This window comes from Nocardioides segetis (assembly GCF_051390595.1).
Taxonomy (GTDB): Bacteria; Actinomycetota; Actinomycetes; order Propionibacteriales; family Nocardioidaceae; genus Nocardioides.
The window spans coordinates 57009-113337 of sequence record NZ_JBNINR010000015.1 but is presented as its reverse complement, the minus strand read 5'-3'; the positions used below and the strand labels follow the sequence as shown (position 1 = coordinate 113337).

52 protein-coding genes and 1 riboswitch (2 of these 53 only partly in view) are annotated in these 56329 nt (G+C 72.8%); of the genes, 31 read left to right on the top strand and 21 right to left on the bottom strand.

Annotated features, from left to right (window positions below):
• Positions 1-5 carry the 5' end (the start) of an acyl-CoA dehydrogenase family protein gene (locus ACPZVR_RS20900; protein ID WP_436701614.1) on the bottom strand. It extends 1144 nt beyond the left edge of the window, so the window shows 5 of its 1149 coding nt (coding positions 1-5); its start codon is at positions 3-5; the stop codon falls past the left edge of the window.
• Complete coding sequence (locus tag ACPZVR_RS20895; RefSeq protein WP_436701613.1) at positions 5-1042, bottom strand: LLM class F420-dependent oxidoreductase; 1038 nt, start codon at positions 1040-1042, stop codon at positions 5-7. The genes ACPZVR_RS20900 and ACPZVR_RS20895 overlap by 1 nt, the downstream gene beginning before the upstream one ends.
• Positions 1043-1194: 152 nt before the next feature.
• Here ACPZVR_RS20895 and npdG point away from each other — a divergent pair, with 152 nt between their 5' ends.
• Positions 1195-1899: an NADPH-dependent F420 reductase gene (npdG, locus tag ACPZVR_RS20890; protein WP_436701612.1), complete on the top strand. Its 705-nt coding sequence runs from the start codon at positions 1195-1197 to the stop codon at positions 1897-1899.
• Positions 1900-2153: 254 nt separating this feature from the next.
• Here npdG and ACPZVR_RS20885 read toward each other — a convergent pair whose 3' ends face one another.
• Genes ACPZVR_RS20885 through ACPZVR_RS20875 form a run of 3 tightly spaced genes read right to left on the bottom strand, consistent with a single transcriptional unit; the run spans position 2154 to position 4209 of the window.
• Positions 2154-2696: a YbaK/EbsC family protein gene (locus tag ACPZVR_RS20885; protein ID WP_436701611.1), complete on the bottom strand. Its 543-nt coding sequence runs from the start codon at positions 2694-2696 to the stop codon at positions 2154-2156.
• Complete coding sequence (locus ACPZVR_RS20880) at positions 2693-3022, bottom strand: hypothetical protein (protein ID WP_436701610.1); 330 nt, start codon at positions 3020-3022, stop codon at positions 2693-2695. Before ACPZVR_RS20880 ends, ACPZVR_RS20885 begins: the two co-directional genes overlap by 4 nt.
• A complete protein-coding gene (locus ACPZVR_RS20875) occupies positions 3019-4209 on the bottom strand; it encodes a PspC domain-containing protein (protein WP_436701609.1) in 1191 nt (396 codons plus the stop codon). The genes ACPZVR_RS20880 and ACPZVR_RS20875 overlap by 4 nt, the downstream gene beginning before the upstream one ends.
• 145 nt (positions 4210-4354) lie before the next feature.
• Between ACPZVR_RS20875 and ACPZVR_RS20870 the strand changes: the two genes are divergently transcribed.
• From ACPZVR_RS20870 to pcrA, 5 genes are all read left to right on the top strand, one after another.
• Positions 4355-5677, top strand: coding sequence for an ATP-binding protein (locus ACPZVR_RS20870; RefSeq protein WP_436701608.1), 1323 nt, complete (start codon positions 4355-4357; stop codon positions 5675-5677).
• Positions 5670-6329 carry a LuxR C-terminal-related transcriptional regulator gene (locus ACPZVR_RS20865; RefSeq protein ID WP_436701607.1) on the top strand — a complete coding sequence of 220 codons (660 nt, stop codon included), beginning with the start codon at positions 5670-5672 and terminating at the stop codon, positions 6327-6329. The genes ACPZVR_RS20870 and ACPZVR_RS20865 overlap by 8 nt, the downstream gene beginning before the upstream one ends.
• Complete coding sequence (locus ACPZVR_RS20860) at positions 6302-7210, top strand: M15 family metallopeptidase (protein WP_436701606.1); 909 nt, start codon at positions 6302-6304, stop codon at positions 7208-7210. Before ACPZVR_RS20865 ends, ACPZVR_RS20860 begins: the two co-directional genes overlap by 28 nt.
• Positions 7211-7240: 30 nt before the next feature.
• Entirely contained in the window at positions 7241-7600 is a 360-nt protein-coding gene (locus ACPZVR_RS20855; protein ID WP_436701605.1) for a hypothetical protein, read from the top strand.
• A 121-nt stretch (positions 7601-7721) separates the two neighbouring features.
• Positions 7722-10166, top strand: coding sequence for a DNA helicase PcrA (pcrA, locus tag ACPZVR_RS20850; RefSeq protein WP_436701604.1), 2445 nt, complete (start codon positions 7722-7724; stop codon positions 10164-10166).
• A gap of 97 nt (positions 10167-10263) precedes the next feature.
• Here the strand turns inward: pcrA and ACPZVR_RS20845 are convergent, their stop codons facing one another.
• On the bottom strand, positions 10264-11391 hold the full coding sequence (locus ACPZVR_RS20845) for a M23 family metallopeptidase (protein ID WP_436701603.1): 1128 nt from the start codon (positions 11389-11391) through the stop codon (positions 10264-10266).
• 376 nt (positions 11392-11767) lie between these two features.
• Between ACPZVR_RS20845 and sucC the strand changes: the two genes are divergently transcribed.
• Together sucC and sucD are read left to right on the top strand one after the other, a co-directional pair.
• Positions 11768-12934, top strand: coding sequence for an ADP-forming succinate--CoA ligase subunit beta (sucC, locus tag ACPZVR_RS20840; protein WP_436701602.1), 1167 nt, complete (start codon positions 11768-11770; stop codon positions 12932-12934).
• Between the two features lie 26 nt (positions 12935-12960).
• Positions 12961-13857 (top strand): succinate--CoA ligase subunit alpha, encoded by an 897-nt coding sequence (gene sucD, locus ACPZVR_RS20835; RefSeq protein WP_436701601.1) that lies wholly within the window; start codon positions 12961-12963, stop codon positions 13855-13857.
• A gap of 63 nt (positions 13858-13920) precedes the next feature.
• Here sucD and ACPZVR_RS20830 read toward each other — a convergent pair whose 3' ends face one another.
• The 4 genes from ACPZVR_RS20830 to ACPZVR_RS20815 all read right to left on the bottom strand — a co-directional run bounded on the left by ACPZVR_RS20830 (position 13921) and on the right by ACPZVR_RS20815 (position 18120).
• Positions 13921-14091, bottom strand: coding sequence for a hypothetical protein (locus ACPZVR_RS20830; RefSeq protein WP_436701600.1), 171 nt, complete (start codon positions 14089-14091; stop codon positions 13921-13923).
• A 58-nt stretch (positions 14092-14149) separates the two neighbouring features.
• Complete coding sequence (locus ACPZVR_RS20825) at positions 14150-15493, bottom strand: hypothetical protein (RefSeq protein WP_436701599.1); 1344 nt, start codon at positions 15491-15493, stop codon at positions 14150-14152.
• Positions 15494-15563: 70 nt separating this feature from the next.
• Positions 15564-16073 (bottom strand): SigE family RNA polymerase sigma factor, encoded by a 510-nt coding sequence (locus tag ACPZVR_RS20820; protein ID WP_436701598.1) that lies wholly within the window; start codon positions 16071-16073, stop codon positions 15564-15566.
• Between the two features lie 94 nt (positions 16074-16167).
• Positions 16168-18120, bottom strand: coding sequence for an RNA polymerase sigma factor (locus tag ACPZVR_RS20815; protein WP_436701597.1), 1953 nt, complete (start codon positions 18118-18120; stop codon positions 16168-16170).
• 137 nt (positions 18121-18257) lie between these two features.
• Here ACPZVR_RS20815 and ACPZVR_RS20810 point away from each other — a divergent pair, with 137 nt between their 5' ends.
• The 5 genes from ACPZVR_RS20810 to ACPZVR_RS20790 all read left to right on the top strand — a co-directional run bounded on the left by ACPZVR_RS20810 (position 18258) and on the right by ACPZVR_RS20790 (position 23161).
• Entirely contained in the window at positions 18258-19574 is a 1317-nt protein-coding gene (locus ACPZVR_RS20810; protein WP_436701596.1) for a cell division protein PerM, read from the top strand.
• Between the two features lie 26 nt (positions 19575-19600).
• Positions 19601-20215, top strand: coding sequence for a phosphoribosylglycinamide formyltransferase (gene purN / locus ACPZVR_RS20805; RefSeq protein ID WP_436701595.1), 615 nt, complete (start codon positions 19601-19603; stop codon positions 20213-20215).
• Positions 20216-20227: 12 nt separating this feature from the next.
• Positions 20228-20302, top strand: a riboswitch (ZMP/ZTP riboswitch).
• A 36-nt stretch (positions 20303-20338) separates the two neighbouring features.
• The gene (gene purH / locus ACPZVR_RS20800) at positions 20339-21931 is read left to right on the top strand and encodes a bifunctional phosphoribosylaminoimidazolecarboxamide formyltransferase/IMP cyclohydrolase (RefSeq protein ID WP_436701594.1); all 1593 of its coding nucleotides are present in this window, start codon (positions 20339-20341) and stop codon (positions 21929-21931) included.
• A gap of 31 nt (positions 21932-21962) precedes the next feature.
• Positions 21963-22835, top strand: coding sequence for a bifunctional methylenetetrahydrofolate dehydrogenase/methenyltetrahydrofolate cyclohydrolase (locus ACPZVR_RS20795; protein ID WP_436701593.1), 873 nt, complete (start codon positions 21963-21965; stop codon positions 22833-22835).
• Between the two features lie 95 nt (positions 22836-22930).
• Positions 22931-23161 carry a DUF3017 domain-containing protein gene (locus ACPZVR_RS20790; protein ID WP_436701592.1) on the top strand — a complete coding sequence of 77 codons (231 nt, stop codon included), beginning with the start codon at positions 22931-22933 and terminating at the stop codon, positions 23159-23161.
• A gap of 73 nt (positions 23162-23234) precedes the next feature.
• Here ACPZVR_RS20790 and ACPZVR_RS20785 read toward each other — a convergent pair whose 3' ends face one another.
• On the bottom strand, positions 23235-24221 hold the full coding sequence (locus ACPZVR_RS20785; RefSeq protein ID WP_436701591.1) for a malate dehydrogenase: 987 nt from the start codon (positions 24219-24221) through the stop codon (positions 23235-23237).
• Positions 24222-24316: 95 nt separating this feature from the next.
• Here ACPZVR_RS20785 and ACPZVR_RS20780 point away from each other — a divergent pair, with 95 nt between their 5' ends.
• Complete coding sequence (locus ACPZVR_RS20780; RefSeq protein WP_436701590.1) at positions 24317-24979, top strand: hypothetical protein; 663 nt, start codon at positions 24317-24319, stop codon at positions 24977-24979.
• 180 nt (positions 24980-25159) lie between these two features.
• On the opposite strand, the gene ACPZVR_RS20775 is transcribed toward ACPZVR_RS20780, so the two are convergent.
• On the bottom strand, positions 25160-26251 hold the full coding sequence (locus tag ACPZVR_RS20775) for an MIP family channel protein (protein WP_436701589.1): 1092 nt from the start codon (positions 26249-26251) through the stop codon (positions 25160-25162).
• A 155-nt stretch (positions 26252-26406) separates the two neighbouring features.
• On the opposite strand from ACPZVR_RS20775, the gene ACPZVR_RS20770 reads away from it, so the two are divergent.
• The 6 genes from ACPZVR_RS20770 (at position 26407) to ACPZVR_RS20745 (ending at position 34921) form a co-directional block, all read left to right on the top strand.
• On the top strand, positions 26407-28596 hold the full coding sequence (locus tag ACPZVR_RS20770; protein WP_436701588.1) for an NADP-dependent isocitrate dehydrogenase: 2190 nt from the start codon (positions 26407-26409) through the stop codon (positions 28594-28596).
• Positions 28597-28700: 104 nt separating this feature from the next.
• The gene (locus tag ACPZVR_RS20765) at positions 28701-28931 is read left to right on the top strand and encodes a type II toxin-antitoxin system Phd/YefM family antitoxin (protein ID WP_436701587.1); all 231 of its coding nucleotides are present in this window, start codon (positions 28701-28703) and stop codon (positions 28929-28931) included.
• Positions 28928-29311 (top strand): type II toxin-antitoxin system VapC family toxin, encoded by a 384-nt coding sequence (locus tag ACPZVR_RS20760; protein WP_436701586.1) that lies wholly within the window; start codon positions 28928-28930, stop codon positions 29309-29311. Before ACPZVR_RS20765 ends, ACPZVR_RS20760 begins: the two co-directional genes overlap by 4 nt.
• Complete coding sequence (locus tag ACPZVR_RS20755) at positions 29298-29975, top strand: DNA alkylation repair protein (RefSeq protein ID WP_436701585.1); 678 nt, start codon at positions 29298-29300, stop codon at positions 29973-29975. The genes ACPZVR_RS20760 and ACPZVR_RS20755 overlap by 14 nt, the downstream gene beginning before the upstream one ends.
• Before the next feature lie 164 nt (positions 29976-30139).
• On the top strand, positions 30140-33646 hold the full coding sequence (locus ACPZVR_RS20750; protein WP_436701584.1) for an ATP-binding cassette domain-containing protein: 3507 nt from the start codon (positions 30140-30142) through the stop codon (positions 33644-33646).
• Between the two features lie 60 nt (positions 33647-33706).
• A complete protein-coding gene (locus ACPZVR_RS20745; protein WP_436701583.1) occupies positions 33707-34921 on the top strand; it encodes an MFS transporter in 1215 nt (404 codons plus the stop codon).
• Here the strand turns inward: ACPZVR_RS20745 and ACPZVR_RS20740 are convergent, their stop codons facing one another.
• Complete coding sequence (locus tag ACPZVR_RS20740) at positions 34922-36103, bottom strand: hypothetical protein (protein ID WP_436701582.1); 1182 nt, start codon at positions 36101-36103, stop codon at positions 34922-34924.
• Between the two features lie 87 nt (positions 36104-36190).
• Between ACPZVR_RS20740 and trpS the strand changes: the two genes are divergently transcribed.
• The 9 genes from trpS to ACPZVR_RS20695 all read left to right on the top strand — a co-directional run bounded on the left by trpS (position 36191) and on the right by ACPZVR_RS20695 (position 44180).
• On the top strand, positions 36191-37279 hold the full coding sequence (gene trpS / locus ACPZVR_RS20735) for a tryptophan--tRNA ligase (protein WP_436701581.1): 1089 nt from the start codon (positions 36191-36193) through the stop codon (positions 37277-37279).
• Complete coding sequence (locus tag ACPZVR_RS20730) at positions 37279-37785, top strand: 2'-5' RNA ligase family protein (protein WP_436701580.1); 507 nt, start codon at positions 37279-37281, stop codon at positions 37783-37785. Before trpS ends, ACPZVR_RS20730 begins: the two co-directional genes overlap by 1 nt.
• 15 nt (positions 37786-37800) lie before the next feature.
• Entirely contained in the window at positions 37801-38889 is a 1089-nt protein-coding gene (locus tag ACPZVR_RS20725) for a YihY/virulence factor BrkB family protein (RefSeq protein WP_436701579.1), read from the top strand.
• The gene (locus ACPZVR_RS20720) at positions 38886-39113 is read left to right on the top strand and encodes an SCO4848 family membrane protein (protein WP_436701578.1); all 228 of its coding nucleotides are present in this window, start codon (positions 38886-38888) and stop codon (positions 39111-39113) included. Before ACPZVR_RS20725 ends, ACPZVR_RS20720 begins: the two co-directional genes overlap by 4 nt.
• Positions 39114-39142: 29 nt before the next feature.
• The gene (locus ACPZVR_RS20715; RefSeq protein WP_436701577.1) at positions 39143-39757 is read left to right on the top strand and encodes a hypothetical protein; all 615 of its coding nucleotides are present in this window, start codon (positions 39143-39145) and stop codon (positions 39755-39757) included.
• Between the two features lie 64 nt (positions 39758-39821).
• Entirely contained in the window at positions 39822-40358 is a 537-nt protein-coding gene (locus ACPZVR_RS20710; protein WP_436701576.1) for a copper chaperone PCu(A)C, read from the top strand.
• Entirely contained in the window at positions 40358-41620 is a 1263-nt protein-coding gene (locus ACPZVR_RS20705) for a Dyp-type peroxidase (protein ID WP_436701575.1), read from the top strand. Before ACPZVR_RS20710 ends, ACPZVR_RS20705 begins: the two co-directional genes overlap by 1 nt.
• On the top strand, positions 41617-42210 hold the full coding sequence (locus tag ACPZVR_RS20700) for a copper resistance CopC family protein (protein ID WP_436701574.1): 594 nt from the start codon (positions 41617-41619) through the stop codon (positions 42208-42210). The genes ACPZVR_RS20705 and ACPZVR_RS20700 overlap by 4 nt, the downstream gene beginning before the upstream one ends.
• A complete protein-coding gene (locus tag ACPZVR_RS20695) occupies positions 42207-44180 on the top strand; it encodes a bifunctional copper resistance protein CopD/cytochrome c oxidase assembly protein (RefSeq protein WP_436701573.1) in 1974 nt (657 codons plus the stop codon). The genes ACPZVR_RS20700 and ACPZVR_RS20695 overlap by 4 nt, the downstream gene beginning before the upstream one ends.
• Before the next feature lie 92 nt (positions 44181-44272).
• On the opposite strand, the gene ACPZVR_RS20690 is transcribed toward ACPZVR_RS20695, so the two are convergent.
• From ACPZVR_RS20690 to ACPZVR_RS20680, 3 genes are read right to left on the bottom strand one after another with little or no spacing between them, the layout of a single operon-like run.
• Entirely contained in the window at positions 44273-45016 is a 744-nt protein-coding gene (locus ACPZVR_RS20690; protein ID WP_436701618.1) for a succinate dehydrogenase/fumarate reductase iron-sulfur subunit, read from the bottom strand.
• 11 nt (positions 45017-45027) lie between these two features.
• The gene (locus tag ACPZVR_RS20685; RefSeq protein WP_436701572.1) at positions 45028-47061 is read right to left on the bottom strand and encodes a fumarate reductase/succinate dehydrogenase flavoprotein subunit; all 2034 of its coding nucleotides are present in this window, start codon (positions 47059-47061) and stop codon (positions 45028-45030) included.
• A gap of 11 nt (positions 47062-47072) precedes the next feature.
• Entirely contained in the window at positions 47073-47714 is a 642-nt protein-coding gene (locus ACPZVR_RS20680) for a succinate dehydrogenase cytochrome b subunit (protein ID WP_436701617.1), read from the bottom strand.
• Positions 47715-47935: 221 nt separating this feature from the next.
• Here ACPZVR_RS20680 and ACPZVR_RS20675 point away from each other — a divergent pair, with 221 nt between their 5' ends.
• On the top strand, positions 47936-50224 hold the full coding sequence (locus ACPZVR_RS20675) for an FdhF/YdeP family oxidoreductase (RefSeq protein WP_436701571.1): 2289 nt from the start codon (positions 47936-47938) through the stop codon (positions 50222-50224).
• A 31-nt stretch (positions 50225-50255) separates the two neighbouring features.
• Here ACPZVR_RS20675 and ACPZVR_RS20670 read toward each other — a convergent pair whose 3' ends face one another.
• A complete protein-coding gene (locus tag ACPZVR_RS20670) occupies positions 50256-51023 on the bottom strand; it encodes a crotonase/enoyl-CoA hydratase family protein (RefSeq protein ID WP_436701570.1) in 768 nt (255 codons plus the stop codon).
• Entirely contained in the window at positions 51020-52525 is a 1506-nt protein-coding gene (locus ACPZVR_RS20665) for a class I adenylate-forming enzyme family protein (protein WP_436701569.1), read from the bottom strand. Before ACPZVR_RS20665 ends, ACPZVR_RS20670 begins: the two co-directional genes overlap by 4 nt.
• Positions 52526-52626: 101 nt before the next feature.
• On the opposite strand from ACPZVR_RS20665, the gene ACPZVR_RS20660 reads away from it, so the two are divergent.
• On the top strand, positions 52627-53184 hold the full coding sequence (locus tag ACPZVR_RS20660; RefSeq protein WP_436701568.1) for a TetR/AcrR family transcriptional regulator: 558 nt from the start codon (positions 52627-52629) through the stop codon (positions 53182-53184).
• On the opposite strand, the gene ACPZVR_RS20655 is transcribed toward ACPZVR_RS20660, so the two are convergent.
• The 3 genes from ACPZVR_RS20655 to ACPZVR_RS20645 all read right to left on the bottom strand — a co-directional run.
• Complete coding sequence (locus ACPZVR_RS20655; RefSeq protein WP_436701567.1) at positions 53154-54203, bottom strand: glycosyltransferase; 1050 nt, start codon at positions 54201-54203, stop codon at positions 53154-53156. The genes ACPZVR_RS20660 and ACPZVR_RS20655 overlap by 31 nt on opposite strands.
• 93 nt (positions 54204-54296) lie before the next feature.
• Positions 54297-55808, bottom strand: a complete 1512-nt coding sequence (locus tag ACPZVR_RS20650; protein WP_436701566.1) for a hypothetical protein — start codon at positions 55806-55808, stop codon at positions 54297-54299.
• 68 nt (positions 55809-55876) lie between these two features.
• Positions 55877-56329, bottom strand: partial view of a hypothetical protein gene (locus ACPZVR_RS20645; protein ID WP_436701565.1) — the final stretch only. Its footprint extends 618 nt past the window's final position; 453 of the gene's 1071 nt are visible here — the last part of the coding sequence; its start codon lies beyond the right edge, outside the window; its stop codon occupies positions 55877-55879.

The window sequence follows — 56329 nt, the reverse complement described above, 5'->3', positions numbered from 1 at the left end:
GGCATCAGCTCACCCACTCCTTGATCTGTGCGATGGTCGCGGCGGGGTCGTCGCTCGCGGGCGACACGGACAGGTTGGTGACGCCGGACTCGCGGAACGCGGCGATCCGCTCCTGGACGTACGACGCGGGGCCGACCAGGTTGCCGGCCTCGAGCCACTCGAGGGGCACGAGGGCCTCGGCCTCCTTCTTCTTGCCCGACAGGTAGAGGTCCTGGATCTCCTTGGCCTCCTTCTCGAAGCCGTACTCGCAGGCGAGCTGGTTGTAGAAGTTCTTGTCGCGCGCGCCCATGCCGCCGACGTAGAGGGCATAGAGCGGGCGCATGAAGTCGAGCAGCGCCTTGGTCTCGGGGCCCTCGCCGATGGCGACCATGCCGCCCGCGGAGATCTGCAGCGGGCCGAGGTCGGCCGAGCGCTTCGCGGCGCCGCGGGCCAGCGCCTCGCCCCAGACGGCCTGGGCCTTCTCGGGGTAGTAGAGGAAGGGCAGCCAGCCGTCGGCGACCTCGGCGGTCATCGCGACGTTCTTGTCGCCCAGAGCCGCCACCCAGAGCGGGAGGTCGGCGCGCTCGGGCCGGTTGAGGAGCTTGAGGGGCTTGCCGAGCCCGAGGCCCTGGCCCTCGGGGAGGGGGACCTGGATGGTCGTGCCCTGGTAGTCGAGGCGCTCGCCGCGCAGGCCGGCGCGCAGCACCTCGATCACCTCGCGGGTACGGGTCAGCGGTCGGTCGTACGGCAGGCCGTGGAAGCCCTCGATCACCTGCGGGCCCGAGGCGCCGAGCCCGATGACGGCGCGGCCGCCGGAGACGTTGTCGAGGCCGGCCGCCGTCTGCAGCAGCGCGCCCGGGGTGCGGGAGTAGACGTTGAGGATGCCGGCGCCGATCTCGACGGTCTCGGTCTTCGCGGCGAGGTAGCCCATCAGGGTGGGGGCGTCGAACCCGTAGGGCTCCGCGACCCAGATGGTGTCCAGTCCGGCCTTCTCCAGGGCGACGACCTGGTCGGCCGACTCGCGCGGATTCCCCGCGTAGACGAGGGGCATCGACAGTTTCATGAAAGTCCCTTCCGGCCTCGCGGCCCACGGTGACGGTGCGGTGGCGAGTCCGTCGCCGCCAGCACAACTGTGACAGTAATGCTGTCACAATGTCCATGGCCGCGGCGATGAGACCCGGCTCGGCGAGGTCCGCGACCGTGATAGGAGGGAGCGTGACTTCTTCAGACACCCCCGACCGCTACACCGTCGCCGTCATCGGCGGCACCGGACCGCAGGGCAAGGGCCTGGGCTACCGCTTCGCCCGCCACGGCCACGACATCGTCCTCGGCTCGCGCGCAGCCGAGAAGGCCGAGGCCGTCGCCGCCGAGGTGAGCGAGCGCCTGGCCTCCGTCGCCGGAGCCGGCACCGCCCGCGGCGCCGCCAACGCCGACGCGATCGCCGCCGCCGACGTCGTCCTCCTCGCGGTCCCGTACGACGGCCACGACGAGCTCGTCGCCGCACTGGCGGCCGACGGCGCCCTCGACGGCAAGACCGTCATCTCCTGCGTCAACCCGCTCGCCTTCGACAAGCGCGGTGCCCACGGCCGCGTCATCGACGGCGGGGAGGGCTCGGCCGCCGAGTCCGCGGCGCGGATCGCGCCCGAGGCGACCATCGTCGGCGCCTTCCACAACGTCGCCGCCCCGGCCCTGTGGGGTGAGGACGAGTTCCTCGACGAGGACGTCATCGTCGTCGGCGACTCCGTCGAGGGCAAGCAGGTCGCCATCGACCTCGCCGCCTCCGTGACTGGCCGCCCGGGTGTCGACGGCGGCAAGCTCCGCCTGGCCCGCGTCCTCGAGCCCTTCACGGCCGTGCTGATCTCGATCAACCGCAAGTACAAGACCCACTCGGGCATCCGGGTCACCGGGCTCGACCACTGAGGGGGCGCCGCCGCTTGTAACTAAGGGTTACAGCGCGAAATTCGCTGCAACAACGCCCGGGTAGTGGCAACAACGCCCTGGTAGATGCCCGGGCCGAGGTCCGGCGGTCCTGGACGACGTGGCGCGGCCGACTCCCTGCGCCGCGGGACGGTGCCGGCCCGCCGGACGCATCTACCCGGGCGTCGTTGCTACTACCTCGGTGCTGTTGCACCCGAAATCGTGCTGTAACCCTTAGTTACAAGGGCTGCCTGCCCTCAGCCGGCCAGCCCCACCACGATCTCGGCGCCGGGGAGCCTGGGGAACAGGTCGCCGGGGACGAGGAGCTTGGAGCGGCGCAGGCCCGAGCCGATCACGGCCAGCTCCATCTCCACGACCCGCTCGTCGACGAGCAGCCGCCAGCCGGCGGGCAGCCCGACCGGCGTGATGCCGCCGTACTCCATGCCGGACTCGGCCACCGCCCGCTCGAGCGGCAGGAACGACGGCTTGCGGACGTCGAGGAGTCGCTTGACCGTGTGGTTGACGTCGGCGCGGGTGTCGGCCCGCACCAGGCAGGCGGCGACCCGCTCCTCGCCCTCGCGCCGGCCGGCGACCAGGACGCAATTGGCGCCGGCCGTCAGGGGGACGTCGTACGCCGCGCTCATCGCGGCGGTGTCGGCCAGGCCAGGGTCGATCTCGACGACGGCCATCCGCTCCGCCCCCGGCCACGTGGTGAGCGCCGCGGCGACGGGTGGGGCCAGCAGGTCGGGATGTGAGAGCGCGGGAAGCGAGGTCAGGCCGGGCAGCTGCAGCAGCGTCACTGCCAACCCCGCATCTGGTGCCCCTCCCAGCCGCCCTGCTCCCCGCCGCGCTGGTCCGCGTCGTCGTACCGGCGCCCGCGCAGCACCGACGCGAGCAGCCCGGCGGCACCGGCCGCCAGCCACGGCAGCCCGAGGATCCAGCCGGCCCGGTCGGGGTCGACCGTGTCGCTCTTGACCAGCGCCCACACGATCACCAGGCCGACGAACGCGACGCCCATGACGAGGTGACCGGTGTTGACCGGATGCCATCCGGTACGGCGCTCGGGGGTCGTGCTGTCCGCGACGCCGGGCCGGGGGTACTCGGTGGTCTCGTCGTGCTGGCTCATGCTGCGTCCTTCTCGGTGATGACCTCGACCTGGCCGAGGACGGCCTTGGCGTCGATGCGGAGGTAGGGCTCGTCCTGCTCGCCGTGCGTGGCGCGGGCGGCGTTGCCCGACTTGTCGCCGAACAGGACCACCTCGCCCAGCTCGATCCTGGCGTCGGCGGCGACCCGGAGGCCGTCCTCGGGCACGATCACGCGGATGTGGCCGACGTTGAGGTCGGCCTCGAGGATCCTGCCGTCGAGCTTCCGCAGCTCGGTCTCGTCCAGGTCGGTGAGGTCGATGACGATCTCGCCCGCGGCGAGCTCGTAGGGACCCGCCACCTCGTCGGCGGCGGTGATCGTCGGCGAGATCTGCCCGAAGCCGGTCTTGTCGAACTCGTCGACGACCGAGGCCGCGGCCGTGGCCAGGGCGGCGACCAGGCCGACGAGGATCAGCCCGCCGGCACGGCCGTAGAACGCGCCGACCAGCAGCATCGCGCCGGTCACGCCCAGCACCGTCGCGGGGTACGCCGACGGCTCGATGTCGACGCCGGCCAGCTGCAGCGTGGCCAGGATGCCCGCGCCGAGTGCCGCCAGGCCCAGGGTGAACGGGAAGAGCAGCGGCCCGCGGCGGCGTGGGTCACGCGGGCGGCGGGGTGGCGGCGGGGGACCGGGGCGGTACCCGGTGTAGGCGGCGCCCGGCGCTCCGGGCTCTCCCGGCTCGGCGCCGGGTGCCGGCGGCGGGCCGCCCCGCAGCCACGGGTGCGAGGGGCCGGGCTTCATCGCCTGCTTGCCGCCGAGCACCACGATCAGCACCAGGCCGGCCAGGAGGAGCGGCCAGGGGAAGTCCGGTCCGCCGACGGTGTCGCCGACCACGGACGCGACGGTGATGATGCCGCCGACGATGAGCGCCGCCGTGCGGACGCCCTCGTCGACGCGGATCACGGTGTCCTCGGTGCCCTCCTCGGGGACGAGAAGCCAGCACACGCCGTACAGGATGAGTCCGCCGCCGCCGAAGAACGTGAGCACCACGAACGCGATCCGCACGAGGAGCGGGTCGATGTCGAGGTGGCGCGCGACACCTGCCGCGACCCCGGCGACCTTCCGGTCGTCGCGGCTGCGCCGGATCCGGGCGAGGTCACGGACCTCGTCGCGGGTCACGCGCGGGCCGTCGCGGTGCGGCTCGTGCTCGGTGTCGGTCGATGGGTTCATGTCATCCAGGTTGTCGGGTCGCCGGTCCGGGGACCATCGGGGACAGCCCTGATCCTGCCGCATCGGCCCGGGTGGGGCATCAGGGTCGGCTCAGGGTGCTTCCCCCTGCTCGCGCTCCGGGCGCTGTGTGACGATGGAGTCCATCATGAGCACCGCCGCGACCGCCCCGCTGCCGCCCGGCGCGTCCGCGTCCCAGGACGCCGCCGCCCGGGATGTCCGGCGTGCCTGGCGCGACCTGCGCGACCCGATGATCGGTGGTGTCGCCGCCGGCCTCGCGGCGCACCTCGGCGTCTCGGTCCGGATCGTCCGGGCCGCCTTCGTCATCACCACCGTCGTCGGCGGCTTCGGCGTGCTGACGTACGCCGCGCTGTGGGCGCTGCTGCCCGCCGGGCCCCCTCCCGAGCTGGTGGCCCCCGGCCTCGCCAGCGCGGCCCGCGACGGCCGGCGTCCGGGTCGCGGCCGGCGCCTCTCCGACATCGGGCCGGTCCTCACCCTCGCCGTCCTCGGCGTCGGCGCCGTCTTCGCCGCCGAGACCGTCCTCGGCACAGGCTGGTGGGTCTGGCCGCTGGGCATCGCCGTCGTCGGCGTCGCCCTGCTGTGGCGCCAGGCCGACGAGGCGCAGCGCGAGCGCTGGCTCGACGCGACCGACCGCGTCGACCCCGTGCGGATGTTCCTCGGCGGCGGCGGGTGGGCGGCCTGGGCGCGGATCGCGGCGGGCGTCGGCCTGGTGGTGGTCGCGCTCGTCCTCTTCACGCTGCGCGACGGCTCCCTGAGCGTGGCGCGCGACGCCGTCATCGCCGTCCTGCTCGCCCTCGGCGGGCTCGTCATCGTGCTGGGGCCGCTGGTCTACCGGCTGCTCACCGAGCTCAGCGACGAGCGGGCCGAGCGGGTGCGCACGCAGGAGCGCGCGGACGTCGCCGCCCACCTCCACGACTCGGTGCTGCAGACGCTCGCGCTGATCCAGAAGAACCCGGCCGACGCCGCGCGTCTCGCCCGCGCCCAGGAGCGGGACCTGCGCGCGTGGCTCTACGCCGGCGAGTCGATGGACGAGGCGACGGTGGCCAGCGCGCTGCGCGCCGCGGCCGCCGAGATCGAGGACGCCTACGGCCTCACCGTCGACGTGGTCGCGGTCGGCGACTGCGACTACGACGAGACCGCCCGCCCGATCGTGCAGGCGGCCCGCGAGGCCACCACCAACGCCGCCAAGCACGCCGGCGTCCCGCGTGTCGACGTCTACGCCGAGATCACCGACACCGGCATCGACGTGTTCGTGCGCGACCGCGGCGCCGGCTTCGACCCGGAGGCCACCCCGGAGGACCGGCTCGGCGTACGACGCAGCATCATCGACCGCATGGAGCGTCACGGTGGCCGGGCCGAGGTCCGCTCCGCGCCCGGTGAGGGCACGGAGGTCAGACTCCATCTCGACCGCGCCGCCGATTCCGCGAAGACGAAGGAGACCCATGAGTGAGCCGGTGCGCGTGGTGGTCGTCGACGACCACGCCATGTTCCGCCGCGGCGTCAGTGCCGAGCTCGGTGCCACGGGGGCCGGCCGCGTCGAGGTCGTGGCCGAGGCCGCCGACGTCGACGAGGCGGTCGCGGCGGTGCAGGAGCACCGGCCCGACGTCGTCCTGCTCGACGTGCACCTGCCGGGCGGCGGCGGCGTCGAGGTGATCCGGCGGGTCAAGGACGGCGACGTGCGCTTCCTCGCGCTGTCGGTGTCCGACGCGGCCGAGGACGTCATCGGCACCGTCCGCGGCGGCGCCCGCGGCTACGTCACGAAGACCATCACGGGACCCGAGCTGGTCGACGCGATCACGCGGGTCGCCGACGGCGACGCCGTCTTCTCGCCCCGGCTCGCCGGATTCGTGCTCGACGCCTTCGCCGGCGCCGGCCTGTCGGCCGACCTCGCGAGCGTCGACGAGGACCTCGACCGGCTCACGGAGCGCGAGCGCGAGGTGATGCGGCTGATCGCGCGCGGCTACTCCTACAAGGAGGTCGCCAAGGAGCTGTTCATCTCCATCAAGACCGTCGAGACCCACATGTCGTCGGTGCTGCGCAAGCTCCAGCTCTCCTCGCGTCACGAGCTGACCCGGTGGGCATCGGACCGCCGGCTGCTGTGAGGCGCGGCGCGGCGCCGCTCGTCCTCGCGCTGCTGCTCGCCGGGTGCTCGGCGTCCTCTCCGGCACCGGCACCGGCGCCCGCGCCGGCCCCGACATCCACCACCTCGGCGACCACCTCCCCGAGCACCCCGAGCACCCCGAGCACCCCGAGCACCTCCCCGAGCAGCGGCCCGGCGTACTCCGACTGGGAGCTCGGCGTGCACGTGCTGCCCCGCACCCCGGACGGGTACGGCGAGATCCGGCCCACCCCGAAGCCGCTGCGCCACCGACTGTTCCCGACCGAGGACCTGCTCGCGCCGCCCGCCGACGGTGCCTTCCACGCGACGGTCGGGCCGGTGACCGCCCCCATCCGCGAGCGGATGGGGGAGACCTGGTCGCCCGCCTGTCCGGTGGGGCTGGCCGACCTGGCCTATGTCACCGTCACCTTTCGCGGCTTCGACGAGGCGGCGCACACCGGCGAGCTCGTGGTGGCCGCCGACGAGGCCGAGGACGTCGTCTCGGTGTTCCGCGCGCTGTTCGCGGCCGGCTACCCGATCGAGGAGATGCGGCTGCCGACCACGGCCGACCTCGACGCGCCGCCCACCGGCGACGGCAACAACACCGCCGCGCTGGTGTGCCGCGCGGCACGCGGCCAGACCTCCTGGTCGGCCCACGCGTACGGCCTCGCGGTCGACGTCAACCCCTTCCTCAACCCCTACCACAAGGGCGACGTCGTGCTGCCCGAGCGTGCGTCGGCATACCTCGACCGGAGCCGGACCCAGCCCGGGATCATCCATCCCGGTGACCTCGTGGTCCGCGAGTTCGCCCGGATCGGCTGGAGCTGGGGCGGCGCGTGGCGCACGCTGCGGGACTACCAGCACTTCTCGGCGACCGGTCGCTGAATCCCGTCCCGCACCGCATAGAGTGCGGCCATGGAGACCCTGCGCCTGATCCTGCTCATCCTCCACATCCTCGGCTTCGCGGCCCTCATCGGTGGGCTGCTGGCCCAGGCGGGGCCGGGCGAGAAGAAGGTCACCGGGGTCATGCGCGACGGCGTCGGCACGGCCTTCCTGGCGGGCCTGCTGCTGGTCGGCGTCCTCGAGGGCGGCGACGACCCGGTCAACCACGCCAAGGTCGGCGTCAAGCTCGCCATCGGCCTGGTGCTCCTGGTGCTCGTCATGGCCAACATGCGCAAGGCCAAGATCCCCAACGGCCTGTGGGCCGGGCTGCTGGTCCTCGCGATCGCCGAGGTCTGCATCGCCGTGCTCTGGTCGCCGGTCCACAGCAGCTGATCGCGGGGTCGGCGGTTCAACTACCGAATTCGTCGTGTACGGCGGCGTTTCACGACAATTCTGGTAGGTGCGTGACGCCACCAGCCACGCCGTCGGAGCGGAGCCGTAGGCTGGGGGGAGCATGATCGAACCCAGCACCGCGCCGCCGGCCCTCACCGCAGAATCCCTCCTCGACGGGCTCAACGACCCCCAGCGCGAGGCGGTGCGGCACGAGGGCACGCCCCTCCTCGTCGTCGCCGGCGCGGGATCCGGGAAGACCCGGGTGCTGACCCGGCGGATCGCGTGGACCATCGCGGTCCGCAAGGCGCACCCCGGCTCGATCCTGGCGATCACCTTCACCAACAAGGCCGCCGCCGAGATGAAGGAGCGCGTGGCCGACCTCATCGGCAACCGCGCCCGGATCATGTGGGTCAGCACCTTCCACTCGGCCTGCGTGCGCATCCTGCGCAAGGAGGTCGAGCACCTCGGCTACGAGCGGTTGAAGTCCAACTTCTCCATCTACGACACCCAGGACCAGAAGCGCCTGATCCAGCTGGTCTGCAGCGACCTCGAGCTAGACCCCCGCAAGTTCCAGCCGGGACCGGTGCTGCACTGGATCAGCAACCAGAAGAACGAGCTGCGTGAGCCCGACGAGGTCGCGGCGGAGGTGCGCAACTCCATCGACGAGAGCTACGCCGCGGCGTACCGCGCCTATCAGCGACGGTTGCGCGAGGCCAACGCGATGGACTTCGACGACCTGATCATGGAGACGGTCCGACTCTTCCAGCTCAAGCCGGAGGTCCGCGAGACCTATCGGCGGCGGTTCCGGCACATCCTGGTCGACGAGTACCAGGACACCAACCACGCGCAGTACGCCCTCATCCACCAGCTGTGCGGGCAGGACCTCGAGGAGCACGACCCGACCACCCTCGACGGCCTGCCCGCCCATCGCGTGCCGCCGGCCGAGCTGATGGTGGTCGGCGACGCGGACCAGTCGATCTATGCCTTCCGGGGCGCCGACATCCGCAACATCATGGACTTCGAGAAGGACTTCCCCGACGCGCGCACGGTCCTGCTGGAGCAGAACTACCGCTCCACGCAGACCATCCTGACAGCGGCCAACGCCGTCATCGAGCGCAACGAGAGCCGCAAGCCCAAGCGGCTGTGGTCCGACGCCGGCGACGGCGAGAAGATCGTCGGGTACGTCGCCGACGACGAGCACGACGAGGCGCGGTTCGTCTCCGGCGAGATCGACAAGCTCACCGACGGCGGGCTGCGCCCCTCCGACGTGGCGGTGTTCTACCGCACCAACGCGCAGTCGCGCGTGTTCGAGGAGATCTTCGTCCGCACCGGCATGCCCTACAAGGTCGTCGGCGGGACCCGCTTCTACGACCGCAAGGAGATCCGCGACGCGCTGGCCTACCTGCGGGTCCTCGTCAACCCCGACGACCAGGTCTCGCTGCGCCGCATCGTCAACACCCCCCGTCGCGGCATCGGCCAGCGGGCGGAGGCCGCCATCGGCGCGTTCGCCGAGCGGGAGCGGATCACCTATTGGGAGGCGCTCCAGCGCGCCGACGAGGCCCCCGGCCTGGCCACGCGCAGCCAGACCAGCATCGAGTCGTTCGTGACGATGCTGCAGGAGCTGCAGCAGATGGTCGAGGCCCGCGAGCGGCCCGACGTCATCCTCGAGACCGTGCTCGACCGCTCCGGCTACCTCGTCACCCTCGAGAACTCCGACGACATGCAGGACGAGACCCGGCTGGAGTACCTCGCCGAGCTCGTCGCCGTCGCCCGCGAGTTCGCCGAGGACCCGGTCGCCGGCCCCTCGGCCGACCCCTCCGACGTCGACGCCGGCATCCTCGAGCCCGGCCTCGCCGACTTCCTCGAGCGGGTCGCCCTCGTCGCCGACGCCGACCAGATCCCCGACGCTCCCGACGACGACCCCGACGCCCCGGAGGACCAGGGCGTGGTCACGCTGATGACCCTGCACACCGCCAAGGGCCTGGAGTTCCCGGTCGTGTTCCTCACCGGCATGGAGGACGGCGTCTTCCCGCACTCGCGCGCCCTCGGCGACCGCCCGGAGCTCGAGGAGGAGCGCCGCCTGGCCTACGTCGGCATCACCCGCGCCCGCCAGCGGCTCTACGTCTCGCGCGCCATGGTCCGCTCCGCGTGGGGGGCGCCGGCCATGAACCCCGGCTCCCGCTTCCTCGGCGAGCTCCCCGTCGACCTCGTCGACTGGCGCCGCACCGAGGCCGACCAGACCCGCTGGTCCCGCCCGTCGTACGGCGGCCCGGGCGGGTCGGGCCGCTCCGACGACTACGCCGGCAACCGCTTCGGACAGCCCACCGCCGCCGGTCGCCGCAACTTCAGCTCCGCCGCCGCCCGCGCCGACGCGGCCGCCAAGTCCAAGCCCTCGCGCCCCATCCCGGTGCTCGCCCCCGGGGACAAGGTCACCCACGACTCGTTCGGCCTCGGCACGGTCGTGTCGGTCGAGGGCGCGGCGGAGAAGTCCGTCGCGTCGATCGACTTCGGCTCCGACGGCGTCAAGCGGCTGCTCCTGCGCTACGCCCCCGTCGAACGGCTTTGATGGCCCGAGCGTGTCGCCGATCGAAGGCTGCGCACGGACCCTTCGGGCCCATGCTTGCCTCCGATGCGCGTCGCGCAGGCGCCACGCTCGACCAGAACTACGGCGTGATGCCGTGCTGGCGCAGGGCGGCGTCGGGGTCGACCGGGTCGCCACCGCCGGGGCGGACCTCGAGGTGGAGGTGGGGGCCGGTGACGTTGCCGGTGCTGCCGACCCAGCCGATCAGGTCGCCGGTGCGGACGGTGTCGCCGACGGAGACGTTGAACGAGGTCTGGTGGCAGAACCAGATCTCGGTGCCGTCCTCGAGGGTGAGCACGGTCTTGTTGCCGTAGGCGCCGTCGTAGCTGGCGGAGGTGATCGTGCCGTTGGTGATGGCACGGATCGGGGTGCCGCCGGGGGCCGCGAAGTCCAGGCCGGTGTGGTAGCTGGACCAGAGGCCGTACTCGCCGAAGGTGGCGGTGAGGCGGTAGCTGGCGAGCGGGAGCATCCACCTGTTGAGGCGGATCTCGGCCGCCTCCTTCTCCGCGTCGGCGCGCAGGCTGCTCAGTGCGTTGGTCCGCTCGGCGGCGGAGCGCTCGGCCTCGGCGACGATGTCGCTGCCGGAGGCCTGGGCGAGGGCGTCGCGGTCGGAGTCGCGGCTCACGGTCTCGGCGCGCTCGCCGATCTGGGCGCTGCCGAACGACCCGGTGAGGGCGTTGGGGGAGGTGAGGCGATCCGTCGCGGAGGCCAGCTGCGGGTCGGCGGAGGTGACGACGCCGCCGACCGCGACCGCGATCGTGGCGACGCCGGCGGCCACGGGCAGGGTCGGCAGGCCGCGGAACAGCGGACCGCGGGCACCGGCGTGCTTGACCGCGCGGCGCTTGCCGGCCGGCTGGACCGCGCGCAGCGTGGTCGAGGAGTCGGACAGGGCGTCGACGACGGGGATGTCGTGCAGCGCCGGCAGCTCGACGGTGGGCATCCGGTCGAGGGTGCGCGCCGGGGTGACGGCCTCGACGGCCAGCGTCGGCTCGCTCAGCGTGATCGCGGGCTCCGTGACCGGCGCGAGCGAGGGCGGGGGCGTGACCGGCTCCGCGGGCCGGGCGACCCGCTTGCCGACGTACGTCGAGGGCGTCTCGTCCACGGCGCGGCGGGCCGCGCGCTTGCCGACGTAGGTGCTGGAACCGGTGGAAGGAGAGCCGAGGGTCGTTTCCGGGCGCGGCGCGGTGTGGTCCGCTCGGTGGTTACCCATCGACTGCTGACTCCTTGGGGGGACGTTCGTGCAGGCGCGTCTCGCCCCTGGCATCCGGCTGGTGACACCCCGAGCGGGTCTTCGCCGAGTGGCCGTCGGGTGACGGCCGGGTGAAACGTGCGTGCCGACGATAGCGGATGCCGGTACGGCCTCGAAATCGTACGTCCCGGCCCTGGGGACACGCAGGAGAACGCCGGAACCGGCGGCCGGGCTCGTGGGGCTGGTGGGACCGCCGCGCCGAGCGGCGCGTGACGCCTGTCACGTCGGGGCCGGTGAGCGGCTCCCGGACTCGTCCTACTCGTGGGTCAGGACTATCGTGCCCGGGGGTGTGCCGCTGTGCGCACCGAACCTCTGACCAAGACGTGAGGACGTATCAGTGGACCTGATGGAGTACCAAGCGAAGGAGCTCTTCGCGAAGCACGGCGTGGCCACCACTCTCGGAACGGTCGTCGAGACCGCCGAGGAGGCGCGGGCCGCCGCCGAGCAGATCGGCGGCGTGACCGTCATCAAGGCGCAGGTCAAGGCCGGTGGCCGGGGCAAGGCCGGTGGCGTCAAGCTCGCGAAGACCGCGGACGAGGCCTTCGAGCACGCGTCCAACATCCTCGGCATGGAGATCAAGGGCCTGACGGTCAACCGCGTCCTGGTCACCCCGGCGACCCCGCCGGAGGAGGAGTACTACTTCTCGTTCCTGCTGGACCGCTCCAACCGCCAGTACCTCTGCATCGCGTCGGTCGAGGGCGGTGTCGAGATCGAGGAGGTCGCGAAGACCAACCCCGACGCCGTCAAGAAGATCGGCATCGACCCGGGCACGGGCGTCGACGCGGCCAAGGCCCGCGAGATCGCCACCGAGGCGAAGTTCCCCGAGCCGGTCTTCGAGCAGGCCGTGAAGATGATCGAGGACCTCTACAAGGTCTTCGTCGAGGAGGACGCGACCCTCGTCGAGGTCAACCCGCTCGCCCGCCTCGCCGGCGACAAGCTCGAGGCGCTCGACGGCAAGGTGTCGCTCGACGACAACGCCTCCGAGGTCCGCCACCCCGACCACGAGGAGTTCGAGATCCGCGAGGAGGCCGACCCGCTCGAGGCGAAGGCCAAGGACCTCGGTCTCAACTACGTCAAGCTCGACGGTCAGGTCGGCATCATCGGCAACGGCGCGGGCCTCGTCATGAGCACCCTCGACGTCGTCGCGTACGCCGGCGAGAAGCACGGCGGCGTCAAGCCCGCCAACTTCCTCGACATCGGCGGCGGCGCCAACGCGCAGGTGATGGCCAACGGCCTCGACGTCATCCTCAACGACGAGCAGGTCAAGTCGGTCTTCGTCAACGTCTTCGGCGGCATCACCGCGTGCGACGAGGTCGCCAACGGCATCAAGGGCGCCCTCGAGCTGCTCGGCGACAAGGCCACCAAGCCGCTCGTCGTCCGCCTCGACGGCAACAACGTCGAGCAGGGCCGCGCGATCCTCAACGAGCTGAACCACCCGCTCGTGACGCAGGTCGACACCATGGACGGCGCGGCCGACAAGGCCGCCGAGCTGGCGAACGCCTGAGCCGGCAGAGATAGAGAGCAGAGAACATGAGCATCTACCTCAACAAGGACAGCAAGATCATCGTCCAGGGCATCACGGGCGGCATGGGTGCCAAGCACACCGCCCTGATGCTCGACTCGGGCGCGACCATCGTCGGCGGTGTCAACGCGCGCAAGGCCGGCACCACGGTGACGCACAAGGACCACGACGGCAACGACGTGGAGCTGCCGGTCTTCGGCGCCGTCGCGGAGGCGATGAAGGAGACGGGCGCCGACGTGTCGGTCCTCTTCGTCCCGCCGGCCTTCACCAAGGACGCCGCGATCGAGGCGATCGACGCCGAGATCCCGCTCATCGTCGTGATCACCGAGGGCGTCCCGGTCCAGGACACGGCCGAGGTCTGGTCCTACCTGCAGGGCAAGAGCACCCGCATGATCGGCCCCAACTGCCCCGGCATCATCACGCCGGGTGAGTCGCTGGCCGGCATCACGCCGCACACCATCGCTGGCAAGGGCCCGGTCGGCCTGGTGTCGAAGTCGGGCACGCTGACCTACCAGATGATGTACGAGCTGCGGGACTTCGGCTTCTCGACCGCCATCGGCATCGGCGGCGACCCGATCGTCGGCACCACGCACATCGACGCGCTCCAGGCCTTCGAGGAGGACCCGGAGACCAAGGTGATCGTGATGATCGGCGAGATCGGCGGCGACGCCGAGGAGCGGGCCGCGGACTACATCAAGGCCAACATCACCAAGCCGGTCGTCGGCTACGTCGCGGGCTTCACCGCCCCCGAGGGCAAGACCATGGGCCACGCCGGCGCCATCGTGTCGGGCTCCGCGGGCACCGCCCAGGCGAAGAAGGACGCGCTCGAGGCCGTCGGCGTCAAGGTCGGCAAGACGCCGTCCGAGACCGCCGCGCTGGCCCGGGAGATCCTCCAGGCGCTCTGAGCCGCCGCTGAACGACACGAAGGCCCGCCATCCCCCCGAGGGATGGCGGGCCTTCGTCTCGTGTCAGAACCGGAGGCCGGTGTTGGTCGAGCGCGGCGCCCGCCACGTCTCGACCTCGGCCTTGCTGGCCTCGTGGGCGCGCTCGATCGCCGCGGCCTGGCGGCCGTGCCGGCTGGCCCAGGTCCACAGGGCGCCCGCGGCGATGACGACGGCGATCACGATGAACCAGGTCATGGGCCGATGATCCGCCACCGGCGAGGTTTCGGCAAGCCCTCTCCCGAGACGGACCGGCTCAGCAGCCGGCGTCCGCGAAGGCGCACATCGCCTCGACGACCCGCGCTGCGTCCGCGGTGATCGCGTCGACGACCTCCTGCTCGCGGCCCTGGGGGTTGCCCGCGTGGCCGCCGCGCGTCTCGAGGAGCACCGACCGCCCGACCCGGACGACGAGCGTCGTGTCGCCGAAGGGGGTGGGTGCACCGGCGGTCTGCTGCCAGCCCAGCACGGCGTGGGCCTCGTCGCCCGCCGCCACGTCCCGGACCTCCCAGCGCTGGGTCGTCCCGCCCTCCTCGACCGGGCCCTCCGGGCAGTCGCGGTAGACCCGGAGGAACGCCGCGACGGCGTCGGCCGCGCCGTCCTCGGTCGGGTACGTCGTGAGCTGGCGGTTGCGGACGTCCTCGACGTCGACCCACTGGGCGGAGAGCCGGTCGGACCGCGGCGGGCTCGGCGGCACCACTCCGCAGGCCGGCAGGACGATCGGGTCGAGCCCGCGCAGCGGCCCGGTCAGGGGCTCCTGGCCGTCGCTGCCGGTCGCGGGCCAGCCCGCGGCCAGCGGGAAGTCGTCGGCGATCCTGGTGCCGGGCACCGTCGTGGGGTCGACGGGCTCGTCGGAGCCCGGCCGGAGCCGGTCGGCCGCCGTCGGGAGCATGCGCTCGACGGGCGTCCCGTCGACGAAGTCGTAGTCCTGGCCCACGATCACCGCGTCGAGCACGGCGATCCGGTTGCCGACCCGGACGATGCCGATCTCGCCGAGATAGGCCTCCTGGCCGCTGGGGTCGATCTCCTCCGCCGGACCGGCTTGGAGGTCGGTGACCTGCGCCTCGCTGTCCTTCAGGCCGACGTCGACCGGACGCGGCTCGAAGCCGCGGGGCACGGAGCCGGGAGCGGGGTCGGCGCAGTCCTCGATGAACCGGGCGATCGCGTCGTAGGCGGTCGACGCGCTGGCGCCGTCGGGGAACTGGCCGATCGACTCGCGGAACGCGTCGCCCTCGACGTCGATCCCCGGGTCGAGCGTGTTGCGGAGCTCGAAGTCGCGCCACCGGGTCGACGTCGCGCCGAAGTCGGTGAGGTTCTTGCGCTCGCAGAACCGGAAGGCGGCCGTCCCTTCCTCGGGAGCGATCTCGAACCAGTCGGTGCCGTCGCTGTGGACGGTGTCGTCGTCGGTCAGCAGGTCGTGCTCGCCGAGCGGGGGGATGGGGTCCTCGGTGACCAGGTGCCGGTCGCCGCCGTCGCCGGTGAGCGCGAGGATCGGGGTGAGGACGGCGGCGACCGCGAGGGCGGCACCGCCCATGACGAGCGCCGTACGCCGGTGGCGGATCTGGTCGCCGCGGCGGCGCACCTCGGCGGCCGACAGTGGCATGTCTCCTCCTGCGCGTCCGAGATCGGTCCCGAACCGCGTGAGACCGTCGATGGGGTCGTGCCCCGACCGGTCAGGCATGGGTCGCGCCTCCTTCCGCGAGGCCGGGCTCCTCGGCGAGGAGGGCGGCGAGCGCCGCCCGTCCCCGGCTCAGCCGGGCCTTGATCGTTCCCTCGGGGACGCCGACCTCGGCCGCGACCTGCTGGACCGGGAGATCGGCGATGTGATGGAGGACCAGCGCCTGGCGCTGGGCCTCGGGCAGCCGGCGCAGTGCGGCGACGAGCGCGACATGGGACTCGTCGACCGCGGCCGCGACGCCACCGTGCTGCAGGGCGCGGTCGGGGGAGCGCTCGCCCCGCTTGCGGCGACGCCAGCGGCTCACGGCGAGCCGGTAGGCGGTGGTGCGGACCCACGCCTCGGGGTGGTCGGCGCGGTTCAGCCTGCGCCGGTGCGCCCACGCCCGCGCGAAGGCCTCCTGGGTGCAGTCGGTGGCCTCCTCGAGGTCGCCGATCATCGCGTACACCTGGCCGGTCACGCGGCGGAACGAGGCCGTGTAGAACTCGTCGAACTCGGCTGCGTCCACGCCGCCTCCTCTCGGTGTCTCCGCTGTCGCGGACTTCGAGGGTGATACGCCGGGGCGCGGTGTCCGGTTGCACGGACGCCCGAAGATTCTCCGGTCAGCTCGGATCGTACGGAGCGCTGCGGGCCAGCCGCTCGAGGGCGCGCTGGGCCACGGCCACGAAGTCCTGGTCGGCGATGCGCGCCTTCGGTGCCGCCACGTAGGTGAGCACGGACACCGCGGTGCCGTGGCGGAGCACGGCGACGTCGTACTCGACGGTGCGGTCGCCGGGCAGCGCCGTGCTGAGCCGCCACGCGGTCATCGCCTGCTTGCCCTGGTCGGTGGCGACCAGCTCCTGCACCTCGGTGCCGGCGGTCGCGTCGAGATCGGGGCAGGCCGTCATCTGCTCGCGGAAGCGGGTGACGAAGGCGGCGGCCGCGGGGCCCGGCAGGGTGCCGACGGTCTGGGTGAGCCCGACCTGCGGGGGCAGCTTCGCCCCGCTGAAGACGAAGGTGCGGAACTCGTTGGCCTGGATCTTCCGGTCGCGGAAGCTGCCGTAGAGGTGGACGGTGTCGCAGCCGATCGCCCCGACGTCGATGCGGTCCTGCGCGAGCGGGGCGGCCGGCGTGCCGACCCACGGCCCCGGGTCGGGCGTGATCGGCGGCAGGTCGATCTCGGAGAGCATCCACGGCGTCGTGCCGGCCGGGTACGGCGCCCGCGGGATCGGCTTCGGATCGGGCTCGGCGCAGCCACCGGCGTCGGGCAGCGTGCACAGGCGGCCGACCGCGGTGGCGAGCAGGCGGCCGACGCCGATCCGGTTGGCCCGTGCGGGCGGCGTGGTCGTGCTCAACGCGGTGACCGTGGTGAACAGGCCCGTGCGGGCCACGCCGACGACGTGGGTCGTGGCGTCGGTGCGTGAGCGGAGCACGAACAGCGTCGACTCGTCGCCGACGCCGGGCAGGTCGGCCGTGCTGACCAACTGCACCCGGGGGACGTCGGTCTCGTTCTCGTCGGGCGACGGGCAGGTCGCGAACCAGCGGCGGGTGTGCCGGTAGGTGCGGGCGGCACGCCGCTGTGAGGAGGACGCCTCGGCGACCTGGACGACGCCGCGGGGCGCGTCGGGCTTGGCTCCGTCGCGGAAGGTGCGGACCCAGGCCGCGGTGCCCTGCGGGTCGGCGTACCGGCTCGGCTGGCAGGGAAGGACCAGGCCGTTGCCGGAGGAGTTGTCCGAGGTGGTCGCCAGTGTCCAGCCCCGGCCGGTCACCGCCTGCTGGACCGCGTCGACCGGGACCAGGGTGGTGTCGGGGAGGGCCGCGATCGCCGGCTCCGCGGGGGCCGGGCCGGCGACGGCCGGCGGCTCCTCGCGGTCGAGGGTCGGTCGGACGCCGGTGTTGTCGGTGGCGACCGCGCCGCCCGCGACGAGCGCGACGACCGCCGCCGCGCCGCCGATCACGGTGTGCGCCCGCCGCCGGGCCGCTCCGGCGCGCCGGATGATCGTCACCCGGGGCCAGGTCACCGACCGGATCGCGTCGGACAGGGCGTTGAGGGCGAGCGGGATCGCGGAGGTCGGGATCGTCAGCGCCGTGGCGAACTGCGCGGCGCCCTGCTGCAGCTCCCGCTCGGCGGCCTCGGCCGGCAGCCCGATCTCCTGGGCCATCTCCTCCATGGTGACCGCGGCGAGCTGGGTCAGCAGGAGGGCCTTGCGCTGCACCACGGGCAGCGCGCCGAGCGCGTCGAGGATGCGCCGGGTCTCCTCGTCGAGGTCCTTCTTGCGGTGCCACGGCCGGGTGCTGCTGCGCCGCAGCGCCTTGCGCCAGGCGTCGGGGCGGACGGCGGACTCCGGGTCCGCCAGCCGGCCGGTCTTGCGCCAGTGGTGCCAGGACACGACGAACGCCTCCCGCACGGCGCTGCGGGCGACGGCGAGGTCCCCGGTCAGCGCGAACGTCTGGAGCAGCAGCCGGTTGCGGGCGTCGCGGTAGAAGGCGTCGAAGCTGCTCATCAGGTCCGCGCTGCTGACGTACGCGGACCCGTGGGGCTCGGTGCGGGCGGTCAGCGGGTCCTCTGCGGTCATGGCCGCACCACCGTACGCCGAGTGCGGTCGCGGACCCCAACCCATCCCATCGTGTCCGTCGTCTCCCGGGCGAGACTCGCGCCTCCCCGGCGTGGCGGGCCGAACCGGCCGGGCCCGCGCGTGAAGATGGACCGACCATGACCTCGCTGCAGAGCCCGCCGGCACGCCGCTCCGGACCCGGACGCACCCGGGCGTCGGACGCCGACCTGCGCCGGCAGCTGGCCACGACCCGGCCGCTGGTGCCCACCGCCGGCATCGGCGGGGTGATCGCGGCGGGGGCGCCCCTGCTGGTCTGCATGGCCGTGGCGGTCGTGGGCTGGTTCCTCACCGACGCCGGCGGCGAGGGTGCGCCCGGCGGCGCGCTCCGGGTGGGCGCCCACGGCTGGCTGATGGCGCACGGGTCGACCGTCGCCGTCGAGGGCATCCGGATCACCGCGCTGCCGCTCGGCCTCACGCTGCTGTGCGCCTGGGTCGCGTGGCGCGTCGGTCACCGCGTCGGCGAGTCCATCTCCGGTCACGGCCCCGACGCCGACCGCATCGCCGACGGCGCCCGGGACCTCACCGTCCCCTACGCGGCCGGGCTGTTCACGCTCACCTACGCCGTCGTCGGCGTCCTCACGGCCTCGGTCGCGGCGACCGCGGCGTCCGCGCCGGACCCGAACCGGGTCGTGCTGTGGTCGATGCTGATCGGCCTGGGGGTCGGCGGACCGGCCATCGCCTTCGGCTCCGGACGCGCGGCGATCTGGCTGCCGGTCGTGCCGCCGGCCGTGCGCGACGTGCTCCTCGTCGCCCGGCGGATCCTCACCCGCTGGGCGCTGATCTGCCTGGTCGCCCTCGTGGCGGCGCTCGTCCTCGACTTCTCGACGGCCGCCAACGTGGTCTCGCAGCTGCATGCCGACGCCGGCGCGGTGCTGCTGATGACCGCGCTGACGCTGCTCCTGTTGCCCAACGCACTGCTCTTCGGCAGCGCCTACCTCCTCGGCCCCGGCTTCACCGTCGGGACCGGCACCACCGTGTCCACGTCGGCGGTCGTGCTCGGCCCCCTGCCGATGTTCCCGCTGCTCGCGGCGCTGCCCGACCAGGGCAGCCAGCCGTGGTGGACCGACTGGCTGATGCTCACCCCGGTGCTGCTGGCCGCGCTGGTCGCCGGCGGAGTCCAGCGCGACCGACCGGTTCTCGCCTGGGACCGGGCCGCGATCCGGGGCTGCGCCGGCGGGATCACCGCAGGGGTGGCGCTCGCGCTTCTCACGGCCTTCGCGGGCGGCGCGGTCGGCCCCGGCCGGATGCAGGACGTCGGTCCCTACACCGTCGACGTCCTGTTGCACGCGATCACCTCGTTCGGCATCGGTGGCGTGATCGGCGCGCTGCTCGTGTGCTGGTGGCAGCGCGACAGCGACGGCCGGGTCCGTGGCGCCCTGCGCGCGGTCCGGGCCCGGCTGCCGCGTCGTCCCTGACCGCCGGGACGCCCTAGAATCCGGCCGTGCCCGCTCGCCCTCGTCTCGTCGTCCTCGTGTCGGGCTCCGGCACCAACCTCCAGGCGCTGCTCGACGCCTGCGCCGACCCGGCGTACGGCGCCCGCGTCGTCGCCGTCGGCGCCGACCGCGACGACATCGAGGGTCTGGCCCGGGCCGAGCGCGCCGGCATCCCGACCTTCGTCGCGAAGGTCGGCGACTACAGCAGCCGGGCGTACTGGGACCGGGCGCTGACCGACAAGGTCGCGGCCTTCGAGCCGGACCTGGTCGTCCTCGCCGGGTTCATGAAGCTCGTGGGGGAGAGGTTCCTGTCGCGCTTCGGCGGACTGACCGTCAACACCCATCCGGCGCTGTCCCCGTCGTTCCCGGGCATGCACGGACCGGCCGACGCCCTCGAGTACGGCGTGAAGGTGACCGGGGCGACCCTCTTCGTGGTCGACGCCGGGGTCGACACGGGCGCGATCGTGGCCCAGACCGTCGTCCCCGTGCACGACGACGACACCGTGGAGTCGCTGCACGAGCGGATCAAGGTCGCCGAGCGGGCGATGCTCGTCGAGTCGGTCGGCCGGATGGCTCGGGAGGGGTTCACGGTCGACGGCCGGCGGGTTCGGCTGGGAGGCTGAGAGTCGGTATTCTGGGCGCACACGACTGGCGCGGGTGGGCCACCACCAGGGAGTGACGAGTCGGCATCGACCGCCTGGGTGCCCTCATCGAGATCGACCGACCGATCCCATGAGGAGACAACCATGACCGACCGGATCCAGATCAAGCGCGCGCTGGTCTCCGTCTTCGACAAGACCGGCCTGGACGACCTCGTCCGCGGACTGCACGACGCCGGCGTCGAGCTGGTCTCCACCGGCGGCTCGGCCGCCCTCATCGAGGGGCTCGGCCTCCCCGTGACCAAGGTCGAGGACCTCACCGGCTTCCCGGAGTGCCTCGACGGCCGGGTCAAGACGCTGCACCCGCGCGTCCACGCCGGCATCCTCGCCGACCGCCGGCTGCCCGACCACGTCGCGCAGCTCGAGGAGCTCGACGTCGCGCCGTTCGACCTGGTCGTGGTCAACCTCTACCCCTTCGCCGCCACCGTCGCCTCGGGCGCCGGTGTCGACGACTGCATCGAGAAAATCGACATCGGCGGACCCTCGATGGTGCGCGCGGCGGCGAAGAACCACCCGTCGGTCGCGATCGTCACCGACGGAGCCGACTACGCCGCGGCCCTCGCGGCGGCGCAAGGCGGCGGCTTCACCTACGACGAGCGCAAGGCGCTCGCGGCGAAGGCGTTCGTCCACACCGCGACCTACGACGTGCAGGTTGCCTCCTGGATGGGCTCGGTGCTCACCGACTCGAGCGTCGAGGACGGCGCCAGCACGGGCTTCCCGGTCTGGATCGGCGGCACGTGGGACAAGCAGGCGGTGCTCCGCTACGGCGAGAACCCGCATCAGCCCGCGGCGCTCTACCGCTCCGGCTTCGGTCCGGGCGGGCTCGCCGCCGCCGAGCAGCTGCACGGCAAGGAGATGTCCTACAACAACTACGTCGACACCGACGCGGCCCGGCGCGCGGCGTACGACCACGGCGACCAGCCGACCGTGGCCATCATCAAGCACGCCAACCCGTGCGGGATCGCCGTCGGCGCCGACGTCGCCGAGGCGCACCGCCGCGCCCACGAGTGCGACCCGGTCTCCGCCTTCGGCGGCGTCATCGCCACCAACGTGCCGGTCTCGGTCGCGATGGCCGAGCAGGTCGCCGAGATCTTCACCGAGGTCATCGTGGCGCCCGGGTACGACGAGGGCGCGGTCGAGGTGCTCTCGCGCAAGAAGAACATCCGGATCCTCCTCGCCGAGCCGCTCCGCGCCGGCGGCGTCGAGACCCGCCCGATCAGCGGCGGGCTGCTGATGCAGCACGTCGACCAGTTCCAGGCCGAGGGCGACGACCCCGCGGCGTGGACGCTCGCGACGGGCGAGGCCGCCGACGAGGCCACCCTCGCCGACCTGGCCTTCGCGTGGCGCTCGGTGCGCGCGGCGAAGTCCAACGCCATCCTGCTCGCCAAGGACGGCGGAGCGGTCGGCATCGGCATGGGCCAGGTCAACCGGGTCGACTCCTGCCGGCTCGCCGTGGAGCGAGCCAACACCCTGGTCGAGGGGAAGGAGCGGGCCCGCGGAGCGGTCGCCGCCTCCGACGCCTTCTTCCCCTTCGCCGACGGCCCCCAGATCCTGATCGACGCCGGCGTCACGGCGATCGTGCAGCCCGGGGGATCGGTGCGCGACGAGGAGACCGTCGCCGCGTGTGCCGCCGCCGGGGTCACCATGTACTTCACCGGCACCCGCCATTTCTTCCACTGAGCCCCACCGGCGCTCTGAGAGGATCGACCACGTGACTGCACACAGGCTCGACGGCAACGCGACCGCTGCCGCCATCAAGGACGAGCTGAGGGTCCGCATCGAGAAGCTGCGCGAGCAGGGCATCACGCCCGGGCTCGGCACGGTGCTGGTGGGCGACGACCCCGGCTCGCGCTGGTACGTCAACGGCAAGCACAAGGACTGCGCCGAGGTCGGCATCGCCTCGATCCGGGTCGACCTGCCCGAGATCGCCACGCAGGAGGAGATCGAGGAGGCGGTCGCGGGTCTCAACGCCGACCCGGCCTGCACGGGCTACATCGTGCAGTTGCCGCTGCCGCGCGGCCGTGACGAGAACCGCGTCCTGGGCCTGATCGACCCGGCCAAGGACGCCGACGGCCTGCACCCGACCAACCTCGGGTGGCTGGTGCTCGGCAACGAGGCACCCCTGCCGTGCACGCCGTACGGCATCGTCGAGCTGCTCCGCCGCCACGACGTGCCGATCGCCGGCGCCGAGGTGGTCGTGGTCGGCCGCGGCATCACCGTCGGCCGCCCGCTCGGGCTGCTGCTCACCCGCCGCTCGGAGAACGCCACCGTCACGCTGTGCCACACCGGCACCGTCGACCTCGCCGCCCATGTGCGCACGGCCGACATCGTCGTCGCGGCCGCCGGCGTGCCCGGCATCGTCACCGGCGACATGGTCAAGCCGGGCGCCGCCGTCCTCGACGTCGGCGTGAGCCGGGTCGACGGCAAGATCGCGGGCGACGTCGCCGCCGACGTCTGGGACGTCGCGGGCTGGGTGTCGCCGAACCCCGGCGGCGTGGGCCCGATGACCCGCGCCATGCTGCTCGCCAACGTCGTCTCGATGGCCGAGAAGCAGGCCGCGCTCACCGGGAAGGCAGCGCGCTGAGCGAGGAGGGTCGGGAGGTTCCCGAGGCCGGCGCGGCCGCGCGTCACGAGCCGCGCCGCTATCCGTCGACCATCGGCGGCGCCTGCTACATCGCCGTGCTCGTCGTGGTCGGTGCGGGGCTGGCCGTCGCGGCCGCCTCGGACTGGCGGGTCGGCCTGCGGATCGTCTCCGGCGGCCTGGCCGTCGCCGGCGTGCTGCGGCTGGTGCTGCCGGAGCGGGACGCCGGCATGCTCGCCGTGCGGCACCGGTTGCTCGACGTCGGCATCCTGGTCGCCGTGGCGGGGGTCCTCGTCCTCCTCGCCGGAACCATCCCCGAGCAGACCTGACCGGCTCCGACCGGCCGGGACGACGAAGGGCCGGTGCGTGGCACCGGCCCTTCGCCTCGTACGCGGGATCGGGTCAGATGAGGCCCAGGTCGGTGACGGCGGCCTTCTCGTCGGCGAGCTCGGCGACGGAGGCGTCGATCTTGCCGCGCGAGAAGTCGTCGATCTCCAGGCCCTGGACGATGCTCCAGTCGCCGTTCGCGGTGGTGACCGGGAACGAGGAGACCAGGCCCTCGGGGACGCCGTAGGAGCCGTCGGAGACGACCGCCATCGAGACCCAGTCACCGGCCGGCGTGCCGTTCAGCCAGTCGCGGGCGGCGTCGCAGGTCGCCGACGCGGCGGAGGCGGCCGAGGAGGCGCCCCGGGCGTCGATGATCGCGGCGCCGCGCTTGGCGACGGTCGGGATGAAGGTGTCGGCGATCCAGGCCTGGTCGTCGACGACCTCGGCGGCGTTCTTGCCGGCGATCTCGGCGTGGAAGATGTCCGGGTACTGGGTGGCGGAGTGGTTGCCCCAGATCGTCATCTGCTTGATGTCGGTGACGGCGGCGCCGGTCTTGGCGGCCAGCTGGGAGATCGCCCGGTTGTGGTCGAGGCGGGTCAGCGCCGAGAACCGCTCCCGGGGGATGTCGGGGGCGTTGCTCGCGGCGATGAGGGCGTTGGTGTTGGCCGGGTTGCCGGTCACGCCGACGCGGACGTCGTCGGCGGCCACCTTGTTGAGGGCCTTGCCCTGGGCGGTGAAGATCGCGCCGTTGGCGGAGAGCAGGTCGCCGCGCTCCATGCCCGGGCCGCGCGGGCGCGCGCCGACGAGGAGCGCGAGGTTGACGCCGTCGAAGATCTTCTCCGGGTCGGCGCCGATCTCGACACCGGCGAGGTTCGGGAACGCGCAGTCGTCCAGCTCCATGACGACGCCCTCGAGGGCCTTGAGCGCGGGCTCGATCTCGAGCAGGCGCAGCTCGACGGGACGGTCGCCGGCGATCGCGCCGCTGGCGATGCGGAAGAGCAGGCTGTAGCCGATCTGGCCGGCCGCGCCGGTCACGGCCACCTTGAGCGGGGTGGTGCTCACTGGGTCTCCTCAGAGGTTGCGGTGGTACTGCCAGCGACGCTAGCAGCGCCCGGCCCGGCGCGGGCAGCCGGGCACTCCTGCGAGACGATGGCCCCATGCGAACCCGTGCCCCCGCCGCGATCGCGGCCGGTCTCCTGGCGCTCAGCGGCCTCCTGACCGCCTGCGGCTCCGGGTCCGCACCCAGCCCGCCGTCGGGCGTCGACGGGCTGGTCGTCCCGACGCCCGACCCCGACCCGGTCGACTTCGTCGCCGAGGTCGACAACCCCTGGCTCCCGCTCGCACCCGGCGCCCGCTGGGAGTACGCCGACGAGGCGACCGGCTTGCCCGCGCTGATCCTGACCGCCGAGTCCGGCCCGGAGATCGACGGCATCGCCACCACCACCCTCGTCCGGACCGCGCCGGACGGCACGGTCGTCCGCGACCACTACGCCCAGGACCGTGCCGGCAACGTGTGGTGGCTCGGTCGCGAGGGCGTGTGGCAGGCGGGCGCCTCCGGCGCGCAGGCGGGTCTGGCCATGCCCGCCCGGCCCCGCTTCGGCGACGGCTTCCGCACGGCGCTCGCGCCCGGCCTGGCCGAGGTCGCCACGGTCCGGACGCTGGGGGAGGAGACCACGGTGCCGCTGGCGACGTACGACCGAACGGTGGAGATCGAGGTCACGGACGCCGCGGGCACCGCCCGCACGGAGGTCTACGCCCGCGGCATCGGCCTGGTCCGGACAGACGAAACGGGGCTCGTCGCGTACGACGAGCCCCGCTAGCGGTCACCACCGGAGGTTCGTCGGGTGTCCCGCGCCCCGGGCACGCACCTCGCGGCGTTGCCGACGCTCGGAAGACGACCCGGTATGCCAGCGCGTCGGCGCCTTGCGATGCACGCACCCGAAGCACGGGTCACCCACGACGAACCTCCGGCGGCAACCGCTAGCCCGTTCGGGCCGATGTCACTGCGGCGGGCGCACCTGGGTCTGGTCGCTCGCCGGCGGCGGAGCCCAGCCGCCCTGCTGCGGTGCCTGCGGCGACTGGGGTGCCTGCGGCGCCTGCGGGTCGGGCGCGGCCGGAGCGGCGGGCTGCTGCTGGGCCGGGATCCACTGCTGCGCGGCGGGGTCCCACTGCCAGCCGTCCTGGATGATCGGCTGCGCCTGCTGGGCCTGCGGCTGCTGGGCGTAGCCCTGCTGCTGGTAGCCCTGCTGACCGAAGCCCTGCTGCTGGTTCCACTGCTGGGTGAAGGCCGGGTCGGAGGAGCCGCCGGCACCGAAGTTGAGGCCGGAGCCGGGGACCGGGTCGGTGCCGTGGCCGAAGATCAGCGGGTAGAGCAGTCCGGCGACCGCGCCGCCGACGAGCGGGGCGACGATGAACAGCCAGAGCTGGACGATGGCGTCGCTGCCCGAGAAGAACGCGACGCCGAGCGAGCGGGCCGGGTTGACCGACGTACCGGTCGCCGGGATCGCCACGAAGTGGATCGCCGCCAGGGTCAGGCCGATGGTGAGCGGTGCCATCGCGGCCACGGCGCGGTTGCGCTCGTCGGTGGTGCCGAGGATGACCGTGACGAAGATGAAGGTGAGGATGATCTCGATCAGCAGCGCGCCGAGCAGCTCGACGCCGCCGTGGTCGCCGAAGCCGTTGGAGCCGAGCGGCTCGCCGAAGTCCCAGCCGAAGTCGCTGGACACCGCGGTGAGGGCGAGCAGCAGACCGCCGACGAGGGCGCCGACGATCTGGGCGACGCTGTAGAGACCGGCGTCCTTCCAGGAGATCCGGCCGCCCAGCGCGGCGCCGACGGACACGGCGGGGTTGAAGTGACCACCGGAGACCCGGCCGAAGGTGTAGGCCATCGCGACGATGGCGATGCCGAAGGACAGGCCGATCGAGGTGATGGCGAAAAGGCCGGAGAGCCCGGTGGTGTCGCTGGCGGCGTTGCTGAAGATGACCACGGAGCCGCAGCCGATGAACACCAGGACGGCCGTGCCGAGGGCCTCGGCGGCGATCTTCTGGACCAGGGTGGGGGGTGCGGATGCTTCCTGTGCTGTGTCAGTCATGGCTTGACCTTCTCCTCGGTAGGACTCCCGAAAACCAGCCGGGTTACACAGGGCAGCCTAGTCATTACTGTGGCCACCGAAAGGGACCCGAGCACCATCATCAGGTATCTTGACGTCAAGAATCCCATCACCGGCCTCAGGAGTGACGCCCGAACATGTCGAGCATCATCTACACCCACACCGACGAGGCGCCGCTGCTCGCGACGTACTCCTTCCTGCCGATCGTCGAGGCGTTCGCGGCCAAGGCCGGCGTCGCCTTCGAGACGCGCGACATCTCCGTCGCCGCGCGGATCCTCGCGCAGTTCGGCCTCGCCGACGACGCGCTGACCGAGCTCGGCGAGCTGGCCAAGACGCCGGACGCCAACATCATCAAGCTCCCCAACATCTCCGCCTCCATCCCGCAGCTCAAGGCCGCGATCAAGGAGCTGCAGGAGCAGGGCTTCGCCGTCCCCGACTACCCGGAGGCGCCCGCCACCGACGCGGAGAAGGAGATCCGGGCCAAGTACGACAAGGTCAAGGGCTCCGCCGTCAACCCGGTCCTGCGTGAGGGCAACTCCGACCGTCGTGCCCCCGCGTCGGTGAAGAACTACGCGAAGAGCCACCCCCACACCAACAAGCCGTTCGCCGAGGGCTCCAAGACCAACGTCGCCACCATGGGCGCCCACGACTTCGCGAGCAACGAGAAGTCCGTGACGATGGCGCAGGACGACGTCTTGTCGATCGTGCTCGAGACCGAGGCCGGCGAGAGCGTCGTCCTCAAGAGCGGCCTGCAGGTCCTCGCCGGCGAGATCATCGACGCCACCAAGATGGAGGCCTCCCACCTCCAGGCGTTCCTGAAGAACGCGCTGGCCGAGGCCAAGGCCCAGGACGTGCTGTTCTCGGTCCACCTCAAGGCGACGATGATGAAGGTCTCCGACCCGATCGTCTTCGGCCACGTCGTCAAGGCCTACTTCGCCGACGTCTTCGCCCAGTACGGCGACCAGCTCGCCGCCGCCGGCCTCTCGGCCAACGACGGCCTCGGCGCCATCCTCGCCGGCCTCGACGCGGTCGAGAACGGCGCGGAGATCAAGGCGGCCTTCGAGGCCGCGCTCGCCGCCGGCCCGCGGCTGTCCTACGTCAACTCCGACAAGGGCATCACCAACCTGCACGTCCCCTCCGACGTCATCGTCGACGCGTCGATGCCCGCCCTGGTCCGCAACGGCGGTCGGCTGTGGGGCGTCGACGGCGGCGAGGACGACACCCTCGCGGTCATCCCGGACTCGTCGTACGCCGGCGTCTACCAGGCCGTCATCGACGACGTGAAGAAGAACGGCCCGCTCGACCCGGCCACCATCGGCACCGTCCCCAACGTCGGCCTGATGGCGCAGGCGGCCGAGGAGTACGGCTCGCACGACAAGACCTTCGAGATCGCGCAGGCCGGCACGGTCCGCGTGCTCGCCTCGAACGGCGACGTCCTCCTCGAGCACGATGTGCAGCCCGGCGACATCTGGCGGGCCTGCCAGACCAAGGACATCCCCGTCCAGGACTGGGTCAAGCTGGCCGTCACCCGCGCCCGCGCCTCCCAGACGCCGGCGATCTTCTGGCTCAACGAGTCGCGCGCCCACGACGCCGAGCTGATCAAGAAGGTCAACGCCTACCTGCCGCAGCACGACACCGAGGGCCTGGAGATCCAGATCCTCAGCCCGACCCTCGCCACGGCGTACTCGCTCGAGCGGATGCGCAAGGGCGAGGACACCATCTCGGTGACCGGCAACGTGCTGCGCGACTACAACACCGACCTCTTCCCGATCCTCGAGCTCGGTACGTCGGCCAAGATGCTCTCCGTCGTCCCGCTGATCGCCGGCGGTGGCCTCTTCGAGACCGGTGCGGGCGGCTCGGCGCCCAAGCACGTGCAGCAGCTGGTCGAGGAGAACTACCTGCGCTGGGACAGCCTCGGTGAGTTCTTCGCCCTGGTTCCCTCGCTCGAGAAGTACGCCGAGCAGGCCGGTGCCCCGGCCGCGCAGGTGCTGGCCGACGCGCTCGACCGCGCCACCGGCACCTTCCTCAACGAGGACCGCTCGCCGGGCCGCAAACTGGGCACGACCGACAACCGCGGCTCGCACTTCTACCTCGCGCTCTACTGGGCCGAGGAGCTGGCCGCGCAGACCGACGACGCCGACCTCGCGGCCGCGTTCAAGCCGCTCGCCGAGACGCTGCGCGCCAACGAGGCGAAGATCGCCGAGGAGCTCATCGCCGTCCAGGGCAGCCCCGCCGACATCGGCGGCTACTACTACCCGGACGCCGACAAGACGTCGGCCGTGATGCGCCCGAGCGCCACGCTCAACGAGGCGCTCGCCGCGTTCTGAGAAGCCTGACCGCCGACGGCGGCCCCGGACTCGGTCCGGGGCCGCCGTTTCCGTCTCCCGCCACCCTCCTAGTCCGACCAGACTAAGTCCGGTATGCTGGGCGTGTGGCGGTCGTCAACATTCACGAAGCCAAGACCCATCTCTCGCGGCTGCTGGAGCAGGTCGAGCGGGGAGAGGTCGTCACCATCGCGCGCGCCGGGAAGCCGGTCGCCGATCTCGTGCCCCACGTCCGGGTGGACATCGTCTTCGGGGGCCTGGCCGGCCGTCTCGTCTACGACGATGCCGCCTTCGACGACGTCGACGACGATGTCGCCGCGATGTTCGACACCGCATGAGTGCGCTCCTTCTCGACACCCATGTCGTGCTCTGGCTGCTCGACGACAGCGAGCGGTTGGGGGCCGACGCGCGATCGCGGATCGAAGGCGCGCGCCGCGTGCACTTCTCGGCTGCCAGTGCCTGGGAGATCGCGATCAAGCGCTCGCTGGGCAGACTCGCGATACCCGACGACTTCGCCGATGCCGTCGTTGCCGCCGGGCTGCACGACCTGCCGATCACGCGCGCCCACGCGCTGGCGGCCGACCACACCGCGCTGCCCCACCGGGATCCTTTCGACACGCTGCTGGTGGCGCAGGCCAGGGCCGAGCAGCTGACCCTCCTCACTGCCGACGCCAAGATCCTCGATGCCTGGGAGCACGCCCTCGATGCCCGCCGATGACGTGACGCTCGCCGCGGTGGTCCGCACCTCGCTGCGAGCCGCGGCCGACCCGGCGATCGCCCCGGGCCAGCAGGCCTACATGAAGTCCGCGATGCCCTTCCTCGGCGTCCGCAATCCCGAGGTGCGACGGCTCACCCGGGCTCTCGTCCGGGAGCTGGGGATCCGTGAGCCGGCCGTGCTGGTCGCGGCGGCGCGCGAGCTGTGGGACGACGCCACCCACCGCGAGGAGCGGTACGCCGCCGCGGTGCTTCTCGGGCTCCGGCCGCTCAAGGGAGACCTGACGCTGGTGCCCTTCCACGAGCACGTCGCGCGCACCGGCGCCTGGTGGGACCACGTCGACGAGGCCGCCCACCGCATCGCCGACCTGCACGACGTCCACCCCGAGGAGACCGCCGCGATCGTGCTGCGCTGGTCGACCGACGACTTCCTGTGGGTGCGCCGCTTGGCGATCCTCAGCCAGCTCGGTCGCAAGGACCGTGTCGACCGGGACCTGCTGACGACCGTGATCGAGCCGAACCTGGCCGACCCGGACTTCTTCATCCGCAAGGCGATCGGCTGGTCGCTGCGCGAGGTGGCCCGGCTGCACCCGGACTGGGTCCGCGCCTACGCCGACGGCCACGACCTCAGCCCGCTGAGCCGACGCGAGGCGCTCAAGCATCTGTGAGGGCGCGCGAGGACTCCGCGCTGCTGCTCGGCGGTGGGGACGCGCACCGCGCCGAAGAGGGCCGCCGCCACGCCCCTCGGGTGGTCAAGATCTCGTGAACCAGGCCTCGCGTCGCAAGATATTCAGAGGCGCCGTGTCGGTGCCGGAACATACGCTGGTCCACGATGACCAGCACGCTGACCCGCACCGTGACCACCGACCGGCCCACCGTCAGCGGCGACCCGGCGCGACGCGTCGACTGGCGCCGCCTGCGCACCCCGGCCGCGGGCTTCGCCGTCGGTGCGGTCGCCCTGGCGGCGCTCGGGCAGGCGCTCGGCACGGTCGTCGCCGGCCGGATCGCCGACCACCCGACGCAGGCCTTGGTCGGCTGGCTCGCGTTCTTCGTCGTCGGCGCCGCGGTGGTCGACACGGCCGGACGCGTCGTGTGGGCCGGGCAGGTCGACCGGGCCGAGGGCCGGCTGCGCGGCGACCTGCTCAGCGCCGCGCTCCAGCAGCCGCTGGCCCACCTGACCGAGCAGGCCGTCGGCGAGGTGCTCGACCGCGTCGACGACGACACCCACGAGGTCGGCACCCTGCTGCGCCAGCAGATCTGGATGGCGATGCGCACCGGGTTCGCGTCGATCCCGATGTGGCTGGTGGCGGGCTTCACCTGGTGGCCGGCCTTCCTGCTGTTCCCGATCGTCGGCGCGATCACCGTCTGGGTGATGCGCCCGGCGCTCATCGAGATCGCCCGCCGCAAGGTCATCGAGGAGGCGGCCTGGACCGACCACGCCGCGGCGCTCGAGGAGGGCGTCGCCGGCCGCGACGACCTGCGCACCAGCCTGGGCCAGGCCTTCGCCGTCCGTCGCCTGGCGCAGCTCTCCGCCGACGTCCACGAGAAGTTCCGGCGCGTCCTCATGATCGAGGCACGACTGGCGATCAAGGTCGGCCTGCTGCTCCACGGCCTGCTCGCCGCGATCGCGCTCTGCGGCGTTGCACTGGTCAGCGGCGACCACCTCGGCGTCGCGCGCCTGGTGACGCTGTTCCTGGTCACCACCATCTTCGTCGGCCAGATCAACAACCTCGCGCACCAGCTGCCCGACATCCAGGCCGGCCTCGGGGCCGTGCTGCGCCTGCGGCAGCTGCTCGCGGTGGAGGCCGAGCCCGAGGGCGGCGCGTCCGTGCCGTCCGGCGCGCTCGACCTGCGGATCCGGCACCTCGACTTCGCCTACACCGAAGGCTCCTTCGCGCTGCAGGACGTCACGCTGTACGTCGAGGAGGGCCACACCCTGGCCCTGGTCGGCCGCACCGGCTCGGGCAAGTCGACCCTCGCGTCGCTGCTCTCGCGGGCCGTCGAGCCGCCGCCGGGCACGATCTTCCTCGGCGGGGCCGACATCACCACCCTCGACCTGCACGAGCTGCGCCGCCGGGTCGGCGTCGTCACCCAGCGCACCGAGATCCTGGCCGGCACCCTGGCCGACAACATCACGCTGTTCGCGGCGGTGCCGCGCGAGGAGATCGAGGCCGCCGTCGAGGAGCTCGGCCTGACCGACTGGGTCGCGGGCCTGCCCGACGGCCTCGACACGCTCCTCGGGCCGGGCGGTACGACGCTGTCGGCGGGGGAGGAGCAGCTCGTCGCGTTCGCCCGGCTGCTGGTCCGTCACGTCCAGGTCGTCGTCCTCGACGAGGCCACCGCGCGGATGGACCCGGTCACCGAGGCCCGTGTGGTGGCCGCCGCCGACCGCCTGATCAGCGGGCGCACGGGCATCCTCGTCGCCCACCGGCTCAGCACGATCGAGCGCGCCGAGGCCGTGGCGGTTCTCGACCACGGCCGGGTCATCCAGCACGGTCCCCGCGACGAGCTCGCCCGGGTCGAGGGACCGTTCCGCCGGTTGCTGGCCGCCAGCGACACCGACGACTTCGACGACGTCGACGGCGACGTGATCGCGGCGGGCGCCGTCGGCGGGCGTCGCCGCACGGGCGAGCCGCCCCGGCGTCCCGAGGTCGGGACCGGCTCCACCCTGGCCCGCGGCACCTGGCACGCCTTCTGGGTGCGGCCCTGGTGGGGTGCCTGGTCGGTCGTGCTGTTCCTCGGCGGCACCGTCTTCGCCCCGCTCGGGGCGATCACCGGCTTCGTGTGGGGGCGTGTCGTCGAGCGCCTCGAGGCGGGGGAGTCGGTCACCGTCCTCATGGCCGTCCTCGTCGGGACGCTGCTGATCGCCCCCTTCCTGCTCGCCGACGCCTTCCGGCGCTACCCGCGCTGGTGGATCGAGGTCATGCTGCGGGTCCGGATGGCGGTGCTGCTCGGCCAGATCCGGGGCCACCGGCTGCCGCGCACCCCACCCGGCGAGGTCGTGGCCCGCTCGATGGACGCCGACCGCTATGCGCGGTACGCCGACCGCTGGGTCGACTTCGTCAACGGCCTCCTCATCGCCGCGATCACCATGGTCGCCGGCGGCACCTGGCTGGCCGGTGGCGTCCTGCTGATCGTCATGGCCACGAGTGCCCTGGCCTCCTCGCTCGGTCGCCCGATCGCGGGCCGCTCGGCCGCCCGGTCCTCCGCGGCCCGTGCCCGGTTCGGCCGCGCGGTGGTGTCGGCCGTCGAGTCCGCCCGGACGGTCAAGCTCGCCGGACGCACCCCGCAGATCCACGCCCACCTCCGCAAGGTGGACGACGGCCGGGTGGAGGCCGCGGTGTTCGAGCACCGCGTGCAGGCGGTCCTCGACGGCGTGCCGATCGTGATGGTGCAGGTCGGTGTCGTCGCCGCCTGGGCGCTCTACCTGTGGGACGTGTGGGGGCTGGCCACGGCACTGCTCGTCGCGACCGCGGTCAACGGGTTCGACTGGTTCGGCCGGGTGGCTGGGGCCGTGGTCACCGAGGCGCCCGGCACCCGCGCCTGGCAGCGGGCGACGGCGCGCTTCGCCGGCGGGACGGACCTCATGGCGCTGCCCACGGGCATCGACCTCGTCACCGGCGCCGCGCCGGAGCCGCCGGTCGCGGGCCGGGTGCCGCTCGAGCGCCTCGAGCTGGCCGGCTACACGGCCGTCCACGACGACGGCACGATCGGCGCCGCCGGGATCGACCTCGTCGTCGAGCGCGGCGAGCTCGTGCTGCTCGTCGGGCAGGTGGGCTCCGGCAAGTCCAGCCTGCTGTCGTCGCTCGCCGGCCTGATCGACCATCGTGGCGCCCTGCGCTGGAACGGCCAGGAGGTCACCGATCCGGAGACCTTCCTGCGGCCCAGCCAGGTCGCCCACGTCGCCCAGGTGCCGCGCGTGCTCTCGGGCACCTTCGCCGACAACATCCTGCTCGGCCACGACCGGCGGTTCGCGCAGCCGGTCGAGACCGCCCGGATGGCCGAGGACGTCGCCGACGCCGGCGGCCCCGACGCCGTCGTGGGTCATCGCGGGGTGCGGCTCTCCGGCGGCCAGGTGCAGCGGCTCGCGCTCGCCCGTGCCCTCGCCGCCGACGCCGAGCTGCTGCTCGCCGACGACGTGTCGAGTGCCCTCGACGCAGCCACCGAGATCGAGCTGTGGGCCGCCCTGCGCGAGCAGCACACCACCGTGATCGGGGCCACCTCGAAGCGGGCCGCGCTGGCCCAGGCCGACCGGGTCGTCGTCCTCGTCGACGGGGAGGTCGCCGCCGTCGGGCCGTGGGCGGACCTCACCGGTGACTGGGGCCACCTCGCGGGCTGAGCGCACCGAGACGTCCGACGTCCCGGAATAGGACCGGGCCCGGTCCGGTTACGATCCCCCGTGACCTCCTCGCCGACGACGATCTCGACCGAGGGGCGCCCGGCGGTGTCCCACCACCGGCCCGCGCTGGCGATCCTGGCGCTCGCGGTCGGCGGGTTCACCATCGGCACCACCGAGTTCATGACGATGGGCGTCCTGCCCGAGATCGCCCGCGGCGTCGAGGTGTCGGTGCCGAGCGCCGGTCACGTCATCTCCGCCTACGCGATCGGCGTCGTGGTCGGCGTACCGATCCTGGCGTTCTTCGGAGCCGCGCTGCCGCGCCGGGGGATGCTGGTGGGCCTGATGGCGGCGTACGCCGCCTTCAACCTGCTCAGCGCCGCGGCGCCGAGCTACGAGGTGCTCACGGTGGCGCGCTTCCTCGACGGCCTGCCCCACGGCGCCTACTTCGGTGTCGCCAGCCTGGTCGCCGCGAGCCTGGTCGTGCCCGAGCGCCGGGGCCGGGCGGTCGCGAGCGTGATGCTCGGTCTGTCGGTCGCCAACGTCGTGGGCGTTCCGCTGGCCACCTTCCTCGGCCAGCAGGTCGGCTGGCGCTCGACGTACCTCCTCGGCGGTCTGCTGGCCCTCGCCACCGCGGCGATGGTGCTCGCGGCGGTGCCGTCGATCCCGGGCGACTCCGAGGCCAGCGGCCGCAAGGAGGCGCGCGAGTTCTTCGGCAGCCTCCAGGTCTGGCTGACCATGGCCGTCGGCGCGGTGGGCTTCGGCGGCATGTTCGCGGTCTACTCCTACATCGCCAAGACGGTCACCGTGGTCGGCGGGCTCGAACGCGGCACCGTCCCCTTCTTCGTCCTCGCCCTGGGCCTGGGGATGGTCGTCGGCACCTGGGCGGCCGGCGAGCTCGCCGCCTGGTCGGTCTATCGCAGCCTGCTGCTCGCGGGCGTCGGCGGCATCGCCCTGATGCTGGTCTACTACGCGGCCGCGCCCCACGGCTGGCTGCTGCTGCCCGTCGCCTTCCTCGTCACGGCCGCCGGATCGGTGCTCGTGGTCAACCTGCAGCTGCGGCTGATGGACGTCGCGGGCGACGCCGTCACGCTCGGCGCGGCGATGAACCACGCCGCCCTCAACATCGCCAACGCCCTCGGCGCCTGGCTGGGCGGCCTGGTCATCGCCGGCGGTCACGGCTACCGGGCCCCCGCGCTCGTCGGGGCCGGACTCGCCGCGGTCGGCACGGCGATCCTCGTGGTCTCCGCGCTCACCCACCGTCGCGCGACGGCGTGATCACCAGTCGCGCTCGAAGGTGATCCGCACCGTGTGGTCGGTCTCCAGCCACACGGTCAGCGACTCGACCTCGGCGGTGCCCACGGTCGCGCTCACGACCCGCTCGCACACGTACGCCGTGCCGTAGGCCTGGCGACGGCACGGCTCGTCCGCGGCGATCGCGCCGAAGGCCGGACCCGACGCCGGCGCGGTCCAGGCCGCGGACCCCAGCCAGGCCTCCAGGTCGGACGGCGTGAAGGAGTCGGGCACGCCGAAGGTCTGCACGTACTGCTCGTGGGTGGCGCCCGACGGTCCGTCACCGCTCGCCTCGATGCGCACCCAGTCGTCGGGGACGGGCATCAGCGCGGCGCGCTCGACGATGACCTCCGAGGCGCCCAGGTCCGGCTCGGCGTGCTGGCGGTAGGAGATCCGGACCTGGACCTGCGGGTGGCCGGAGTCGGCGCCGTCCAGGTGCGCGGACACGAAGAACTCCGGGTCGCGCCCGGCCGGGGGCGCGAGGTGGGCCGAGCACGACGTGGCGGACGGGCAGCGCTCGATCCGCAGGGCGCCGAAGGGCCTTCCGTCGGCGCGCTCCGCCCATGCCGGCGCGGAGAGCCAGTCACGCACCACGACCGGCGCCGGCACGTCGTAGGTCCGCACGAGATGGCCGTTGGGCACCTTGACGTCCTCGTCGACGCCCCGGTCGCTCCGGACGAGTCGCCAATCGGCCGGAACCGGCATCGCCGCCGCGCGCTCCGGGAGGCTGCGCATCTCCTCGGTCGGCACCAGGTTGAACCAGCGGACGTCGAGGACGGTGAGGAGCAGTGCGGCCAGGCAGCTGCCCGTCACGACGAGCTGGAGCCCGGTCCGGAGCAGGCCGAGGCGGAAGCCGGCCCCGGCGCCGAAGGTGTCGTACCGCTCGCCGTACCCACGGCTCAGGCGCAGGCCCGCGCCGGTGGGCATCGGCCAGGAGCCGAAGACGAGCACGAGCGTCCCGACCGTCGCGAGGCCGATGGCGCCGACGAGGCCGATCGCCAGCGGGCGGGCGTCGGCGAACACCGGCGCCAGGCCGAGCAGCCAGCCCGCCCAGCCGAGGAGGGCCGCGGGGAGATAGACGGCGAGGAGGATCAGCGCCGCGCGTCCCGGGCGTCCTGCGCTGAGCCGGGCCAGTGGTCGTCTCGCGCGGCCCCCAGGATGCTTCACGCGCGGGACCCTACCCAGCGGTCCGCGCCGAGAACCGGAGCCGATCCAGGTTTCGGCCGGCGGCGGCAGCCTGAGAGAATCGCTCCCATGTCCGCCACCACCGCGCACCCGCCCGTGCCGGAGACCGCCCAGCCGGCCGTGCCCGAGGGGACCGCCCGTCCGCGCGTCCTCTCCGGCATCCAGCCGACGTCGGACTCCTTCCACCTCGGCAACTACGTCGGCGCGGTGCGGCAGTGGGTGGACCTGCAGCACGACCACCAGCCCTTCTTCTTCATCGCCGACATGCACGCGCTCACCGTCGACTGGGACCCCAAGGTGCTGCGCGAGCGCACCCTGCGCAGCGCCGCGCAACTGCTGGCTGCGGGCGTCGACCCGGCGAAGTCGGCGGTCTTCGTGCAGAGCCATGTGCCCGCGCACGCCCAGCTGGCCTGGGTGCTCAACGGGCTGACCGGATTCGGCGAGGCCCGGCGGATGACGCAGTTCAAGGACAAGTCGGCCAAGGGCGGCGAGGGCGCGGCCAGCGTCGGCCTGTTCGCCTACCCGGTCCTCATGGCCGCCGACATCCTGGCCTACCGGCCCCACTACGTACCGGTCGGCGAGGACCAGCGCCAGCACCTCGAGCTGACCCGCGACCTCGCCCAGCGGTTCAACAGCCGGTTCAAGAAGACCTTCCGGCTGCCCGAGCCCTACATCCTCAAGGCGACCGCGAAGCTCTACGACCTGCAGGAGCCGACCCGGAAGATGTCCAAGTCCGGCTCGGCGCCGGGCGGCATCATCGAGATGCTCGACGATCCCAAGGTCACGGCGAAGAAGATCCGCTCCGCGGTCACCGACTCCGGCACCGAGATCCGCTTCGACCAGGACGCCAAGCCGGGGGTCAGCAACCTCCTGACGATCTACTCGGCGCTGACCGGGGAGAGCATCGCGGCCCTGGAGGAGCAGTACGCCGGGCGCATGTACGGCGACCTGAAGAAGGACCTCGCCGAGGTGGTGGTCGACTTCGTCACCCCGTTCCGCGACCGCACCCTCGAGCTGCTCGACGACCAGGACCACCTGATGCAGGTGCTGGCCCAGGGGGCCGAGACCGCCGGCGCCGTCGCGGAGAGCACGCTGCGCGACGTCTATCAACGAGTCGGGTTCGTGGCACCGGTGGAGCGTCGTACGGAGGCCGGCTGATGCCGGTGATCGGTGTCGCCATCGCCATCCCGGAGCCCTGGGCCGCCGAGCTGGTCGACTATCGCCACCGGATCGGCGACCCGACCGCTCAGGGGGTCCCGAGCCACATCACCCTCATCCCGCCCACCGAGGTGACCGGCGCGCTCGCCGAGATCGAGGCGCATCTGGCCGCCGCCGCGGCCGGGATCCCGCCCTTCCGGGTGCACCTGCGCGGAACGGGTACCTTCCGGCCCGTGTCGCCGGTCGTGTTCGTCAGCCTCGCGGAGGGGATCTCCCAGTGCGAGCAGCTCGCCGACGCCGTACGACGGGGGCCGCTCGCCGTCGAGCTCGACTTCCCCTACCACCCGCACGTCACCGTGGCGCACCACCTCGACGACCCGACCCTGGACCGTGCCTTCGAGGACCTGGCCGGCTTCGAGTGCGCCTTCGACGTCACCGACTTCCACCTCTACGTCCACCACGAGCAGGAGGGGTGGCGCTCGACCCGCATCTTCCCCCTGTCCTGAGGAAGGGAGGCGCCGATGACCCTGGTCGACCGCGCCAAGTCCACCGTCGCCCGGCTCCGTGAGCGTTCGCCCGTGGTGGACCACGCCGTGCGGACCCAGGAGCTGTACGGCGAGGTGCAGGGCAGCCAGCAGGCCGGAGGGGTGACCTACTTCGGGTTCTTGTCGGTGTTCCCCATCCTGGCCCTCGCGTTCTTCGTCGTCGGCTGGGTGGCCCAGGTCTTCCCCGACGCCCAGGACGCGCTCGTCGACGCGATCGACGCGGTGCTCCCGGGCCTCGTCGGCGACGGCACCGGCCAGGTCAGGCTCGACGACGTGCAGGACGCGGCCCGCACGGTCGGGATCATCGGCCTGGTCGGCGTGCTCTACACCGGGCTCGGCTGGCTGTCGTCGTTGCAGGCCGCGCTGGCCGTGCTGTTCGAGATGCCGCAGCGACTGCGGCCGAACTTCGTCGTCGGCAAGCTGCGCGACCTGCTGACCCTCGCCGTCCTGGGCGTCGTGCTGTTCTCGAGCGTGATCGCCTCCGCCGTGCTCACCCGGACCTCGCGGGCTGTGCTCGACCTGCTCGGCGTCGGTGCCCAGCTCGGGTGGCTGGTGGCGGTGATCGCGGTCGGGCTGGGCCTGGCCGCCTCGGCCCTGCTGTTCTTCTTGATGTTCCGGCTCCTCGCCCGCCCGCCGCTGCCCGACCGTGCGCTGTGGTCGGGCGCCTGGCTCGGCGCGGTCGGGTTCGAGGTGCTCAAGCAGCTCTCCGGCCTGTTGCTCTCCGGCACCCGCGGGCAGCCCGCCTTCCAGGCCTTCGGCATCGCGCTGATCCTGCTGGTCTGGATCAACTACTTCTCCCGCGTCATCCTGTACGCCGCCGCGTGGGCGCGCACCAGCCCGGCGGCCGAGCGCCCGCCGGTGCCGGTCCCGGCCGCCGCGGCCATCGCCGCGGCGGTGGCGCCCCACGACGACCCGACCGGTGCGGCGCCGACGCCCGCACCCCGGCTGCCCGGCCTGGTCTCCTTCGCCGCGGGCGGCCTGGTAGGGACCCTGCTCACACTGGCCGGCCGGCGCCGACGGCCACGGCGGGGTCGCGTGGGGCGGTCTGGGACACTGACGAGGTGAAGTTCGAGCGCAAGCACGCCCTCCTGCTCCTGGCCGTCGCCGCCTGGAACGTCTTCTCCTTCGGCAACTTCGCCAAGAACCTCTACCAGGCCTACGACGCCGGCGAGGACCGGGCCACCGGCTACTGGGTGGCCCACACCGTGCTCATCGTCGTGAACTTCGTGATCGCCGGCCTGCTCGGCTCCCTGGGCTGGAAGGCACTGCGGGCGTCCCGGGACGCCTGACCCACCGCCCACCCGACCTGGAGACCCTGATGACCACCGGACCCGTCGCCCGCGCCCAGGCGCGGGCCTGGCGCTTCCGGCACGTGCGGGGCGCGGCCGCCGGGACCGTGGCCGCCTTCGGCGCGCTCGTCGCCCACGTCGTGGCCGGCGGCTCGCTGGAGCTGGTCCCCGGCCTGGTGGTCACGGTCGTCGTGGTGCCGATGAGCATCGCGCTCACGCCCGGCAACGCGGTGGGCCTGCCCCGGATCGCCGCGACCGCCCTCGTCGCGCAGACCCTCGGACACCTCTGCCTCATGCTCGCGCCGGCCGGCGCCCCCGCCCACGCGCACGGCCACCCGGGCGGTGCCGTGGAGCAGGGCACGATGCTGCCCACCCCCGCGATGCTCGCGCTGCACGCGCTCGTCGCGGTCGCGACGATCGTGGTCGCCGCCGGTCTCGACCGGGCCGCGCTCGACATCCTCCGAGCCGCGGCCGGCTGGCTGCTGCCGCTGCTGCTGCCGGTGGCGCTGCCCGCGGTCGGGTACCGGGCCCGCGTCCCGCACCGGGTCCGGCGCCTGCGCGGCCGGTCCGCCACGCGCCCCGGCCGGCCGCGGGCCCCGCCGCGGGTCGCGCTCCTCCTCACCCCCTCCTGCGCCGTGCGCTGATCCGATCCGGTGGCGCGCGTGCGCTCCCTCGCGCGCCGCGGCGCGCCCACCGAACGGAAGACCCATGAAGAAGCACCTCGGCGCGGCGGTCCTGACCGCCGTGCTCCTGCCCGCCATGGCCGCCTGCGGCGGCTCCGACGACGCCCGGGACCCGGCGGCGACGACGCGGACCGCTGACGCCGCAGACGCCGCCGGCAACGCCGCGCTCTCCGTCACCGACCCCTGGGTGAAGGCCGCGACGGACGGCATGACCGCGGCCTTCGGGACGCTCGTCAACGACAGCACCGACGACGTGACCGTGGTCAGCGCCACCACGACGGCCGCCGCCTCCACCGAGCTCCACGAGACCGTCGAGAACGAGGACGGCTCGATGGCGATGCGGCCCAAGGAGGGCGGCTTCGTCATCCCGGCCGGCGGGAGCCTGACCCTGGAGCCGGGCGGCGACCACCTGATGCTGATGGGCCTGAGCGCCCCGGTCGAGCCCGGGACGACCGTGACGCTGACCCTGACGCTCGGCGACGGCTCGACCGTGCCGGTGGAGGCGACGGTCAAGGCCTTCGACGGCGCCGACGAGCAGTACCAGAACGGCGGCGAGCACTGATGTCCGGCGGTCCCCGGTGGGACCGCCGGCGCGTCCTCCGCACCGGCGCCGCCGCATTGGGCGGCGCCGGTGCCGGGTGGAGCGCGTCCGCGCTCGTGGCGAACGGCGCCGCCGCGGCGGCCCCCGCCGAGGGCGCCCCGCGGGTGGTCGGTCCGGCCGCGGGCGCGGAGACCGTCCCGGTCGTGGGCACCCACCAGCCCGGCATCGACACCGCGCCGCAGGCCCACCTGGCGCTCGTCGGCTGGCACCTGCACCCGGACGTCGACGCGACCGGGCTCGGCCGGATGATGCGCCTGCTCAGCGACGACGCCGCACGGCTCGCGACGGGCACCGCCGCCCTGGCCGACACCGAGCCCGAGCTGGCGGCGCACCCGGCGCGGCTGAGCGTCACCTTCGGCTTCGGCCCGCGGGTGCTGCGCGACCTGGTCCCCGCCGCCCGCCGGCCGGTGCTCGAGGAGCTGCCGACCTTCGGTCGCGACCGGCTCGACCCGCGGTGGGGCCAGACCGACGTGGTCGCCCAGGTCTGCTGCGACGACCCCACCACGCTGGCCCATGCCCGCCGGATGCTGGTCAAGGACGCCCGCACCTTCGCCGAGGTGCGGTGGATCCAGTCCGGCTTCCGCACCGCGCGCGGGACGGTGCCCGACGGCACCACCATGCGCAACCTCATGGGCCAGGTCGACGGCACGGTCAACCCGGCGCCGGCGGAGCCCGACTTCGACTCCCTGGTCTGGGCCGACGGCGATCCGGCGTTCGCGGGAGGCACCTTCCTCGTCGTACGGCGGATCCGGATGCAGCTGGAGAAGTGGGACCGGGTGGACCGCGTCGGCCGCGAGGTCGTCGTCGGTCGCCGGCTCGACACCGGCGCGCCGCTGACGGGGGAGCGGGAGTTCGACGAGCCCGACTTCGCCGCCACCGACCGGTTCGGCTTCCCGGTGATCGACCCGGCCAGCCACATCGCCCGGGCCCGCAGCGCCGACCCTCGTGAGCGCTTCCTGCGCCGCGCGTACAACTACACGGAGGCGGACCCGGCACGCAGCAGCGGGGAGGACAGCGGGCTGCTGTTCCTCGCCTTCGCCGCCGACCCGAGCCGCCAGTTCGTCCCGGTCCAGCGCCGGCTCGACGAGCTCGACCGGCTCAACGACTGGGTCGTCACGATCGGCTCGGCCGTCTACGCCGTCCCTCCCGCCGCGCCGCCGGGCGGCTACGTCGGCCAGCAGCTGCTCGAGGGCACCGGCACCACCCAGGAAGGGGACAGATGAGGAGCAGGCACGCGATCCTCGCGGCATCGATCTTCGGGGCATCGATGGCGGTGGCCGCCGTCCTGGCGGCCGGCTGGGGCCTGCCGGCGGCGGCGCACGCGTCGCTGGTCGGCAGCGACCCGCAGGCCGGACAGCGGTTCGACCGGATGCCCGACCGGGTGCGACTCGAGTTCAGCGAGCCGATCAGCGCGCCGGCGTACGTCGTCGTCACGGCGCCCGACGGCTCGCGGGCCGACCAGGGCGAGGCCCGGATCGACGGGAGCGTCGTGAGCGTGGACCTCGGCGGCACCGCCCCCGAGGGCACCTACGGCCTCGCCTTCCGCGTCGTCTCCGAGGACGGTCACCCGGTCACCGGCCGGATCGCCTTCGTCGTCGGCGACGGACCGCTCGACGAGACCGCGCCGACGCCGACGGGCTCGACGGCGCCCGCGCCGCCCGCCGACGGCGACGCGCCCGCCCGCGACGACGGGGCCGGGGGAGCCGGCGACGACGGCGGTCCCTCGCTGGGTCAGGTCCAGGCCGGCGTGGCCGTCGCCCTGTTCGCCGCGGCCGGTGGCCTGCTGCTGTGGAGCCGACGGAGGTCCCGGTGAGCGACACCGTCGAGCGAGCGCGCCGCGGGGCGGCCCCGGTCGCGGCCGCGGTGGTCCTGGCCGCCGCGGTCGCCTTCGTCCTCCTCGTGGCGGGGGGCGGCGCGCCCCAGGAGCCGATCCCCGGACTGCCCGACCCCGGACGGCTGACCGGGTGGGGACTGCCCGCGCTGCGGCTGACGGCCGACGTCCTCGCGGTCGCCGTGGTCGCCGGCCTCCTCGTCGCGCCGCTCACCATGCGCCGACCCGAGAGCGAGCTCGGCGGGACCGCGTTCCGGGCCCTGCGGCCGGTGCGCCGGCTCGCCGCGGCCTGGTGCGTGGTCGCGCTCGTCCAGGTGGTGCTGACCTACTCCGACCAGTTCGCGATCCCGGTCGGCGACATCCGGTGGCGGGAGCTGCGCGGCTTCGCCACGGGCGTCGACCAGCCGCGGGCCCTGGTGGCCCAGGCGGCGCTCCTGGCCGTGCTCGCGGTCGCGGCCCGATGGGTGCTCACCGCCCGCGGCGTGCTCGTGCTCCTCGGCCTCGCGCTCATCGCCGTCGTGCCGCCGATCCTCACCGGTCACGCGTCCTCGGCCGGCAACCACGACGCCGCGATCGTGGCGATGATCGTGCACGTCCTGGGCGCGGTCGTCTGGCTGGCCGGGCTGCTGGCGCTGTGGTGGCACGTCGCCCTCGCGAGCCAGGTGCGCGACCGCGCCCTGCGCCGCTTCTCGGCGCTCGCCGGCTGGTGCCTCGGACTGACCGCGGTCTCCGGCGTGGTGAGTGCCTGGGTGCGCATGGCTCGCCCCGCGGACCTGCTCTCGGCGTACGGCGCCGGGGTGCTGGCCAAGACCGCCGTCGTCGTCGTCGCCGGCCTGATCGGCCTGACCCTGCGTCGCCGCGTGGTCGCGAGTGCCGCCGAGGACTGGGTGGTGCTGCTGCGCCTCACCGGCGTGGAGCTGCTCGTGATGGCTGTCGCCGTCGGCGCGGGCGTCGGTCTCAGCCGGACGCCGCCGCCGGCGCCGGAGGACCTCTACACCTCGCTCGCCGAGGGGCTCCTCGGCGGACCGGTGCCGCCCGCCCCGACGCTCGGGCGACTGCTGTGGTCGTTCACCCCGTCCGGCCTGGGCCTTCTCGTCGTCGGGCTCGGGGCCGTCGCCTACGTCGTCGGGATCCGGACCCTGCGCCGTCGCGGCGACCGCTGGCCGCTCGGCCGCACGGTCGCGTGGTTCGCCGGTCTCGCGGTGGTCGGCTACGCCACCTTCGGGGGACTCGGCAGCTACGCCGGCGTGATGTTCAGCGCCCACATGGCCGCCCACATGGCGCTCTCCATGGTCGCGCCGATCCTGCTCGTCTCCGGGCGCCCGCTCCAGCTCGCGTTGCGCGCGCTGCCGGGCAGCGACGTCCCCGGCGGGGTCGGCCCGCGCCAGCTGCTCGCCGCCGCGCTCGACTCGCGGCTCGCCCGCCTGGTGCTCCACCCGGTGACCGCGGCGCTGCTGCTGGTCGGCAGCCTCTATGTCGTCTACTTCAGCAGCCTGTTCGACGTGCTGATGCGCAACCATCTGGGGCACCTCGCCATGGAGCTGCACTTCCTGTTGGCGGGACTGGTGTTCTTCGAGGTGCTCATCGGCGACCGGCCCGGCGCCGGGACGTCGTACGTCGGCCGGCTGATGCTGCTGCTCGTCACGATGCCCTTCCACGCGTTCTTCTCGATCAGCGTGATGGGCTCGGAGCGGATCATCGGCGGTGAGTACTTCCGGCTGCTCGACGTCCCCTACGTCACGAGCCTGGCCGACGACCAGCATCTCGCCGGTGCGATGAACTGGGCGCTGGGCGAGGTGCCGATGGTGATGGTGATCGTCGTCCTCCTCATCCAGTGGTGGCGTGACGACGAGCGCGAGGCCCGGCGGCGCGACCGGGCGGCCGACCGGGACGGCGACTCCGAGCTGACGGCCTACAACGACATGCTGCGGCGGGCCTCCGGCCGGTCATAGCCGACCCGTCGCATCTGTACGCAAAAAACACGCCGACCCGTCGCGTTCAAACGCGACGGGTCGGCGCCTGGTGGGCGTTCAGATGCGCCGGGTCAGTGGCCGTTCCGGAGCGCGGTGCGCAGGTCCTTGTTGAGCTGGGAGATCACGTCCAGCGGGATCTCCTTGGGGCAGGCCGCGGCGCACTCGCCGATGTTGGTGCACCCGCCGAAGCCCTCGTGGTCGTGCTGGCCCACCATGTCGACGACGCGGGTCCAGCGCTCGGGCTGGCCCTGCGGCAGCTCGCCGAGGTGGGTGATCTTCGCGCCGACGAAGAGCGATGCCGATCCGTTCGGGCACGCCGCGACGCACGCGCCGCACCCGATGCAGGTGGCCACGTTGAAGGCCCGCATCGCCTTGTCGCGCGGCGCGGGCACCGAGTTGGCCTCGGGGGCCGAGCCGGTGTTGGCGGAGATGAAGCCACCGGACTGGATGATCCGGTCGAACGCCGAGCGGTCGACGACGAGGTCCTTGATCACCGGGAACGGCTCGGCGCGCCAGGGCTCGATCGTGATCGTGTCGCCGTCCTTGAACGAGCGCATGTGGAGCTGGCAGGTCGTGGTGACCTCCGGACCGTGGGCCTCGCCGTTGATCATCAGCGAGCACATCCCGCAGATGCCCTCGCGACAGTCGGAGTCGAACGCGACGGGCTCCTCGCCCTTCTCGTTCAGCTGCTCGTTGAGGACGTCGAGCATCTCGAGGAAGCTCATGTCCTGCGAGATCCCCGACACCTGGTAGGTGTGGATGCCGCCCTTGTCGTTCGGCCCGCTCTGGCGCCAGATCTTCAGGGTCAGGTTCATGCTGTCCGCGCTCACTTGTAGCTCCGCTGCTTCATCTCGATGGCGGTGTAGATCAGGTCTTCCTTGTGCAGCACCGGCTGGCCGCCCTCGAGCGAGTCGCCGCCCCACTCCCACGCCGCCACGTAGGCGAACTCGTCGTCGTGGCGCAGCGCCTCGCCGTCCTCGGTCTGCGACTCCGCCCGGAAGTGGCCGCCGCAGGACTCGCGCCGGTTGAGGGCGTCGATGCACATGAGCTCGCCGAGCTCGATGAAGTCGGCCACGCGGCCGGCCTTCTCCAGGCTCTGGTTGAGGGTGTCGGCGGAGCCGAGGACCTTCAGGTTGCTCCAGAAGTCGGCCTTGAGCTCGCGGATGAGGTCGATGGCCTTGCGCAGGCCCTCCTCGGTCCGCTCCATGCCGCAGTACTCCCACATGATGTTGCCGAGCTCCTTGTGGTAGCTGTCGGCCGAGCGGGTGCCGTTGATGGAGAGGAACCTCGCGATCCGGTCCTCGACGTCCCGCTTCGCCTCGACGACCGCGGGGTGCGACTCGTCGATCTTCTCGAAGGGGCCGTCGGCGAGGTAGTCGCGGATGGTGTTGGGCAGGACGAAGTAGCCGTCGGCCAGGCCCTGCATCAGCGCCGAGGCGCCGAGGCGGTTGGCGCCGTGGTCGGAGAAGTTGGCCTCGCCCGACACGAACAGGCCGGGGATGTTCGACTGCAGGTGGTAGTCGACCCACAGCCCGCCCATGACGTAGTGCACGGCGGGGTAGATCCGCATCGGGACCTGGTAGGGGTTCTCGCCCGTGATCCGCTCGTACATGTCGAAGAGGTTGTCGTACTTCTCGCGGACCGCGTCCTCGCCGAGGCGCTTGATCGCGTCGCTGAAGTCGAGGTAGACGCCGCGGCGGAAGTCGCCGACCATCGGACCGACACCGCGACCCTCGTCGCACATGTACTTCGCGGCCCGGGAGGCGATGTCGCGGGGGACCAGGTTGCCGAAGGACGGGTAGATCCGCTCCAGGTAGTAGTCGCGGTCCTCCTCGGGGATGTCCCGCGGGTCCTTGTCGCAGTCCTCCTTCTTCTTCGGCACCCAGATCCGGCCGTCGTTGCGCAGCGACTCCGACATCAGGGTCAGCTTCGACTGGTGGTCGCCGGAGACCGGGATGCACGTCGGGTGGATCTGCGTGTAGCAGGGATTGGCCATGTAGGCGCCCTTGCGGTGCGCCCGCCACGCGGCGGTGACGTTGGAGCCCATCGCGTTGGTGGAGAGGAAGAAGACGTTGCCGTAGCCGCCGGTGGCGAGGACGACGACGTCGGCGAGGTGGGTCTCGATCTCGCCGGTGACCATGTCACGGGCGATGATGCCGCGGGCCTTCCCGTCGACGACGACCAGCTCGAGCATCTCGTGGCGGGTGAACTGCTCGACGGTGCCGGCGGCGACCTGGCGCTCCATCGCCTGGTAGGCGCCGATGAGCAGCTGCTGGCCCGTCTGGCCCCGCGCGTAGAACGTGCGGGACACCTGCACGCCGCCGAAGGAGCGGTTGTCGAGCAGGCCGCCGTACTCACGGGCGAAGGGGACGCCCTGGGCGACGCACTGGTCGATGATGTTGGCCGACACCTCGGCCAGGCGGTAGACGTTCGACTCGCGCGAGCGGTAGTCGCCGCCCTTGACAGTGTCGTAGAAGAGACGGAACGTCGAGTCGCCGTCCTCCTTGTAGTTCTTCGCCGCGTTGATGCCGCCCTGGGCGGCGATCGAGTGCGCCCGGCGCGGGGAGTCCTGGTAGCAGAAGGACTTCACGTTGTAGCCGGCCTCGCCGAGCGTCGCGGCGGCGGCACCGCCGGCCAGGCCGGTGCCGACGATGATCACGTCGAGCTTGCGGCGGTTGGCCGGGTTGACCAGGCGGTTCTCGAACTTGCGCGTGGTCCAGCGGTCCTTGATCGGTCCCGTCGGGGCGACCGGGTCGACCAGCTTGTCGCCGAGCGTGTAGTAGCCGTGCGCGTCGTCGGACTTCTGAACGGAGGGCTCGTTGAGCGGCGTGAGGCCGTCGTGGAGGGTGCTTCCAGCCATGGGGGAGCTCCTTACTTCTCGATGATGCCGACGAGGACGGACAGCGGGACCAGCGAGAAGCCGCCGGCGATCACGATCGCGACGATCCAGCCCGTCGCCCGGGCCCGGGCGCGGGAGACCGCGGTGTTGGTGAACCCGAGCGTCTGCAGCGAGCTGAACGTGCCGTGGTGCAGGTGGAGGCCGAGGGCCACCATGGCGAGCAGGTAGAGGATGGTCATCCACCACAGGTCGAAGGTGTCGATCATCAGGGCGTAGGGGTTCTCGCCGCCGGTGTCGCCGTTGCTGGGGTTGACCTTGACGATGGTGAAGTTGAGCAGGTGCCACACGATGAAGATCAGCAGTGTCACGCCGCCCCAGCGCATGGTGCGCGAGGAGAGCGAGGAGCCGTTGTTCTTCTTGGCGACGTACTGCACGGGGCGGGCGGCCGCGGCGCGCCGCCACAGGGCGACGGCGCAGGCGATGTGGACGACGACGGCGACGATCAGGCCGACCCGCATGATCCAGAGGAAGCCCTCGTGCGGGAGCATCGGCTCCCCGATCTCACGCAGGTGGTGGGCGTACTCGTTGAACGCCTCCTCGCCGGCGAAGGCCTTGAGGTTGCCGTACATGTGCGCCAGCACGAAGCCGATGAACAGCAGGCCGCTCACGGCCATGAGCATTTTCAGGGCGATGGTCGTGCGCGCTGCACGGCTGCCCTTCACCAGTTGGGGACGCGTCGTCGTTGCCACGGGGGGCCACGCTACTCCCGCTACGCACCGGTAGGTGACACGGATCATGTGAGATATGCACGTAAGGCAACCCTTACCGGATCCGGCGCGCTCCCGCGGCGGGTGGGATATTTGACGCGATCCGGGCGGCGCGGGACGCTGCGGGGGTGAGCAGGAAGCGGCGGGAAGCGGACCCCCAGGACGACCTCGACGTGACACCGCCGAAGACGTACGCCGCCGGCGTGCCCGCGGTCGCGCACGCCATGGAGTACGCGCTGGCCCAGGCCGGGCCGAAGCGGACCCTGCTCACCCTGCTCAGCCTGAACCAGACCGAGGGCATCGACTGCCCCGGCTGTGCCTGGCCGGATCCCGGCCACCGGCACAAGAACGAGTACTGCGAGAACGGCGCCAAGCACGTCAGCGACGAGGCGACGACCCGCCGGGTGACCCGGGAGTTCTTCGCCGAGCACTCGGTGGCCGAGCTCGGCGAGGCGTCCGACATGTGGCTCAACCACCAGGGCCGGCTGACCGAGCCGATGGTCAAGCGTCCCGGCGCGAGCCACTACGAGCCGATCGGCTGGGACGAGGCGCTCGGCATTGTCGCCGACGAGCTCAACGCCCTGGACTCGCCCGACGAGGCGATGTTCTACACCTCTGGTCGCCTCAACAACGAGGCCGCCTTCCTGCTGCAGCTCTTCGCCCGCGCCTACGGCACCAACAACCTGCCGGACTGCTCGAACATGTGCCACGAGTCGAGCGGCTCGGGGCTGGGGGAGACGCTCGGCATCGGCAAGGGCAGTGTCTCGCTCGACGACATCCACGAGTCCGACCTGGTGTTCGTCGTCGGGCAGAACCCGGGGACCAACCATCCTCGGATGCTCTCGGCGCTCGAGGAGACCAAGCGCAACGGCGGCCGGGTCATCGCGGTCAACCCGCTGCCCGAGGCCGGCCTGATCCGCTTCAAGAACCCGCAGAAGCCGCGCGGCGTCGTCGGTCGCGGCACCGAGATCGCCGATCTCTTCCTCAAGATCCGGCCCGGCGGCGACCTGGCGCTCTTCCAGATGCTCAACCGGCTCCTGCTCGAGGCCGAGGACGCCGCGCCGGGCACCGTGCTCGACCACGACTTCATCGCCACCCACACCACCGGGTACGACGCCTTCGCCGCCCACACCCGCACCGTCGGCTGGGAGCACGTCCTGGAGGCGACCGGCCTGACCCGGGAGGAGATCGAGGCGGTCCACCGCGAGGTCCTCGCCGCCCGCAAGGTCATCGTCTGCTGGGCGATGGGTCTGACCCAGCACCGGCACGGCGTGCCGACGATCCGCGAGATCGTCAGCTTCCTGCTGCTCCGCGGCAACCTGGGCCGCCCGGGCGCGGGCGTGTGCCCGGTCCGCGGGCACAGCAACGTGCAGGGCGACCGCACCATGGGGATCTGGGAGCGGGTGCCCGACAGCTTCCTCGACGCCCTCGCCGCGGAGTTCGACTTCGTCCCGCCGCGCGCGCACGGCTTCGACTCGGTCGCCGGCGTGCGGGCGATGCGCGACGGGCGGGCGAGGGTGTTCGTCGGCGTCGCCGGCAACTTCGTGCGCGCGATGTCCGACAGCGATGTCACCGAGGCCGCACTGCGCAGCTGCCGGCTGACGGTGCAGATCTCGACCAAGCTGAACCGGTCGCACGCGGTCTGCGGCGACACCGCGCTCATCCTGCCGACCCTGGGTCGCAGCGACCGTGACATCCAGGCCACCGGCGAGCAGTTCGTGACGGTCGAGGACTCGATGAGCGAGGTGCACCAGTCCCGCGGCCGGCTCGCCCCGGCCTCGCCGCACCTGCTGAGCGAGGTCGCGATCATCGCCCGCCTGGCCCGCCGCACGCTGGGGGAGGGCGGCGCCATCCCGTGGGAGGACTTCGAGGCCGACTACGCGCTGATCCGCGACCGGATCGCCCGCGTGGTGCCCGGGTTCGCCGACTTCAACGCGCGCGTCGCGGTCCCCGGCGGGTTCCGCCTGCCGAACCCGGTCAACGAGGGCCGCTTCCCGACGCCGAGCGGCAAGGCGGTCTTCACCTGCAACGCTCTCGACATGATCACGGCGCCGCCGGGCCACCTGGTGCTGCAGAGCCTGCGCTCCCACGACCAGTGGAACACCATCCCCTACGCGATGAACGACCGCTACCGCGGGATCCACGACGCGCGCCGCATCGTCATGGTCAACCCCGACGACCTCGCCGAGCTGGGGATCGCCGATCGCGACCTGGTCGACATCGTCAGCATCTGGACCGACGGCACCGAGCGGCGCGCGGAGGGCTTCCGCGCGGTGGCCTACCCGGCGGCCCGCGGCTCGGCCGCGGCGTACTACCCCGAGACCAATGTGCTGGTGCCGCTCGACAGCGTCGCCGAGATCAGCAACACGCCCACCTCGAAGGGCGTGATCGTGCGCCTGGAGCCGGTCGGTTCCTGACGGAGGCGCCCGGCCGGGCCCGAGCCGGCGCTCAGATGTCGTCGAAGGAGCCGCCCCGTCCCTTGCCCGACGCGAACCGGCCCGCGCCGGTGACGCCGTCGGCGGCCAGGGAGGCGAGCCCGATGGCCAGCTCGCGGCGCAGGGCGGACTCCTCGGTGTCGGCCCACTGCTGCCGTGCCGAGCGGCGGTCGCCACGCATGCAGGTCTGCGGCATGCGGGCGATCTCCTGGGCGAGCGCCACCGCGGCCGCCCGAGCGGTGCCGGCCGGGACGACCCGGTTGACCAGGCCCATCTCGAGCGCCTCCCGGGCGTCGACCGGCCGGCCGGTGAGGATCAGGTCCATGGCCCGGCTGTGACCGATCAGCCGGGGGAGGCGGATGGTGCCGCCGTCGATGAGCGGCACGCCCCAGCGCCGGCAGAACACGCCCAGCGTGGTGCCCTCGTCGGCGACGCGCAGGTCGCACCACGCCGCGAGCTCCAGCCCGCCGGCCACGGCATGGCCGTGGAGTGCGGCGACGACCGGCTTGTCGAGGTCCATCCGGGTGGGGCCCATCGGTCCGTCGCCCTCGGGGGAGACCCGGTTGGACCGCTCCGTGCCGACGCTCTTGAGGTCGGCGCCGGCGCAGAAGGACGGGCCGTCGCCCGCCAGCACGGCGACCTTGGCGTCGGACGCCTCGAACGCGCGGAAGGCCGCGGCCAGCTCCGCCGCCATCGGCCCGTCCACGGCGTTGTGGCGCTCCGGGCGGGCGAGCACGATCGTCGTGACGTCGCCGTCGGTCTCGATCCGGACGTCGCTCATCGGGCCTCCTCCCACAGCGGCTCACGCAGTGCCCGGCGCAGGATCTTGCCGACGGCGGACTTCGGGACGGCCTCGACGAAGCGGACGGACTTCGGTGCCTTGTGGGCGGCGATCTGGCCGCGTACGTGCTCGATCAGCTCGTCCTCGGTGGCCGCGGCGCCGGGGCGGAGCGCCACGAAGGCGGTGACCGCCTCGACCCACTTCTCGTCCGGTGCGCCGACGACGGCGCACTCCGCGACGGCCGCGTGCGAGGAGAGGGCGTCCTCCACCTCCCGCGGGTAGACGTTGTAGCCGCCGGTGATGATCATGTCGCTGGTGCGGTCGACGAGGTGGAGATAGCCGCGGTCGTCGAAGCGGGCGAGGTCGCGGGTGCGCAGCCACCCGTCGGCGGTCGTCGTCTGGGCGTTGAGCTCCGCCGCCTCGAAGTAGCCCTGCATCCGGAACGGCGCGCGGAGCGCGATCTCGCCGATCCCGCCCGGCGCCACGTCGTTCCCGTCCTCGTCGAGCAGGCGCAGGTCGACGTCCGAGGCCGGCATCCCGCAGGCGCCCCACAGCGCCTCGTCGGCATGGGCGTGCTCGTCGAGCACGGCGATGCACAGCGGCGCCTCGGTCTGTCCGTAGTACTGGGTCAGGATCGGCCCGAACGCCTCGATCGAGCGGCGCAGCACCGGGCGCGGCATCGGACTGGCGCCGTAGACGACCTTGCGCAGCGAGGACAGGTCGGCACCGTCGAGGGCACCCGAGTCGTGCAGCATCGCGAACATCGTCGGGACCAGGTTGATCTCGGTCGCGCGGTACGTCGCGATCGCCTCGACGAACGCCGCCGGCTCGAAGCCCGGGAGGATCGCGGAGGCCGCGCCGCGGATCCAGTAGGGCAGCACGAAGGTGCCGCTCGCGTGGATGAGCGACGCCGCGTGCAGCATCACGGAGTCGGGCTGCGGATCGATCAGGTTGGCGAGGATGTTGCTGCAGATCGCGCCGTAGCTGCCCTGGGTGTGCACGACGGCCTTCAGTCGGCCGGTGGTGCCGGAGGTGTAGAGCAGCAGGGTCGGGTCGTCGGCGTCGAGGGCGACACCCGGGTCGCCGACCGGCTCGGCGGTGGGGGCGAGGAGGTCGTCGAGGGCGATGGCGCGCAGGCCGGGGATCGTGGCCGCGAGCTCGTTCGCGCGCCCGGCGAGCGTGGCGTCGGCGACGATCACGCCGGTGCGCGAGCCGGTCAGCATGTCGGCGTGCTCGTCGAGGGAGAGGCGTGCGTTGAGCGGGACCCGGACGATGCCGGCCTTGATGGCGGCGAACTCCATCGGCACCGAGTCGAGGCCGTTGTTGACCAGCAGGCCCACGTGGGTGCCCTTGCCGACGCCGCGGGCGGCGAGGTGATGGGCGATCAGGTCGGCCCGCTGGTCGACCTCGGCGAAGGTCAGCGACGCCGCGCCGACGTGGACGGCGGTGCGGTCGGGGAAGGCGGCAGCGCCGCGACGGACCAGGCTGGCGGCCAAGGCCATGAGAGCTCCTCTGGGGTTCTAACCAAGAAACAGACCATATGGTCGGTTTCGTGCCTGCGAGGATTCTGCCCGTGGAACCGCTACGTCGTCAATCGCGAGCCGTGCGCACCCGGGAGCAGATCCTGGCCGCCGCGGTCGAAGTGATGGTCCGGCACGGCTACGCCGGGCTGACCATGCAGCGGGTCCAGACCCAGGCGGAGGTGACCCGCGGCGCGCTCACCCACCACTTCTCGTCGATGCGCGAGCTGGCCGTGGCGGCCGTCGACTACGTCGCCGCGGCGCAGGGCGCCGAGATCCAGGCGGCGGCGGGGGACGCCGGCGCCGACCGGCTGGTCGCGGTGCTGCACGAGGTGACCCGCCGGCCGACGTACGTCGCCGGGCTCGAGCTGTGGGTCGCCGCGCGGACCGATCCCGAGCTGCGGGCCGCGCTCCGGCCCGGCGCGCGGCTGCTCGGCCGCCAGCTGCGCGACCAGCTCGTCCCGCTCGTCGGCGAGCTCGACGACGAGCGGCTCGAGGTCTTCGTCGACGGCCTGCTGTCCCTGTTGCGCGGGCTGGCGATCGGCGGGGTGCTGCGCGACCGGCCCACGTTGGAGCAGGCCGTGCTCCGGGCCTGGGTCGAGGCCTTCGGTCAGGCGACCACCGGCGCCGGCGCCGGGTAGGCGCTCGCCACCAGCTCGTCCACCGCGTCGCACCAGGTACGCCGCAGGGCGCGCTCGCGTCCCGCCGCTCCGAGCAGCCGGCGCCGCGGGTCGGCCGCCACCGAGGCGACGGCCCGGGGGAGGTCCCGCGGGTCGGCGGGGTCGTACAGGACGCCGGTCTCGAGATGGCGCACGACGTCCCGGGCGCCGCCGGCGCGCGGCGCGACCACGGGTACGCCGGACGCGGCGGCCTCGCGCAGCGCATGGCAGTCGGTCTCGTGCTCGCCCGGGTGCACGACCAGGTCGAGGGTCGGCATCGCGACGGTGAGATCGCCGACGCCGAGCGGACCGGTGAACCGTGCCTGGGGCAGCCGCCGCGCCAGCCAGTCGCGCTCCGGGCCGCTGCCGATCACCACGATCCGGATGCCGGGCACATCGGCCAGCGCGGTCAGGCGGCGCACGCCGGCCGCCTTGTGCAGACTGCCGACGTAGCCGACCACCGTCCGGGGCGCTCCGGACTTCGCGCGCGACCAGGAGCGGTGCAGCCACGGGTCGCGCAGGGTCGGGGTGAACGCGAGCGGGTCGACACCGGGCTCCCACAGGGCCGCGTCGACGCCGAGCTCGGCGGCACGGCCGACCATCCACGGGGAGGTCACCAGGACCCGGTCGGCGCGCTCGGCCACCTTCGCCCGCCAGTAGTCGGCGGCCAGGTCGAGGACGGGCGACTGCTCGACGACGAGCGTCGGCACGCCGGCGCGCCCGGTGTGTTTGAGCGCCTTGCGACCCACCGCGCGGGGCGAGTGGACCTGGACGAGATCGGGCGCGAAGCCCTCGATCGCCTCCCGCACCTGCGCCCCGGTGGGCTCCAGCGGCCGGACTCGGACGACGTCGCAGCCGCGATAGCTGGCGAGGCCGGGGCCGGGCGCGATGATCCGCACGGTGTGACCGCGGTCGACCAGACGGTCGGCGGTCGCCTTGAGGGTCGTGGTGGTGCAGTCCAGCGCCGGGTAGAACGACTCGGTGGCCAGGACGATCCGCATGGCCCGAGCGTGGCGCGGCCGGGTTGCCAGGACCTTCTCCCGCCGTGTCCGCCACGTGGCCGTCAGGCGAATCCTGGGGCCCGGCACCGCCGCTCAGGTGACGTTCTTGTCCTCCTTGGTCTGGGCCTCCACGTCGGCGGCCAGACCCTCCAGCTCCTTGCGGATCGCCGCGTCGGTCCCCTTGAAGTCGTTGAGGATGAGGATGCATTTCTCGCCGATGTCGCGCATCTCGTCGCCGTTGTTCTTCAGCAGGGCCACCAGGATGCCGACCATGCCGCTGAAGGCCTCGAAGTGGCCGAAGGCGCCGCCCTGGGATCCGACGATGCCCCGGGACCACGCCGACTGCTCGGGCGCGCCCTCGAGCTTGGTCGCGACGTCGTGGCAGTGGTCGCCGATGAGCTCGTAGCGCCCGGAGACCCGCTTCAGGGCCGCGTCGGTGACCTGGATGTCGACCCGCTGGCCGTTGACGTTGGTGTAGATCCCGTGCTCGCCGGCGTTGAGGAACTCGGTGGGGTTGACCAGGTCGAACGAGGTCGTGATCACCCGGTTCCCGCCCTCCGGCTGGGTCGCGCTCGTGACCGCCTTGTCGGCACACGTCGCGAAGGCGGCCTCGGTCGCGTCGACGTCGTCGAGCAGGCCGGTGACCGCCTTCCAGAAGGAGGTGTCGAGCGCCTGGTACGACGACCCGTCGAGCGTGTACTGGTACGGGGTCGGCGGATCCGGGAGGAACCCCTTGACGATCCCGTGCAGGGTCGAGGCCTTCCCGATCACGGTGGCGACGCCCTTCGGGAGCGACAGCAGGCCGCTGGCGTCGGCGACCGACTGGACCACGTCGAAGATCTCGCCGGCACTGACCTCGTTGCCCTCGGAGTAGGCGTGGAAGTCCGCCGTCGCGGTGGAGATCAGCTTGGAGAGGTCGCGGTGGTAGCGGGCCCAGACCTGTGCTTCGCCCGCGACCAGGACGCCGCTGATCACGGCCAGGGCGTGCAGCCCGGTCATCACGTCGGAGATGCGGTTGGCGCCGTACAGTTCGCGTAGCCGGATCACCGCCATGCCGTCCAGGTCGCCGAGCTCCGCCTCGATCTCGGAGATGTACTCGGGCACCAGGACGTTGCCGATCTCGGTCGTGGTGGCGGCCTCCTCGCCGGTGGTGCGCACCTCGCCGGAGACCGAGAGCTCCTGCATCGCGTGCTGGACCACGGAGATCTGGTCGTCGAAGTCCTCGGCCTTGGGCGCCTGCCCGCCCTCGCCCTTGCTCAGCATCGGGGTGAGGTAGGTGTCGACCCCCTGCTTGATCTGCGCGTAGACGCCCGCGGCGTCGAAGTAGTCGAAGCCGAGGTCGGGATCGTCGCCGATGAGCCCGCCGTCCTTGGTCCAGTGCCCGCCCGGGTAGCTGACGTACAGCCGCTCGGACTGGTGCCGGATGGTGGGCCGCGGCGTGATGATCTCGAAACGGCCCTCCTTGCACGACCCGTCCACGACGTTGGGCACGCTGCGCCGCATGTAGGCGTCGATCATGGCCTCGGCCAGCTTGTCGAGGTCGCTCGAGGTCGTGTAGGTGACGGAGCCCTCGAAGTTGCCGAAGTCGACGTCCTCGCCTGTCATAGCTTCTCCTGGAGGTGACGGTGCCGAGTGGCAGGTGGCCGGGTGGCGGACGGTGGGATGGGGTCTGGTCAGCGTCGGAAGGTGAAGGTCGCGTCGACCCCGAACGGGACCGCGGCGGGACCGCCGGTCGCCTCCGGCTCGCGGACCGCGGTCATCGGGGCGGCGACGTGCAGGCGCGGGGCGGTCGACTCGGCGGGGGAGTCGAACACCCAGGTGCCCTGCCAGGTCGTCGCGGCGTCCTCGGGCGCCTTCGGCGTGCGGACGGCCTCGGCGCCCTCGAGCGAGACCGTCACCGGCCGCCGCTCGACCCGGTAGCCGGCCCCGGTGGGGATCCACTGCACCCGCTCCGGCGCCGTGACGACCACCTCGACGGTGCTCCACACCCGGCCCTCCTCGGCCCAGCCGAGGTCGGGGAGGTACGGCGTGCGGGTCAGCGGGTCGATCCGGCAGTAGATCGAGCCGGCGCCGGCGTCGATGGAGCGGGCCTCGTCGGTCGTCCGGGCGTCGCACCGCTCGTCGGG

Coding starts and splice junctions, on each gene's coding strand:
- ACPZVR_RS20690 (WP_436701618.1), bottom strand. CDS start 45,016: ATGAACCTGACCCTGAAGATCTGGCGCCAGAGCGGGCCGAACGACAAG.
- ACPZVR_RS20770 (WP_436701588.1), top strand. CDS start 26,407: ATGTCGAGCATCATCTACACCCACACCGACGAGGCGCCGCTGCTCGCG.
- ACPZVR_RS20750 (WP_436701584.1), top strand. CDS start 30,140: ATGACCAGCACGCTGACCCGCACCGTGACCACCGACCGGCCCACCGTC.
- ACPZVR_RS20705 (WP_436701575.1), top strand. CDS start 40,358: ATGTCCGGCGGTCCCCGGTGGGACCGCCGGCGCGTCCTCCGCACCGGC.
- ACPZVR_RS20825 (WP_436701599.1), bottom strand. CDS start 15,493: ATGCCACTGTCGGCCGCCGAGGTGCGCCGCCGCGGCGACCAGATCCGC.
- ACPZVR_RS20875 (WP_436701609.1), bottom strand. CDS start 4,209: ATGAACCCATCGACCGACACCGAGCACGAGCCGCACCGCGACGGCCCG.
- ACPZVR_RS20710 (WP_436701576.1), top strand. CDS start 39,822: ATGAAGAAGCACCTCGGCGCGGCGGTCCTGACCGCCGTGCTCCTGCCC.
- ACPZVR_RS20670 (WP_436701570.1), bottom strand. CDS start 51,023: ATGAGCGACGTCCGGATCGAGACCGACGGCGACGTCACGACGATCGTG.
- purH (WP_436701594.1), top strand. CDS start 20,339: ATGACCGACCGGATCCAGATCAAGCGCGCGCTGGTCTCCGTCTTCGAC.
- ACPZVR_RS20760 (WP_436701586.1), top strand. CDS start 28,928: ATGAGTGCGCTCCTTCTCGACACCCATGTCGTGCTCTGGCTGCTCGAC.
- ACPZVR_RS20815 (WP_436701597.1), bottom strand. CDS start 18,120: ATGACCGCAGAGGACCCGCTGACCGCCCGCACCGAGCCCCACGGGTCC.
- ACPZVR_RS20655 (WP_436701567.1), bottom strand. CDS start 54,203: ATGCGGATCGTCCTGGCCACCGAGTCGTTCTACCCGGCGCTGGACTGC.
- ACPZVR_RS20865 (WP_436701607.1), top strand. CDS start 5,670: ATGAGTGAGCCGGTGCGCGTGGTGGTCGTCGACGACCACGCCATGTTC.
- ACPZVR_RS20830 (WP_436701600.1), bottom strand. CDS start 14,091: ATGACCTGGTTCATCGTGATCGCCGTCGTCATCGCCGCGGGCGCCCTG.
- ACPZVR_RS20680 (WP_436701617.1), bottom strand. CDS start 47,714: ATGGCCGTGAGCGGCCTGCTGTTCATCGGCTTCGTGCTGGCGCACATG.
- ACPZVR_RS20650 (WP_436701566.1), bottom strand. CDS start 55,808: ATGACAGGCGAGGACGTCGACTTCGGCAACTTCGAGGGCTCCGTCACC.
- ACPZVR_RS20730 (WP_436701580.1), top strand. CDS start 37,279: ATGCCGGTGATCGGTGTCGCCATCGCCATCCCGGAGCCCTGGGCCGCC.
- ACPZVR_RS20755 (WP_436701585.1), top strand. CDS start 29,298: ATGCCCGCCGATGACGTGACGCTCGCCGCGGTGGTCCGCACCTCGCTG.
- ACPZVR_RS20685 (WP_436701572.1), bottom strand. CDS start 47,061: ATGGCTGGAAGCACCCTCCACGACGGCCTCACGCCGCTCAACGAGCCC.
- ACPZVR_RS20855 (WP_436701605.1), top strand. CDS start 7,241: ATGGAGACCCTGCGCCTGATCCTGCTCATCCTCCACATCCTCGGCTTC.
- ACPZVR_RS20775 (WP_436701589.1), bottom strand. CDS start 26,251: ATGACTGACACAGCACAGGAAGCATCCGCACCCCCCACCCTGGTCCAG.
- ACPZVR_RS20715 (WP_436701577.1), top strand. CDS start 39,143: ATGACCACCGGACCCGTCGCCCGCGCCCAGGCGCGGGCCTGGCGCTTC.
- ACPZVR_RS20700 (WP_436701574.1), top strand. CDS start 41,617: ATGAGGAGCAGGCACGCGATCCTCGCGGCATCGATCTTCGGGGCATCG.
- ACPZVR_RS20725 (WP_436701579.1), top strand. CDS start 37,801: ATGACCCTGGTCGACCGCGCCAAGTCCACCGTCGCCCGGCTCCGTGAG.
- ACPZVR_RS20895 (WP_436701613.1), bottom strand. CDS start 1,042: ATGAAACTGTCGATGCCCCTCGTCTACGCGGGGAATCCGCGCGAGTCG.
- ACPZVR_RS20810 (WP_436701596.1), top strand. CDS start 18,258: ATGACCTCGCTGCAGAGCCCGCCGGCACGCCGCTCCGGACCCGGACGC.
- ACPZVR_RS20780 (WP_436701590.1), top strand. CDS start 24,317: ATGCGAACCCGTGCCCCCGCCGCGATCGCGGCCGGTCTCCTGGCGCTC.
- ACPZVR_RS20845 (WP_436701603.1), bottom strand. CDS start 11,391: ATGGGTAACCACCGAGCGGACCACACCGCGCCGCGCCCGGAAACGACC.
- ACPZVR_RS20880 (WP_436701610.1), bottom strand. CDS start 3,022: ATGAGCCAGCACGACGAGACCACCGAGTACCCCCGGCCCGGCGTCGCG.
- sucD (WP_436701601.1), top strand. CDS start 12,961: ATGAGCATCTACCTCAACAAGGACAGCAAGATCATCGTCCAGGGCATC.
- ACPZVR_RS20870 (WP_436701608.1), top strand. CDS start 4,355: ATGAGCACCGCCGCGACCGCCCCGCTGCCGCCCGGCGCGTCCGCGTCC.
- trpS (WP_436701581.1), top strand. CDS start 36,191: ATGTCCGCCACCACCGCGCACCCGCCCGTGCCGGAGACCGCCCAGCCG.
- ACPZVR_RS20665 (WP_436701569.1), bottom strand. CDS start 52,525: ATGGCCTTGGCCGCCAGCCTGGTCCGTCGCGGCGCTGCCGCCTTCCCC.
- pcrA (WP_436701604.1), top strand. CDS start 7,722: ATGATCGAACCCAGCACCGCGCCGCCGGCCCTCACCGCAGAATCCCTC.